The sequence below is a fragment of the Lentzea miocenica genome (assembly GCF_033949945.1).
In the GTDB taxonomy this organism is placed as follows: Bacteria; Actinomycetota; Actinomycetes; order Mycobacteriales; family Pseudonocardiaceae; genus Lentzea; species Lentzea miocenica.
Map to the genome: position 1 here is coordinate 113,677 of NZ_JAXAVW010000019.1, position 57,671 is coordinate 171,347.

47 protein-coding genes and 1 riboswitch (2 of these 48 only partly in view) are annotated in these 57,671 nt (G+C 68.6%); of the genes, 20 read left to right on the forward strand and 27 right to left on the reverse strand.

The window, feature by feature from the left end:
- The 3 genes in view from SK803_RS23680 to SK803_RS23690 are tightly spaced (each overlapping or abutting the next) and all read right to left on the reverse strand, a layout consistent with a single transcriptional unit that may run on beyond the window.
- Positions 1 to 409, reverse strand: the start of a protein-coding gene (locus tag SK803_RS23680; RefSeq protein WP_319968254.1) for a precorrin-2 C(20)-methyltransferase. The gene continues 1,058 nt to the left of window position 1, outside the view; the window shows 409 of its 1,467 coding nt (coding positions 1-409); it begins with the start codon at positions 407 to 409; its stop codon lies off the left edge, out of view.
- Positions 406 to 1,026 (reverse strand): precorrin-8X methylmutase, encoded by a 621-nt coding sequence (locus SK803_RS23685; protein WP_319968255.1) that lies wholly within the window; start codon positions 1,024 to 1,026, stop codon positions 406 to 408. Before SK803_RS23685 ends, SK803_RS23680 begins: the two co-directional genes overlap by 4 nt.
- Complete coding sequence (locus SK803_RS23690; RefSeq protein ID WP_319968256.1) at positions 1,023 to 2,063, reverse strand: hypothetical protein; 1,041 nt, start codon at positions 2,061 to 2,063, stop codon at positions 1,023 to 1,025. Before SK803_RS23690 ends, SK803_RS23685 begins: the two co-directional genes overlap by 4 nt.
- A gap of 51 nt (positions 2,064 to 2,114) precedes the next feature.
- Positions 2,115 to 2,184, forward strand: a riboswitch (cobalamin riboswitch).
- 56 nt (positions 2,185 to 2,240) lie between these two features.
- Here SK803_RS23690 and cobN point away from each other — a divergent pair.
- Complete coding sequence (cobN, locus tag SK803_RS23695; RefSeq protein WP_319968257.1) at positions 2,241 to 5,804, forward strand: cobaltochelatase subunit CobN; 3,564 nt, start codon at positions 2,241 to 2,243, stop codon at positions 5,802 to 5,804.
- On the opposite strand, the gene SK803_RS23700 is transcribed toward cobN, so the two are convergent.
- Positions 5,765 to 6,442: a helix-turn-helix transcriptional regulator gene (locus tag SK803_RS23700; protein WP_319968258.1), complete on the reverse strand. Its 678-nt coding sequence runs from the start codon at positions 6,440 to 6,442 to the stop codon at positions 5,765 to 5,767. The genes cobN and SK803_RS23700 overlap by 40 nt on opposite strands.
- 78 nt (positions 6,443 to 6,520) lie before the next feature.
- Between SK803_RS23700 and SK803_RS23705 the strand changes: the two genes are divergently transcribed.
- Both SK803_RS23705 and SK803_RS23710 read left to right on the forward strand, forming a co-directional pair.
- Positions 6,521 to 6,898 carry a DoxX family membrane protein gene (locus tag SK803_RS23705; RefSeq protein WP_319968259.1) on the forward strand — a complete coding sequence of 126 codons (378 nt, stop codon included), beginning with the start codon at positions 6,521 to 6,523 and terminating at the stop codon, positions 6,896 to 6,898.
- Positions 6,899 to 6,976: 78 nt separating this feature from the next.
- Positions 6,977 to 7,549 carry a maltokinase N-terminal cap-like domain-containing protein gene (locus SK803_RS23710; protein WP_319968260.1) on the forward strand — a complete coding sequence of 191 codons (573 nt, stop codon included), beginning with the start codon at positions 6,977 to 6,979 and terminating at the stop codon, positions 7,547 to 7,549.
- Here SK803_RS23710 and SK803_RS23715 read toward each other — a convergent pair.
- Both SK803_RS23715 and SK803_RS23720 read right to left on the reverse strand, forming a co-directional pair.
- A complete protein-coding gene (locus SK803_RS23715) occupies positions 7,528 to 8,031 on the reverse strand; it encodes an EF-hand domain-containing protein (protein WP_319968261.1) in 504 nt (167 codons plus the stop codon). The two genes, SK803_RS23710 and SK803_RS23715, sit on opposite strands and share 22 nt — an antisense overlap.
- A gap of 56 nt (positions 8,032 to 8,087) precedes the next feature.
- Entirely contained in the window at positions 8,088 to 10,631 is a 2,544-nt protein-coding gene (locus SK803_RS23720; RefSeq protein ID WP_319968262.1) for an AAA family ATPase, read from the reverse strand.
- 279 nt (positions 10,632 to 10,910) lie between these two features.
- Between SK803_RS23720 and SK803_RS23725 the strand changes: the two genes are divergently transcribed.
- Positions 10,911 to 13,535 (forward strand): helix-turn-helix transcriptional regulator, encoded by a 2,625-nt coding sequence (locus SK803_RS23725; RefSeq protein ID WP_319968263.1) that lies wholly within the window; start codon positions 10,911 to 10,913, stop codon positions 13,533 to 13,535.
- Here SK803_RS23725 and SK803_RS23730 read toward each other — a convergent pair.
- From SK803_RS23730 to SK803_RS23740, 3 genes are all read right to left on the reverse strand, one after another.
- On the reverse strand, positions 13,489 to 13,839 hold the full coding sequence (locus SK803_RS23730) for a LapA family protein (RefSeq protein ID WP_319968315.1): 351 nt from the start codon (positions 13,837 to 13,839) through the stop codon (positions 13,489 to 13,491). The genes SK803_RS23725 and SK803_RS23730 overlap by 47 nt on opposite strands.
- A gap of 85 nt (positions 13,840 to 13,924) precedes the next feature.
- Positions 13,925 to 14,275 (reverse strand): DUF742 domain-containing protein, encoded by a 351-nt coding sequence (locus tag SK803_RS23735; RefSeq protein ID WP_319968264.1) that lies wholly within the window; start codon positions 14,273 to 14,275, stop codon positions 13,925 to 13,927.
- Positions 14,276 to 14,491: 216 nt separating this feature from the next.
- Complete coding sequence (locus SK803_RS23740) at positions 14,492 to 15,415, reverse strand: anti-sigma factor RsbA family regulatory protein (RefSeq protein ID WP_319968265.1); 924 nt, start codon at positions 15,413 to 15,415, stop codon at positions 14,492 to 14,494.
- A gap of 101 nt (positions 15,416 to 15,516) precedes the next feature.
- Between SK803_RS23740 and SK803_RS23745 the strand changes: the two genes are divergently transcribed.
- Positions 15,517 to 16,338, forward strand: coding sequence for a MerR family transcriptional regulator (locus SK803_RS23745; RefSeq protein WP_319968266.1), 822 nt, complete (start codon positions 15,517 to 15,519; stop codon positions 16,336 to 16,338).
- Here SK803_RS23745 and SK803_RS23750 read toward each other — a convergent pair.
- The 4 genes from SK803_RS23750 to SK803_RS23765 all read right to left on the reverse strand — a co-directional run bounded on the left by SK803_RS23750 (position 16,325) and on the right by SK803_RS23765 (position 19,652).
- Complete coding sequence (locus SK803_RS23750) at positions 16,325 to 17,413, reverse strand: MFS transporter (RefSeq protein ID WP_319968267.1); 1,089 nt, start codon at positions 17,411 to 17,413, stop codon at positions 16,325 to 16,327. The two genes, SK803_RS23745 and SK803_RS23750, sit on opposite strands and share 14 nt — an antisense overlap.
- A gap of 1 nt (position 17,414) precedes the next feature.
- A complete protein-coding gene (locus SK803_RS23755; RefSeq protein ID WP_319968268.1) occupies positions 17,415 to 18,047 on the reverse strand; it encodes a GTP pyrophosphokinase in 633 nt (210 codons plus the stop codon).
- Positions 18,048 to 18,122: 75 nt separating this feature from the next.
- Complete coding sequence (locus tag SK803_RS23760; RefSeq protein ID WP_319968269.1) at positions 18,123 to 19,094, reverse strand: D-cysteine desulfhydrase family protein; 972 nt, start codon at positions 19,092 to 19,094, stop codon at positions 18,123 to 18,125.
- Between the two features lie 27 nt (positions 19,095 to 19,121).
- The gene (locus SK803_RS23765) at positions 19,122 to 19,652 is read right to left on the reverse strand and encodes an NUDIX hydrolase (protein WP_319968270.1); all 531 of its coding nucleotides are present in this window, start codon (positions 19,650 to 19,652) and stop codon (positions 19,122 to 19,124) included.
- Between the two features lie 261 nt (positions 19,653 to 19,913).
- Between SK803_RS23765 and SK803_RS23770 the strand changes: the two genes are divergently transcribed.
- A complete protein-coding gene (locus SK803_RS23770) occupies positions 19,914 to 20,180 on the forward strand; it encodes a hypothetical protein (RefSeq protein WP_319968271.1) in 267 nt (88 codons plus the stop codon).
- A gap of 94 nt (positions 20,181 to 20,274) precedes the next feature.
- Positions 20,275 to 21,276 (forward strand): hypothetical protein, encoded by a 1,002-nt coding sequence (locus tag SK803_RS23775; protein WP_319968272.1) that lies wholly within the window; start codon positions 20,275 to 20,277, stop codon positions 21,274 to 21,276.
- On the opposite strand, the gene SK803_RS23780 is transcribed toward SK803_RS23775, so the two are convergent.
- Positions 21,273 to 22,640 (reverse strand): IucA/IucC family siderophore biosynthesis protein, encoded by a 1,368-nt coding sequence (locus SK803_RS23780; protein ID WP_319968273.1) that lies wholly within the window; start codon positions 22,638 to 22,640, stop codon positions 21,273 to 21,275. The two genes, SK803_RS23775 and SK803_RS23780, sit on opposite strands and share 4 nt — an antisense overlap.
- 22 nt (positions 22,641 to 22,662) lie before the next feature.
- Here SK803_RS23780 and SK803_RS23785 point away from each other — a divergent pair, with 22 nt between their 5' ends.
- The 4 genes from SK803_RS23785 to SK803_RS23800 all read left to right on the forward strand — a co-directional run bounded on the left by SK803_RS23785 (position 22,663) and on the right by SK803_RS23800 (position 27,023).
- The gene (locus SK803_RS23785) at positions 22,663 to 24,099 is read left to right on the forward strand and encodes an IucA/IucC family C-terminal-domain containing protein (protein ID WP_319968274.1); all 1,437 of its coding nucleotides are present in this window, start codon (positions 22,663 to 22,665) and stop codon (positions 24,097 to 24,099) included.
- 46 nt (positions 24,100 to 24,145) lie between these two features.
- Positions 24,146 to 26,218: a glycoside hydrolase family 2 protein gene (locus tag SK803_RS23790; protein WP_319968276.1), complete on the forward strand. Its 2,073-nt coding sequence runs from the start codon at positions 24,146 to 24,148 to the stop codon at positions 26,216 to 26,218.
- A 71-nt stretch (positions 26,219 to 26,289) separates the two neighbouring features.
- Complete coding sequence (locus SK803_RS23795) at positions 26,290 to 26,517, forward strand: hypothetical protein (protein WP_319968277.1); 228 nt, start codon at positions 26,290 to 26,292, stop codon at positions 26,515 to 26,517.
- Between the two features lie 11 nt (positions 26,518 to 26,528).
- On the forward strand, positions 26,529 to 27,023 hold the full coding sequence (locus tag SK803_RS23800; RefSeq protein WP_319968278.1) for a GDSL-type esterase/lipase family protein: 495 nt from the start codon (positions 26,529 to 26,531) through the stop codon (positions 27,021 to 27,023).
- A 1-nt stretch (position 27,024) separates the two neighbouring features.
- Here SK803_RS23800 and SK803_RS23805 read toward each other — a convergent pair whose 3' ends face one another.
- The gene (locus SK803_RS23805; RefSeq protein ID WP_319968279.1) at positions 27,025 to 27,507 is read right to left on the reverse strand and encodes an SRPBCC family protein; all 483 of its coding nucleotides are present in this window, start codon (positions 27,505 to 27,507) and stop codon (positions 27,025 to 27,027) included.
- 103 nt (positions 27,508 to 27,610) lie between these two features.
- Here SK803_RS23805 and SK803_RS23810 point away from each other — a divergent pair, with 103 nt between their 5' ends.
- From SK803_RS23810 to SK803_RS23820, 3 genes are all read left to right on the forward strand, one after another.
- On the forward strand, positions 27,611 to 28,477 hold the full coding sequence (locus tag SK803_RS23810) for a helix-turn-helix domain-containing protein (protein WP_319968280.1): 867 nt from the start codon (positions 27,611 to 27,613) through the stop codon (positions 28,475 to 28,477).
- A gap of 93 nt (positions 28,478 to 28,570) precedes the next feature.
- Positions 28,571 to 31,081, forward strand: coding sequence for a glycosyltransferase (locus SK803_RS23815; protein WP_319968281.1), 2,511 nt, complete (start codon positions 28,571 to 28,573; stop codon positions 31,079 to 31,081).
- A complete protein-coding gene (locus SK803_RS23820) occupies positions 31,081 to 32,481 on the forward strand; it encodes a radical SAM protein (protein ID WP_319968282.1) in 1,401 nt (466 codons plus the stop codon). Before SK803_RS23815 ends, SK803_RS23820 begins: the two co-directional genes overlap by 1 nt.
- 160 nt (positions 32,482 to 32,641) lie before the next feature.
- On the opposite strand, the gene SK803_RS23825 is transcribed toward SK803_RS23820, so the two are convergent.
- The 6 genes from SK803_RS23825 to SK803_RS23850 form a co-directional block, all read right to left on the reverse strand.
- The gene (locus SK803_RS23825; RefSeq protein ID WP_319968283.1) at positions 32,642 to 33,088 is read right to left on the reverse strand and encodes a hypothetical protein; all 447 of its coding nucleotides are present in this window, start codon (positions 33,086 to 33,088) and stop codon (positions 32,642 to 32,644) included.
- A gap of 87 nt (positions 33,089 to 33,175) precedes the next feature.
- Complete coding sequence (locus SK803_RS23830; protein WP_319968284.1) at positions 33,176 to 33,442, reverse strand: Atu4866 domain-containing protein; 267 nt, start codon at positions 33,440 to 33,442, stop codon at positions 33,176 to 33,178.
- Between the two features lie 32 nt (positions 33,443 to 33,474).
- Positions 33,475 to 34,851, reverse strand: coding sequence for an amidohydrolase family protein (locus SK803_RS23835; RefSeq protein ID WP_319968285.1), 1,377 nt, complete (start codon positions 34,849 to 34,851; stop codon positions 33,475 to 33,477).
- A gap of 50 nt (positions 34,852 to 34,901) precedes the next feature.
- Positions 34,902 to 35,678 (reverse strand): SDR family oxidoreductase, encoded by a 777-nt coding sequence (locus SK803_RS23840; RefSeq protein WP_319968286.1) that lies wholly within the window; start codon positions 35,676 to 35,678, stop codon positions 34,902 to 34,904.
- Positions 35,679 to 35,720: 42 nt separating this feature from the next.
- Positions 35,721 to 36,566, reverse strand: coding sequence for an SDR family NAD(P)-dependent oxidoreductase (locus SK803_RS23845; protein ID WP_319968287.1), 846 nt, complete (start codon positions 36,564 to 36,566; stop codon positions 35,721 to 35,723).
- Positions 36,567 to 36,712: 146 nt separating this feature from the next.
- On the reverse strand, positions 36,713 to 37,567 hold the full coding sequence (locus tag SK803_RS23850; protein WP_319968288.1) for a helix-turn-helix transcriptional regulator: 855 nt from the start codon (positions 37,565 to 37,567) through the stop codon (positions 36,713 to 36,715).
- Positions 37,568 to 37,668: 101 nt separating this feature from the next.
- On the opposite strand from SK803_RS23850, the gene SK803_RS23855 reads away from it, so the two are divergent.
- The gene (locus SK803_RS23855; protein WP_319968289.1) at positions 37,669 to 38,487 is read left to right on the forward strand and encodes a helix-turn-helix domain-containing protein; all 819 of its coding nucleotides are present in this window, start codon (positions 37,669 to 37,671) and stop codon (positions 38,485 to 38,487) included.
- Between the two features lie 22 nt (positions 38,488 to 38,509).
- On the opposite strand, the gene SK803_RS23860 is transcribed toward SK803_RS23855, so the two are convergent.
- Positions 38,510 to 38,797: a DUF1330 domain-containing protein gene (locus SK803_RS23860; protein ID WP_319968290.1), complete on the reverse strand. Its 288-nt coding sequence runs from the start codon at positions 38,795 to 38,797 to the stop codon at positions 38,510 to 38,512.
- A gap of 128 nt (positions 38,798 to 38,925) precedes the next feature.
- On the opposite strand from SK803_RS23860, the gene SK803_RS23865 reads away from it, so the two are divergent.
- Positions 38,926 to 39,864: an AraC family transcriptional regulator gene (locus tag SK803_RS23865; RefSeq protein WP_319968291.1), complete on the forward strand. Its 939-nt coding sequence runs from the start codon at positions 38,926 to 38,928 to the stop codon at positions 39,862 to 39,864.
- 20 nt (positions 39,865 to 39,884) lie between these two features.
- On the opposite strand, the gene SK803_RS23870 is transcribed toward SK803_RS23865, so the two are convergent.
- Entirely contained in the window at positions 39,885 to 40,415 is a 531-nt protein-coding gene (locus SK803_RS23870) for an AMIN-like domain-containing (lipo)protein (RefSeq protein WP_319968292.1), read from the reverse strand.
- 215 nt (positions 40,416 to 40,630) lie between these two features.
- On the opposite strand from SK803_RS23870, the gene SK803_RS23875 reads away from it, so the two are divergent.
- Positions 40,631 to 44,617 carry an nSTAND1 domain-containing NTPase gene (locus SK803_RS23875; RefSeq protein WP_319968293.1) on the forward strand — a complete coding sequence of 1,329 codons (3,987 nt, stop codon included), beginning with the start codon at positions 40,631 to 40,633 and terminating at the stop codon, positions 44,615 to 44,617.
- A gap of 104 nt (positions 44,618 to 44,721) precedes the next feature.
- On the opposite strand, the gene SK803_RS23880 is transcribed toward SK803_RS23875, so the two are convergent.
- Positions 44,722 to 45,456, reverse strand: coding sequence for a class I SAM-dependent methyltransferase (locus SK803_RS23880; RefSeq protein WP_319968294.1), 735 nt, complete (start codon positions 45,454 to 45,456; stop codon positions 44,722 to 44,724).
- An 881-nt stretch (positions 45,457 to 46,337) separates the two neighbouring features.
- On the opposite strand from SK803_RS23880, the gene SK803_RS23885 reads away from it, so the two are divergent.
- The 3 genes from SK803_RS23885 to SK803_RS23895 all read left to right on the forward strand — a co-directional run bounded on the left by SK803_RS23885 (position 46,338) and on the right by SK803_RS23895 (position 53,929).
- Positions 46,338 to 52,601 carry a PA14 domain-containing protein gene (locus SK803_RS23885; protein WP_319968295.1) on the forward strand — a complete coding sequence of 2,088 codons (6,264 nt, stop codon included), beginning with the start codon at positions 46,338 to 46,340 and terminating at the stop codon, positions 52,599 to 52,601.
- Between the two features lie 3 nt (positions 52,602 to 52,604).
- Positions 52,605 to 52,964: a hypothetical protein gene (locus tag SK803_RS23890; protein WP_319968296.1), complete on the forward strand. Its 360-nt coding sequence runs from the start codon at positions 52,605 to 52,607 to the stop codon at positions 52,962 to 52,964.
- A 71-nt stretch (positions 52,965 to 53,035) separates the two neighbouring features.
- Entirely contained in the window at positions 53,036 to 53,929 is an 894-nt protein-coding gene (locus tag SK803_RS23895; protein WP_319968297.1) for a L,D-transpeptidase family protein, read from the forward strand.
- A gap of 175 nt (positions 53,930 to 54,104) precedes the next feature.
- On the opposite strand, the gene SK803_RS23900 is transcribed toward SK803_RS23895, so the two are convergent.
- From SK803_RS23900 to SK803_RS23910, 3 genes are all read right to left on the reverse strand, one after another.
- On the reverse strand, positions 54,105 to 54,353 hold the full coding sequence (locus SK803_RS23900; RefSeq protein WP_319968298.1) for a hypothetical protein: 249 nt from the start codon (positions 54,351 to 54,353) through the stop codon (positions 54,105 to 54,107).
- Positions 54,354 to 54,770: 417 nt separating this feature from the next.
- Positions 54,771 to 55,592 carry a GNAT family N-acetyltransferase gene (locus SK803_RS23905; RefSeq protein WP_319968299.1) on the reverse strand — a complete coding sequence of 274 codons (822 nt, stop codon included), beginning with the start codon at positions 55,590 to 55,592 and terminating at the stop codon, positions 54,771 to 54,773.
- 98 nt (positions 55,593 to 55,690) lie between these two features.
- Positions 55,691 to 57,671, reverse strand: partial view of an ATP-binding protein gene (locus tag SK803_RS23910; RefSeq protein WP_319968300.1) — the 3' portion only. The gene runs 398 nt beyond the window's last position; 1,981 of the gene's 2,379 nt are visible here — the last part of the coding sequence; its start codon lies beyond the right edge, outside the window; the stop codon is at positions 55,691 to 55,693.

Genomic DNA, 57,671 nt, shown 5'->3' on the forward strand with positions numbered 1-57,671 from the left:
TCACGCCCGGGACGACTTCCCACTCGTAGCGGTCGGCGAGGCGTTTGTGCATGTGCATGTAGGAGCCGTAGAAGAACGGGTCGCCTGCCGCGAGGACGACGACGTCTCGTCCGGCGTCGAGGTGCGCGGCCAGCTTTGCCGCGGCTTCCTCGTAGAACGCGTCGATCTCGCCCTGGTAGTCGTCGGTGTCCTCGGTCGTCACGGGATAGACGAGCTGTTCCATGATCTGCGGATTTGGATCATTTTGGCTGCGGAAGTACGGCGCCGCAATGGTTTTGGCGACTGACTTGCCGTGCCGGGCGCTGTGGAACGCGATGACGTCGGCTTCCCTGATGAGTCGTGCGGCCTTGACCGTCACGAGTTCCGGGTCGCCAGGACCCAGACCGACGCCGTAGAGCTTGCCCGTCATTCTTCTTCGCTCGCAATCGCGTTGATGGCCGCTGCCGTCATGGCGCTGCCGCCGCGCCGGCCGTGCACCACGAGGTGCTCCAGATCCGTTGCGGCCAAAGCCTCTTTGGACTCCTGCGCGCCGATGAACCCGACCGGGATGCCCAGGACCGCGGCCGGCCTCGGTGCTCCCCGCTCGATCAGGTCGATCAGGTGGAACAACGCGGTGGGGGCGTTGCCGATCGCGATCACCGCGCCTTCGAAGCGGTCCGCGAGGAGTTCCAGGGCGGCGGCGCTGCGGGTGTTGCCGATGTCCTCGGCCAGCGCGGGGGTGCGCGGATCCTGGAGGTAGCAAAGGACTTCGTTGTCCGCGGGCAGCCGGCGGCGGGTGACGCCGGACGCGACCATGTTGGCGTCGCAGAGGATCGGGGCGCCGTTGCGCAGAGCCGCGCGGGCGTCGCGGACGACGCTGGGAGAGAAGGCGACGTCGTCGGGCAGGTCGGTCATGCCGCACGCGTGGATCATGCGCACGACGACTTTCGCGACGTCTGCCGGGAACCTGGTGAGGTCCGATTCCGCGCGAATGGTGGCGAAGGACTGGCGGTAGATCTCCGCGCCGTCCTTGATGTACTGCGTCACCTGATCTCCTCGTAGCCGTCGCCGGTCGCGACGAACTCGATCACATCGCCGTGCGGCCGGCCGCAGCGGCGCCCACAGCCCGACCAGTGCACCGCGCCGGGACTGTCGGACCTGCTCCCTAGAATTGAAATTGGGGGTACCCGGCCCGGCGCGTGTGTGTGGTGTGGTGCGTTCAGCCAGGCGCGCGCGTCCGCTCGCACGTCGGAGAGCGACTTCGCGCAGCCGGGGCGTCCGGTGCAGGCGCTGACGCCGTGCCAGGGGGAGGCGGGGTCGGTGATCAGGCCGGACGTGTCGGTTCCCGCCGGCACGACCAGGCTGCGCCACGGCGTCAACCGGATCGGGACGCCTGGTAGTTGGTGTGCGTCCAGCCTGCCCAGGGGGACGCCGGGGGTCGTGGGCGAAGGTGCGACGGGCGTCACAACCGGGGTGAACGAACCGTCGGAAGTGGTGCCGAGGTGCTCGGTGATCTTTCGCACACCGTCGTCCACTTCGGACAGGCGCCAGGCGCTGCCCCGGATCTCCTGGAACAGGCGGGCGGCGGTCACCACAGCGTCGACAGGGTCGGAGACCCTCACTCCTGTATCGGTTCCGGCCACCAGGAACACATCCTCGACCAGGCCGAAATCACCGCCCAGTCCGCTCACGGAAGCGCCGACCGTCACCAGGAAACGTCCTGGCAGCGAGGCCAGCACGGGGTCCGCGCAGAGGGCCGCGTCGATCTCGTCGACCAGCGCCTGGTTGTCCTCCAGCGGCGCCGCGATGATGTTGCGGATGCGTTCGTGGGTGGACGAAGGCAACAGGCCCGCCGCGGCCAGTCGCGCACCCAGCTCAACGCCGTCCGCCAGGCCTCTGATCTGGAGGTTCGCCCGCGAGGTCAGCTCCACCGACCCGGAACCCAGTTCCAGCGCCGCGAGACGCACGACGTCCCACTGAGCAGCGGAAAGAGTGCCGCCGGGAACCCGGATGCGGGCGAGCCCGCCGTCGGCCGCCTGGTGCAGCTCGACGGCGCCTGGGCAGGCATCCGGGGTAGTACGCATAGGTCGGACTGTAACCCGCCGGTTAGGGTGAGCCCGAACGACGAAGCACAGGAGGAAGCCGGTGTGAATCCGGCGCGGTCCCGCCACTGTGACCAGCGAACACGCTGGGAGTCAGGAACTCCGCTTCCGAGTCACCCGCAACCTGGGGCGAGGACCCCACGAGGGATGGAGCCCTGCGTGATCCTGCTGCTGTCTACCTCCGACACCGACCTGCTGTCGGCGCGTGCCTGTGGCGCCGAGTACCGGCTCGGCAACCCCGCCCGGCTCACCGCCGACGACCTGCCCGCGCTCGTCGACGGGGTCAGCCTCGTCGTCGTGCGCATTCTCGGCGGGCGGCGGATGTGGGAGGAAGGGCTGGACTGGCTGCTGGCCAGCGGGCTGCCGGTGGTGGTGCTCGGTGGTGAGCAGCAGCCGGACGCCGCGCTGATGGAGCTGTCGACGGTGCCCGGCGGTGTCTGTGCGGAGGCGCACCTCTACCTCGCGCACGGCGGGCCGGCGAACCTCGCCGAGCTGCACAAGTTCCTCGAGGACACCATCCTGCTGACCGGTCACGGGTTCGCGACTCCACAGGCCACGCCCTCGTGGGGGGTGCTGGAGCGGGAGACGACGAGCGAAGGCCCGACGGTCGCGGTCCTCTACTACCGCGCGCATCACGTGGCTGGGAACACGGCGTTCGTGCACGCGTTGTGCGACGCGATCGAGGCCAAGGGTGGGAGGGCGCTGCCGGTCTACTGCTCGTCGTTGCGCACGGCCGAGCCCGAGCTGCTGGAGACCCTCGGCCAGGCGGACTCGCTGGTCGTCACGGTGCTCGCGGCCGGTGGCACGAACCCGGCGAAGGCGTCCGCCGGCGGGGACGACGACGCGTGGGACGTGGGCGCGCTCGCCGCGCTGGACGTGCCGATCCTGCAGGGGTTGTGTCTCACGTCGAGCCGTGAGTCGTGGGATTCCAACGACGACGGACTGTCTCCTTTGGACACCGCGACCCAGGTCGCGATCCCGGAGTTCGACGGCCGGATCATCACGGTTCCGTTCTCGTTCAAGGAGATCGACTCCGACGGGCTCACCGTCTACGTGGCCGATCCGGAACGGGCGCTGCGCGTCGCCGGTATCGCGGTCCGGCACGGCAGGCTGCGTCACATTCCCGTGGCCGAGCGCAAGATCGCGGTGATGCTGTCGGCGTACCCGACCAAGCACTCCCGCATCGGCAACGCGGTGGGCCTGGACACGCCGGCTTCGACCGTGCGGTTGCTGAAAGCCATGCAGGAGCACGGGTACGACATCGGTGACGCGCTGCCGGGCGTGCAGGAGCTGGACGGCGACGCGTTGATCCACGCGCTGATCGCCGCCGGTGGCCAGGACGTGGACTGGCTGACGCAGGAGCAGTTCGAGAGCAACCCGGTGCGCATCGCCGCGGCCGACTACCGGGCGTACTACGAGACGCTGCCCGAGGACTTCCGCGAGTCGATGCGGGAGCACTGGGGCGAGGCGCCGGGCACCCTCTTCGTCGACCACTCGAAGTCCAAGGACGGCGAGATCGTGCTGGCCGCGCTGCGGTCGAACAACGTGGTCGTGATCGTCCAGCCGCCGCGCGGGTTCGGCGAGAACCCGATCGCGATCTACCACGACCCGGACCTGCCGCCGTCGCACCACTACCTCGCCGCCTACCGGTGGATCGAGTCGCAGTTCGGCGCGGACGCGGTCGTGCACGTCGGCAAGCACGGCAACCTGGAGTGGTTGCCCGGCAAGACCGTCGGCATGTCGGCGTCCTGCGGCACGGACGCGGCGCTCGGCGATCTGCCGCTGATCTACCCGTTCCTCGTGAACGACCCCGGTGAGGGCACGCAGGCCAAGCGGCGCGCGCACGCCACGCTGGTCGACCACCTGGTGCCGCCGATGGCCCGCGCGGACAGCTACGGCGACATCGCACGGCTGGAGCAGCTGCTCGACGAGTACGGCAACATCTCCGCGATGGACCCGGCGAAGCTGCCGGCGATCCGCGCGCAGATCTGGACGCTGATCCAGGCCGCGAAGCTCGACCACGACCTCGGCCTGGACGACCGGCCGCACGACGCCGAGTTCGACGAGTTCCTGCTGCACGTCGACGGCTGGCTGTGCGAGGTCAAGGACGTCCAGATCCGCGACGGCCTGCACATCCTCGGCGAGGCGCCGGCGGGCTCGGTCCGCGTCAACCTCGTGCTCGCGATGCTGCAGGCGCGGCAGATGTGGGGCGGCCAGGTCGCCGCGCTACCGGGTCTGCGGGAGGCGCTCGGGCTCACCACGACGACGCGCGAAGACGTTGACGCCGTTGAGGAACAGGCTCGCGCGCTGGTCCAGGCCATGGAAGACGCCGGCTGGGACCGCGAGGTGGCCAGGACCCTGCACGAATCCGTTGACGTGCAGAAGATCCTGGAGTTCGCGGCCGTCGAGGTCGTGCCCCGGCTGGCGCGCACCACCGACGAGATGACGAACGTCCTGCACGCGTTGGACGGCGGCTACATCCCGGCCGGTCCGTCCGGTTCGCCGTTGCGCGGCCTGGTGAACGTGCTGCCGACCGGCCGCAACTTCTACTCGGTCGACCCGAAGGCCATCCCGTCGCGCCTCGCGTGGGAGACCGGTCAGGCGATGGCGGACTCGCTGCTGGAGCGCTACCGCTCGGAGAACGACGGCGAATGGCCGCCGTCCGTGGGACTTTCGGTCTGGGGCACGTCCGCGATGCGCACGGCCGGCGACGACATCGCCGAGGTGTTCGCGCTGCTGGGCGTGCGGCCGGTGTGGGACGACCAGTCCCGTCGCGTCACCGGTCTCGAAATCATCCCGCTGGAGGAACTGGCAAGGCCGCGCATCGACGTCACGGTCCGGATCTCCGGGTTCTTCCGCGACGCGTTCCCGCACGCCGTGTCCCTTTTGGACGATGCGGTGCAGCTGGTCGCGAACCTGGACGAGCCCGCGGACCAGAACTTCGTGCACGCGCACACGCTCAAGGACCTGGAGGAGCACGGCGACCAGCGCCGGGCGACGCTGCGCATCTTCGGCTCCAAGCCGGGTGCGTACGGCGCGGGTGTGCTGCCGTTGATCGACAGTCGCAACTGGCGCGACTCGTCGGACATCGCCGAGGTCTACGCGGTGTGGGGCGGGTACGCGTACGGCCGCGGGGTCGACGGGATCGCGGCGCGCGAGGACATGGAGTCGGCGTACCGGCGGATCGCGGTGGCGGCCAAGAACATCGACACCCGCGAGCACGACATCGCCGACTCGGACGACTACTTCCAGTACCACGGCGGCATGGTCACGATGGTGAAGGCGTTGACGGGCAAGGCGCCCGCCGCGTACGTCGGTGACAGCACACGTCCAGAGGCGGTCAGGACCCGCACCCTGACGGAGGAGACCTCACGGATCTTCCGCGCCCGCGTGGTGAACCCGCGCTGGGTCGGGGCGATGCGGCAGCACGGGTACAAGGGCGCGTTCGAACTGCAGGCGACGGTCGAGTACCTGTTCGGGTACGACGCCACGACCGGCGTCGTCGCGGACTGGATGTACGAGAAGCTGACCGAGACGTACGTGCTCGACCCGGAGACCCGCAAGTTCCTGCAGACCTCGAACCCGTGGGCGTTGCACGGCATCGCCGAACGTCTGCTGGAGGCCGCGGAACGCCAGATGTGGGAGCACCCCGAGCCGTCCACTTTGGACGCGCTGCGGGCCGCCTACCTGGAGACCGAAGGCGACCTGGAGGACGGCGCCTGATCCAGCTTCACGCAGCAGTGTCCTGGTGAGGGATCAAGGCGAGCGCTCACGTCGTTCGCCCTGATCCCGTCCAGCAGGCCGCTGATCAGGCAGAGGTTCATCCCGCACACCAGCTGCGTGTGCCGCTGCGCCAGGCTGTGGAACGGGCAGTTGCCGAGCAGGATCGCGGTCCCGTCGGTCCGCGGCTCGAACCCGAAGTCCTCCAACGCCTCCGCCACGTCGCCGGAGGCCCGCGCCGCGAGGTCCTCGCCCCACTCGTACGCGCGCCGGTTCAGGATCTCGCGCGCCGGCTCACCCGTGCTCTCCGCCTCCAGCAACGCGTCGGTGAGCAGGTGGCTCGCCGCCTCGTACCGCCGGTCGGGCAACGACACCTCGATCTGCTCCCCGGACCGCCGGTAGAGCTTCGCCGGCCGTCCCGCTCCCGGCCCGGTCCGGCCTGACCGGCGCTCGTGGAGCACGTCCAGCAGCCCCATCTCGACCAGCTTGTCGAGGTGGAACGCGGCGGTCGTGCGCGGCAGCCCGATGGCGGCGGACGCCTCGTCCTTGCTGATGGGCGCGGTCTGGCGCGCCACGAAGTCGTAGAGCTTGCGCCGGTTCGGCTCGTCGAGGGCCGCGACGGCGGCGACGTGGTCGGCCATCTCTAAAACCTACTCCTGTTGACGAAAATCGGCACGCAGCTCTAACGTTAGCCGAAGTTGTCTTTAGAAGGAGGAGTCATGACGGTCCTGACGCGCACGGACCCGGCGACGCAGGCGTTCGTGTTGCTGCGCACGGTCTTCACGGTGGCGCCGATCCTGTTCGGGCTGGACAAGTTCTTCAACCTGCTGGTCGACTGGCCGGTCTACCTGGCGCCGTGGATCGACTCGATCGTCCCCGGCAGCCCGCAGACCGCGATGTACGTCGTCGGCGTGATCGAGATCGTGGCCGGTGTGCTGGTGGCGGTGGCACCGAAGTGGGGTGGGCTGGTCGTCGCCGCCTGGCTGCTCGGCATCATCGTCAACCTGCTGACCCTGCCCGGCTACTACGACGTCGCGTTGCGCGACTTCGGCCTGCTGGTCGGCGCACTGGCGTTGTCCAGGCTGGCCTGCCGATGACCGACCCGGGAGTGCTGCGGAACGATCCAGCGTCACGCCAGGAGTTCTTCACCCTCGCGCACTCGTAGTCTGTGCGGCATGGTGAAAATTCACGCCGGTGCCAAGCTGACACCGTCGTTCCGGGACTTTCTGCCCGTGTGGGTCGCGAGTCGGCCGTGGTACCGGGGAAACGGCGCGCTGTGGCCCATCGGGTTCTTCCGGTTCGAGGACCCGGCGGGGCAGGTCGGTGTGGAGACGCACCTGCTCCAGGACGGCCCGGTGGTGTACCAGGTGCCGCTGACGTACCGCTCCGCCCCGCTGGCCGGGGGAGCGCTCGTCACGACTGCCGAGCACAGCGTGCTGGGTACGCGGTGGATCTACGACGCGGTGACGGACCCGGTGTGGATCGCGGCGATCCTGGACCTGGTCGCGACCGGCGGGGTCTCGGACTCGGCCGCCCGCAGCGGGTTCGGCCCGGTCGTCGCCCGCGGCGCGGTGATCCGCCCGGTGCGGCTGACCCCGGAGACCGCCGTGATCGACCTGGACCGGCGGATCGTCCCGGGAACCCCACCGGGTGACGCGGTGGGTGTGGTCAACGGGTCGTGGTACCAGGACGGGGTGGAGAAGAGCGGTCGTCTCGCGGTGATCCGTCAGACGGGCCCGAAGACGTAGGTGCCGGCGGCCTCGGCGTTGTCACCGGCCCAGAACTCGAGCCACAGCTGGGAGAACTCGTCGCGCGACAGCTTGCCGTCGCCGTCGAAGTCCAGTGCGGCGAAGTCGGTGACGCCGTCGTGCCCCAGCCACGCGCTGATCATCGTCCGGTACTCGCCGGCCGAGATGTAGTCGTCGTGGTTCTCGTCGACGGCGCCGAACATCGCGTCGGCGGTGTCGGTGACCGCTTCCGGCGTCTTCGGGAGCGCGTCCACGATGCTCAGGACGTTGTCGATCGTCACGCGGTCCTGGCCTGCGATCGCCGAGAGGGTCGCCCACCAGCCCATCATCACCCCGGACAGCAGTTCCTCGTCGCCACCGCGCAACGACACCCAGCGCGCGGTGAGCGCGCGGAAGTCGCTCTCGTCCAGGTAACCGTCGTCGTTGGCGTCCATCGCGCCGAACACCACTGCCACTTTGCGTCGTTGCAGGTCGCTAGCCATGCGCAGGACCATAGGCCGAACGTCGCAACGGAAACCATCGGCTGAACGGGTCCGAACTATCCCGCGTCGAGTGCGTCGGACAGACCCAAACGCCCGGACACGCCCAGCTTTCGGTAGGTCCCGGACAGCACGCCCTCGACGGCGTCCGCGGACATCAGCAGCGTGGCGGCGATCTCCTCGTTGGAACGCCCCCGTGCCGCCAGAGCCGCCACCTGGTGCTCGGTCGGGGTGAGCGCCGTCGGTCCGGTCTGGCGCATTCGCCGTGGCCCGGCGCCGGTCGCCACCAGTTCGGAGTAAGCCCGCGCGGCCATCGCGGAAGATCCGCACTTCTGCGCCAGATCCAACGCCTCACGCAGGCACGCGCGCGCACCGGACGTATCGGCCTGACGCCGCACCACGACGCCGAGGTCGACCAACGCGCGTGCCAGTTCCAGGCGGGCGGGGGAGGCGCGCAGCACCCGCACGGCCTCTTCCAGCAGCGTCCGCCCGGCCGCGCCCGCGGTCACCCGGCCCGCCGCGCGCAACGCCATGCCCAACGCCCGTGGCGCGCCCCAGACGCGGGCCAGCTCCACCTCTTCCAGCGCGAGTTCGCGTGCCCGTTCGCCGTCGCCGATCGCCGCGCAGGCCTGGGCCGCGCCGGAACGCCACGCCAGCGGTGCGGGGTTGCGGTAGGGCCAGCCCTCGCAGTGCCGTCCCGCCGCGAGGAACGCCTCCAGCGCCTCGTGGTCGGCGCCGCGCACGGTCAGCATCCGGCCCCGGGTCGTCAGCAGGCTGGCGTACGTCCACGTCCTGCGTGCTTCCTCCGTCGACGCTTCGGTGATCACCGAAGCGGCCTCGTCCGGGTGGCCCTCCTCGAGCAGGATGTCGGCGAGCAGCGCGGCGTGCCACGTGGAGACCGTGTGCCAGCGCCGGTCCTGCCGCAGCTGGTCGTCGGCCAGCGCCAGGTCGGCGCGGGCGGCGACGAGATCACCCTTGCGGCGCTGGACGTTCGCGCGCATGACGTACGTCAGCGCGCGCACCGCGGGAGGCTGGGTGCGGTCCACGTCGTCGAGCAGCGCCAGTGCCGCGTCCAGTGAGTCGGCCAGGTTGAGGATCATCGCGGACGCCAGCGACGACATCGTGTCTTCCGCCGACACGAGCGCGACCGCGTCCACAGCACTGATGTCACCGACCATCACGTGGTGCAGCACCTCGGCGGGCGTGTCGAGCGAGACCGACGAGGGCACGGCCTCCTGCCACGCCAACCCGTGTACCGCCAGATGTGCTTGCGCCCGCGGCGAACCGGAGAGCACGGCTTTCAGCTCGGCCGGGTTTCCCTCGGCGTGCAAGGCGTAAGACAGCGCCACAGCGGATTCCGGATCGTCCTTGTTGGACTCGAAGGCCTCGCGCAACCGTGCGGACGCGCCCGGCAGGTTGCCGACGAGTTCGGCAACGCCCAGCAACCGCAACGCGCGTGACGGGTTCGCCACCGGTTCGCGCAACGCACGCCACAACAACCGCGCGGCGCCGGACGTGTCGCCCCGGTTCACCGCCTCCTGCGCGGCCCGGTCGAGCACCTCACCGGCCCACGGCTCCAGCCCCGGCGAGGTCTCCAGCAGGTGCTCCGCCACAACTCGGTCCGACGCGCCGTGCGTGCGCAACGACCGTGCGGCCCGGAGGTGCAGAGCAGCCCGCGAAGGCGCGGGCATGTCGTCGAGCACAGCCGGCCCGGCCACCCCGAGCATCTCGACCGTCCGGACGGCCTCGGCGAGCTCGACAGGCGAAAGCCGCGTCAACTCGGCCAGGACGCCGGGATGAGGGGACGGTCCGAGCACGGCCAACGACTGAGCCGCGGCCACCACGGCGGCCGGACGGCGGCGCAGCCGGGCCGCCATGATCTCGCCGGTCACCTCCGCGCCGCGTGGCGCGACCCGCCACGCGGCCTCGGCGGTCGGCGGCACCCCGTCCTCCGCCAGCGCCTTCACCAGGCGCGTCACCGTCAGCGGATTTCCGCCGGTCGCCTCCAGACAGGCGGAGACGAACTCGGGAGCCGGGTCAGGGGAGATCAACGCGGCGACGGCGTCCGCGGACAGGTTGTCCAGCGTGATCCGGCCGCACGCCGCCATGATCTCGCTGTGAGAAGGGTCGTCACACCGCTCGCCCGCACCCACGGTCAGCACGACGGCGATGGGCAGGCGCTGGACCCGCAACGTCAGGTAAGCCAGCCACCGCAACGACGCGGCGTCGGCCCAGTGCGCGTCGTCCACCGCGATGAGCAGGCCGGACGTGCCCGCCAGCGCGGCGGCCAGGCGGTACACGCCGTGCAGCACGGCGAAGTCGGCGGCCGGCGCGGTGAGCCGCAGCGCGCCCATCGCCTCGGCGGGCACGAGATCCGGGTCGGTCATGTCGAAGAGCTGGGCCACGATCCCGAACGGCAGGTCGCCCTCCAGCGCACTGCCGCGCGCCCGCACGACGTGCCGGCCGGAGGCTTCCCAGCGGGCGGCGAGGTCGTCCAGCGCCGCGGTCTTCCCGGTACCGGGTGCGCCTTCCACGACGGTCGTCGTGCCCAGCGTCACCTGGTCGCTGATTCCGGCACACCACGCTTTCCGCCGGTTTTCCATGATCTCTCAACAATCCGTGGGTGAATGGATCAGCGGAATTGATGCTAGGAGAAAGAGCGCCACTTGCCCAGGTAAAGCTTCCTGCGCTATGGGCGTCTCAACAGGGTGGCTGCACGTATGATCCGCCGGGCAACTACTCAAATGGGTAGCGGCAGCCGGACGACGACCTCTCATGGTCATCCCAACGGCCTAGGGGTGCTGCTCCGGGGCTGGTCGTGATGCGGTCGTTGTGGTAATGCAGCGCTTGTTCTCCGCCGCCGCGGAGCGAAAGGAAAATGGGTGTCGGGGAATCGGGACGGAGTGTTCCGCGGCCGTGAGGGAGAACAGGAACTCCTCAGCGGTGTGCTGGACGCGGGCACCGGCGTGGTGCTGGTCGACGGCGCCGCGGGAACCGGCAAGACGCGGTTGCTCACCGAGATGGCCGCCGTCGCCACGCGTCGCGGTTTCGAAGTCGCCACGGCACAGGACGAACTGGAACAGCCCTTTCTGCTGGCGCGCCTGGCCGAACGCCAACCGGACGGCCCGACGCTCGTCGTGCTGGACGATCTCCACCTGGCCGAGCCGGGCACCCTGGCCGCATTGCGCGCACTGTTACCCGCCTCCACCCACGAGAAGGTCGTCTGGCTGCTCGCCCGCCGCCGCGGTGAGGGCGCGGACCGCCTGTTCGCCGCCGCCGCGCAGCGCGGAGCCGTGCGGATCGAACTCCGGCCGCTCACGGACGACGTGGTCGCGGATCTCGTCGCCGATCTCGCCGGAGGAACTCCCGACAACGACCTCCGCGCGTTGGCGGCGACGGCCCGGGGAAATCCGGCGGCGTTGATCAGTCTCGTCAACGCGCTTCTCGAAGACGGTCAGGTCGTGGTCACGGCCGAGCACGCCTCGTTGCGCGCCGACCGCTCACCCCGGCACACCGAGTCGCTGCTGCGCGACCGCGTCGGTTCGCTGAGCGGCGGTGCGAGACACCTGCTGCAGGTCGCGTCCGTGCTCGGGCCGCGCTTCGAACCCGGTGACGTCGCGGAGATGCTCGCCTCCAGCACGGCGATCCTGTTGCCCGCCCTGGACGAGGTCATCGGCGCCGGTGTGGTGACGTCGCTGGACGACCGGCTGGCGTTCCGGCACGAACTGGTCTGGCGGCTGGTCGCCGACTCCGTGCCACCGCCCGTGCGGCGCGCGCTGCACCGCGAGGCCGGCGAGATGCTGCTGGGGCGCGGGGATTCCGCAGTCAGCGCCGCCAAGCACCTCCTGCACGGCGCCCAGCGCGGTGACGTGCGGTCGATCGACGGACTGGTCGCCGCCGCGAAGGCCGTGCTGTGGAACGCCCCTGACGCCGCGGCCGAACTCGCGGTGCGGGCTCTCGAACTCACCGACCAGGCGTCTGCTTCGCTGGTGCACCGCACGGTCATCGCCGTGCGCGCGCTGATCGCGGCCGGCAAGCTCACCGCCGCGCAGGCACTCGCGCAGGACGCCTTGTCCCGTCAGGTTTCCCCGGAACCCTCCGCCAAGCTGCGGCACTGCGTGGCCACCACGATGCTGCTGGGCGCGCGGCACGGCGAGTCGGTGGAGATCTCCGAAGCGTTGCTGGCGGAACCCGATCTACCACCGGAACTCGCGCCATGGGTGGAGATCACCAGGATGATGGCCCTGCTCGGTCACGATCGGCGCCGCGCACAGGAGCTGGCCGAGACCGTCGTGCGCAACCACACGGGCGCACCGGGCGACGTGCTGGCAACGGCTTTGGCGGTGCTGGCGGCGATCGCGCGCGACACCGGACTGCCCGGCGCGGCACTGGAACTGGCGCGCGAGGCCGCGCAGTCCGTCACGTCCCACGACCTCTGCGCCTATCCGCAGCTGCTGCTGGCCACGCTGAACGCCGGGCTGCGGGACTTCGCCGAGGCCGACGGCGTGGTGCGGCGGGCGCGCAGCGGGCCGTCCGCGGTGGTGACCAGGGAACTCATGACCGCGGTCGTGCAGGCGCGGATCCTGTTGCAGGCCGGGCGGATCGAGGAAGCGGCGATCGAGGCGCGCGGTGCGCTGAAGGTGGCCGAGGAGACCGGGCACGTGGCGCTGGTGGCGCCCGCGCTGGCCGTGCTGGCGATGGTCGCGATCCACACCGGCGACCTGCCCGCCGCGATCGAGCACGTCGAGCGCTACCGCGACCGCGTCCCGGTCGACGGGATCATCTTCTCGCGCGCCTACTACCAGTGGGCCGACGTGCTGGTCACGTACGTGGCCCACGGTCTGGAGAAGGCGCTCGGGCTGCTGACGGACGAGTATCCGGGGCTGGTGTCGTCCGCGTTGTTCGCGGAGGAACCCCGTGCCGCCGGGTGGTTCGTGCGCCGGGCCCTGGAGGCGGGGGACGAGCGGCTGGCCAAGTCCGTTGTGGACCGCGCGGAACGGCTGGCCGAGCAGAACCCCGGATTCCGTGCGGTGGTGGCGGCCGCGATGCACGCCAGAGGCCTCGCCGACGCCGACGCCGCGCTGCTGGAACTGGCTTCGCAGCAGCACCGCGACCTGTGGGCACGGGCCAACGCGGCCGAGGACCTCGGCGTCCTGCTGACGACCGCGGCCGATCGTGCGGCCTCGGTGAAGGCGCTGGAGAACGCTCTCGGGCTGTACCGGGAGATCGGCGCGTCCCGCGACAGCGCCCGCGTGCTGGGACGGCTGCGCAAACTCGGCCGGCGCCGGCGTGCGGAACCGGTGCGGCCCGCGTCCGGATGGTCCAGTTTGGACGACACCGAACGGGCGATCGCGAACCTCGTGGCGAAGGGGCAGACGAACCGGCAGATCTCCACGCAGCTGTTCATGTCGCCGCACACGGTGAACTTCCACCTGCGCAAGATCTTCCGGAAGCTCGGGATCAGCTCTCGCGTCGAGCTGGTGATGAGGTCGAGGGACGACCAATAGGGGTCGCCACCCGCTTCGCCTGACGGCGCAGCTGCAGGATGCGGGCCGCGCCGACGACCGCGACCAGCAGCGCGCCGCCGATCGCGCCGAACAACAGCGCCACCCCGAGGGGAAGGCTGAACTCACCCCACAGGAAGTGGATCGTCGCGTTGCCGCCGTTCTGCAGGATGAAGACGAGCAGGAAGATCAGCACGACGATCGCGACCAGCACGGCGATCCACGTACCGCTGATCCGGGTGGGCCGCAGCTTCTTCGGTGCGGCCGCTGCCGGGGGTGTGGGCGCGGTCGGGATCGGCTCGGTGATCGGCGTCTTCGGGGTCTCGTCGCTGGAGGTCGCCACAGGGACGATTATCGGCGACCAGGCGTGATTCCGCGCGGTGGCAAAAGGGTTACAACCTGCGCAGGCCGGACAGGACGCGCTCGAGCAGCGCCATGTTCGGCTTGTCGCCCGGCTCGTGCACGGCGACCAGGTTCAGCGTGATGAGGTCGCTCAGCAGCACGCGCGTGACGCCGAGCGGGATCTTCATCAGTGCCGAGATCTCGGCGACCGACCGCGGCTGCAGGCACAGCCGCATCATCGCCGCCTGGTCGTTGTTCGCGCGGTACAGCCGGTCCTCGTCCGTGGAGAGCAGCGTTTCCAGGCGGAGGTCGTGGCGGGCCGTCGTGCGGCCGCCGGTCCGGGCGTAGGGACGGATGAGCGAGCTGTCCCGCGAGGGAGTCGGTGGTTCCTGTTCCTGCATCGGCCACTCCGGTGGCGGTTCCGGTGGGCGTTGGCGCAACGGTTGCTGACGGGGCAGTTGTTGCGTCTCCGCGCCTTTGGAGTCGTCGCTTCTGTCGGCGCGCAGTCGTCTACGGGTCGCCGGGGACCCGAAACGAGCCCCCGTGTAACCGATTTCCGTCGCTTCCTCGTCGTGCACGTGCTCAAGCTATAACGAAGACGCCCAAATGTATGTCGATCACGTTGCCTTTTTGTTCCTCAAGTCGAATCTGACCTGGATTGCAGTGCCCGACGACGTCGTTTGGGTGCGCACGAGGTCCGCCAAACGGTTCACCAGCAACAGTCCGCGACCACCTGGATCGTTTGCGTGAACGGGTGTACGGCCGGCCAGCACATCGGTGATGTGGCCGTTGTCGTTGACTTGGCAAACAATACTTTCGCTTTCCGCCCAGACGCGGACCGTGCTCTCGCCGCCGCCGTGCCGGACGCTGTTCGTCGCGAGCTCGGTGACCGCCAGCGCGAAGTCGTCGACGCGGTCGTGCGCCAGCCCGAACTTCACGGCCTGCTCTCGTGCGAACGTCCGCACGGCGGCCATCGCACCGGCGCCTACCAGCGTGCTTGCCGCATCCGCCGGGGTTGCCAGCGGCAGTGAGTGAGCGGCGACGACGACCCGCGCGGGGTGGAAGTGGTCGCTGGGACGGTGACCGCTCGCGTCGATGACGACCGGGTGGGTCTTCTCGGCGTCGGCCAGGATGTCATGGTTGAGGGCCGAGATGTCGTACGGGCACAGAATGCTGAGGTCACGGCCGCTGAAGGCGTAGTTGACCAGGGCTTCGTGCAGCGCGCACGCCGGGTACTCGACGTCGGTGCGCAGGTCCCACACCGGCTCGCTGATGATCCGGACGGGCCCGCGGTGCCGGTCGGCGAACGCGCGGAGGTCCGGGATGATCCGGCCGGGGTTGCGGCCGGCGTCCGCCATGTCGATGAACGTGACGAGGTGCGCGAACCCGCTCAGCGCCTCCTTGAGCAGCTCCAGGTTCCGGTCGGGCACCGCCACGGCGACGGGCTCGGCGTTCGCGAGGCCCTCCATGACGAACGGGACGGTCCCGTCGATGTAGGACTCCTCATCGGAGTAGAACAGCGCCGGATGTGCGAACGTCATGTGCCACCTCTCGTCAACGTCCCAGGATGCGCACCTGGTGCGTTGCTCAAACCATCATTTCTTGACCCTCACACCGTGTCAGCCCCTACACAGGAGCAGTCATGTTCACCATCGGAGACTTCGCCCATCTGGGGCGCGTGTCGGTGCGGATGCTGCGCCATTACGACGCGGTGGGATTGCTCCCGCCGGCTCACGTGGATCCGTCGTCCGGCTACCGCTTCTACACCGCGGCCCAGCTGCAACGACTCAACCGGCTGGTCGCGCTGAAGGACCTCGGTCTCACGCTCGACCAGGTTCGAATCGTGCTCGACGAAAAGCTTTCCGTCGAGCAGCTGCACGGAATGCTTTCGTTGCGCCGCGCCGAGCTGCGACAGCAGATTCTTGCGGACGAGTCGCGGTTGCGGCGGGTTGAGGCACGTCTCCGCGCCATTGAAAGGGAAGGCGCCATGCCTACCGACGACGTTGTTGTGAAGCCCGTTCCGTCCGCCCGTGTCGCCCGGTTGACCGCGACCGCCGCGTCGTACGGGCCCGAGGACATCGGTCCGGTCATCCAACCGCTGTACCCGGAGCTGATGACCCGGCTGGACCGCGCCGGCGTGCCGATCACCGGGTACGGGATCGCCACCTACGAGCCCGCCGACGGTGACGCCGTGGTCGTGCACGCGGGGGTGACCGTGTCCGTCGAGCCGTCGGACGCCTACGAGTTCGAGGTCGTGGACCTGCCGGCGCTGACGTCGGCCGCGACGATCGTGCACCGGGGGACGATGGACGACGTCGACGTCACCTACCAGGCCGTGGCGGGCTGGATCGAGGCGAACGGGTACCGGCAGAACGGGTTCGCCCGCGAGGTCTACCTGAACTACGGCGACGGCGACCCCGCCGAGTGGACCACCGAGCTGCAGCTGGAGATCACCAAGCCGTAAGGGCGATCACGACGGCCAGCCCGAGCAGGCCGACCGGCAGCGAGGCGACCGCGGCGAGCCCGCCGGTGAGGAGCGGGCCGCCCGCGTCGCCGAGTTCCCTGCCGACCTCGGCACTGCCCATCGTCTGGCCCATCCGTTCGTCCGGAGTGGACCTGGCGAGAGCCGCGAACGCCAGCGGGGTCACGATTCCGGATCCGGCTCCGATGAGGACGGCCGCGACGAGCGCACCGGCGAGACCGGGGATCGCCGCCGCGGCGGCGAAACCCGCTGCCGCTGTCAGGACGCCGATCCGCGTGCCACGGCGGGTGGCGATGCGTTCGGCGTCCAGAGCCCTGCCGACGCGCGGCTGCACGAGTGCCGCGGTGATCGCGAGGAGCGACACCGCGGCACCGGTGACGATCGGGCCGTGCTGGGCGGCTTTCACCGGCAGGAAGCCGACTCCGGTGGCCAGTGCCGCGGTGGACGCGGCCAGTGCCGCCGTGGGCCGGAGGAAGTCGCTGTGGGACAGGCGCTTCACGAGGTCGGTGACGGTTTGCCGTTGGCGGGGCAGGGGTTCCAGGTTCGGCACCGCCACGAACGCCCACGCGGCCACGGCCACCGCGAGCGCCGCCATGGTGAGGAACAGGACGTCGAAGCCGCCGAAGTGGATCAGCAGGCCGCCGAGCAGAGGGCCGACTGTGTAGCCGATGCCCTTCCACGCGCCGTACCGCCCGAACGCCCTGCCGCGCGCGTTGCCCGGAGTCAGCCGGGCGACCATCGCGCTGGCCGCCGGGGAGAACGCGGCCGCGGCGACACCCTGCCCGAACCGCGCCACGGCGACGTTGTCGATCAGCACGAACGCGCTGCTGGCCACGGCGAAGGCCAGCAGGCCGCCCAGCAGCACCGGGCGTGGGCCGATCCGGTCGGCCAGCGTGCCGAAGACCGGTTTGAGCAGCACCTCCGCGCCGTCGTAGATGGCGAGGACGAGACCCAGTGCGAGCAGGTTCGTCTGCAGGAAGCCAAGACCGGAAGCGACGCCGTGGGCGCCGAACGCGGTGACGAAGCCTGCTGCGCACAGCGGAAGGACGTTCTTCACACTAGTGATCGTCCTGGTGGATGCGACGGTGCAGCGACTCCATGCGGTCGTCCAGCTGTGCCGCGATCATCGCCGACGACATCAGCTCGTCCACGAAGTCGGCGGGCGGGCTGTCGTCGTACTTGTAGAACAGCTTGTGCTCCAGCGTGGCCCAGAAGTCCATCGCGATGGTCCGCAGCTGCACCTCGACCTTCACGTGCTCGACCCGGTCGGACAGGAACACCGGGATCTCCACGATCAGGTGCAGACTGCGGTACCCGTTCGGCTTCGGGGCGGCGATGTAGTCCTTGGTGCGCAGGATCTTCAGGTCGTGCTGACGGGCGAGCATGGCCGACACCCGGTACACATCGGACACGAACGGGCAGATCACGCGCACGCCGGCGATGTCGTCCAGGTAGTCGCCGATGCGGTCGACCTCGAGCGGGAAGCCCTTGCGCCGCAGCTTCTCCAGGATGCCCTCAGGCTTCTTCACCCGGTTCGTGATGTGCTCGATCGGGTCGTGCTGGTGGACGTAGTCGAACTCCTCGCTCAGGATCCGGAGCTTCGTCATCAGCTCCTCGATCCCGAACTTGTAGACGAGCAACCGCCGTTCGAGGTCGCGAAGGAGGCTCAGGTCGTCGGCCAGGTCGGTCACGACTCCAGAGTACTGACCACGCGGATGCCCGGTCGTTCGGGGAAAAATCACGGACAGATCCTGGTCAGTTCGACATCAGAACTGCGCGACGGCCTCCGGCGCGTAGCCGTAGAAGCCCGGAAGACCACCCGTGTGGAGGAACACCACGGGCACGTCGCTCCGTGGCGCGACCTCGCGGAACTTGACCGCCGCCTTGCCCGTGTAGACCGGGTCCAGAATCACGCCTTCGGTCTCGGCGAACAGCTTCAGCACGCTCCACATCTCCGGCGTCGGCACGCCGTAGCCCGGTCCGATGGTGTCGTCGGTGACGGTGACGTGGCCGAGTTCCGGAGCCGGCTTCCCGAGGAGTTCTGCGGCCGCGGTGGCGAGCGCGTGGAGTTCCTGCCGCGCGTCCTGGGCGGTGTGCGACACGCTCGCGGCGTGCACGGTGCCGGGCCAGCCCAGCAGCTCGGTGCCGAGCGCGATGCCGGCGGCCGTGGCGCCGCTGCCGTCCGGCACGACGATGGTCGCCTTGTCGATGCCGCGCTCGTTGAGCTGGCCGACGAGTTCGACGGCCGCCGCGACGTAGCCCAGCGCGCCCAGGCCGTTCGACCCGCCGACGGGCAGCGTGACGGCCTTGTCGTGGTTGACCTTCTCGTAGGCCCGCACGGTCTCGTCGGCGTCCGCGCAGATCTGCACGTTGGCGCCGAACATGTGGTCCAGCACGACGTTGCCGGACCTCTCGTACGCGTCACCGGTCATCGGCACCTTGGCGGTGAGCACGAGTTCGCACCGCAGCCCGAGCTTCGCGCACGCCGCGGCCGTCTGGCGCCCGTGGTTGGTCTGCAGCGCGCCGAACGTGATGATCGTGTCCGCGCCCTGCTCGATCGCCTGCCCGAGCAGGAACTCGAGCTTGCGCAGCTTGTTGCCGCCCGCGCCGAGGCCGTTGACGTCGTCGCGCTTGATCAGGACAGGCGGGCTGCCGAGCGCGGCCGCGAGCCTCGGGGCGTCGTCCAGCGGGGTCGGCCAGCTGCCCAGTGCGACTCGGGGAAACGCGCTCAGGTCCATGCCGGGAGCTTATTGCTTCTCCGGGCGTCAGACTTCCCGGCCGAACTCGGCGTACCGCGTGGTACCGCTCTCCAGGGCGGCGATCGCGAGGGTGAGCCGCCGATGCAGTGACGGATAGATCTTGGGGCGGGCCTCTTCCAGCGTCAGGTAGACCACGCCGGACAGTTCGGGATCACAGGCCGCGGCATCGTCCACAACGCCGCCGTCGAACACGAACTGGTGGCAGTCGCGCCACACGCCGTTGCGCGGCGTCCAGTCCACGACGAGCAACGGTCCCAGCGCGACCGAGAGCCCCAGCTCCTCCCGGATCTCGCGCACGGTCGCCGCCTTCGGGGACTCGTCGTCCTCGGTCATGCCGCCGGGGATGTCCAGCACCGGCTTGTACGTCGGCACCACGAACAGCACGCGTCCGGTGGAATCCCGGATCAGCGCGCCACCGGCACACGTCTTGGTGGGACGCCGCGAAGCCACGCCCGGCTCGTACTCGAGCTCGGCCGGACCCTCGTCCAGAACATCGGCGGCGAATGCGGCGGGGTCTCCCGCGTGCTGAGCTGACACGAGTTGATGATCACACCACAGGGTGAATCCCGCACGCGCTGTGCAGGGGTTAAAGCCTGGTGAGCGGATGTTCCGAAGATGACGGAATGCAACCAAACGATCGAGGAGTACGCTTGGCCCTGTAACTCCGTGCGATCAATCGCCGATGTCCAGGCAACATCGGTGGAGGTGACGCCAATGGGGGCAACCGGTGCCGCCAGACGTAGAGGCGATGGTAGATCGGCCCCGTGGTCGGTGGTCGGGCTCACTGTCGTTTTCGTCGTGGTGGCCCAGGTCCAGTTCGCCATCGCGATCGCGGAATCGGTCCTGTGGCCGGTCGCGATCGGCGTGCTGCTGCTGGCCGCGGCGGTCGCGTTCGTGAAGACGGCACGCAGGCTGCGTTGGGAAGACAGCGACCCGTACGAGGCACCGCCCGAGGTGGCCCAGCCGCTTCCGGCCGTCGAGTACGAGAGCCACGTCGACGCCGACGGAAGCCTTGCCCGTGCTGTCGGGGACGTGGTCCACGCGTCCAGGCGCTGGCGAGCCTGACCGCCTCGTAGAGCGGAGACCGGGTCAGACAGGGTGGCCCGGTCATGTAGCCGTGTTCGCGGTCCTGGTCTCCTCTTCGCCTGACAATGGGCGCATGCCGACGTCTGCCGAGTGGCTCGAAGTGCGCGCCCACCTGCTGGAACACCGCCACGCCCTGGCGCTGAAGGCTGTTTCGGAGTACCCGGACGTGCCCAAAGTCGCCGGCACGCCCCTGCTCACGGCCCCGCACTGGACGCCGCCGTCCCCGATCCCGCTGGCCGATCTCTCGCTGGAGCTGCGGGGCTCCGGGGAGTTCCCGCGCGTGCGATCCGAGCTACCGGATGGCTTCGGCAGCTACTCGGAGGCGATGGCCGCCCTCGCCGCGCCGTCCGTGTTCCAGAACCGCGAGACCTACCGCCTGCTCGACTTCACCGACCGGCACCTGACGTTCGGCATCGGCTCCTACTTCGACGGCATCGACGTGGGCGAGGCGTGCGCGCACGAGTACGCGGCCAGCACGCTCGGCCATGCCTCCGAGCTGCCGCTGCGTGCTTCTGTCGGCAACCCGTGTGACCTCACGCGCCGTCCGGCCAACGTCGCCATCAGCACTCTCACCATCCGCCGTTCGCCTGGTGAGTCGACGTTCTTCCTGCACTGGCGCGACCCGAAGCGCGTCGGCCACGCGGGCGGGATGTACCAGGTGCTGCCCGTCGGCGTCTTCCAAGGCGCTCAGGACAGCGACTTCTCGTTGTGGCACTGCATGATCCGCGAGTTCGCCGAGGAGCTGCTGGGCGTGCCGGAGATCCATTCCGCCGACTACGGGAGCTGGCCGTTCGCGCGGCAGCTGACTTCGGCGGCTCGCGTGTTCTACCTCGGCATGGGCGTGGACCCGCTGACGTTCGCCACCGACATGCTGACCGTCGCGGTGATCGAGGCTCCCGAGTTCGACGAGCTGTTCGGCGAGCTGGTGTCGCACAACGACGAAGGCCGCGTGCTGGAGGGGCTTCCGTTCACCGCTTCGAACATCGAGCGGTTCGTGCACCACGAGCCGACTCAGGCGGCCGGTGCGGCGTTGTTGTCGCTGGCGTGGCAACACCGCGAGACGCTGCTGGGTTAGAAGGGATTCGGCAGGTACGCCCACGCCGTCGTCGCCGGGTCGAGCCGCATCAACGTCAGCGGTTTGGCCGGAATCGGGTCGTGCAGCAACGCGTGCCGATCGGGTGTGTCCGGAACCGCCTTCGCGACCGCCTGCCAGAGTTCTGCCGCCGGTGCGTCGAGCGCGGTGACGAGCCCGGTCAACGCGGTCGCGAAGAAAGTGGCGAGCGTCTTGGCGCGCAGGCTTTCTGGGCTCGCGTGCAGGCGTTCTGGCAGGTTCGCGCGCGGGCTGACCCGGATGTCGGCGAGGTCGCGGTAGATCAACCGGCTCGGCCTGCCGTTGACGAGGCCGATGACGAGGTTCTGCTCGTGCGCCTCCAACGCCACCCCGCGGGCGAGCAACGTCATCAACGGCGGCACGGCCAGTTCGGCGAACTCCGCGAGCCACGTGACCGGGTCACCGAGGCCGCGGACAGGGGGAGGGCCGCCGTCGACCGGTCGCGCGGACAACGCGGCCAGCGGCAGCAGGGTTTCTTGCGGGTGTGGCACGGGTTTGTCGCGCAGGATCACGCCGAGCGCGCGGTCCGGTTCGCCGTCGGTGAGCACCGCAGCCGACGCCCGGTTGTGCTGCAACTCGATGCCTTCGACCGTTGCGCTGAGGAAGTCGGAGACGGTGGTGGCCGTGGCGATCGAGCCGCCGGAGATGTCCCGCACGGCCGAGGTGATCTGCGCGCTCAGCGTCGTTTTGACGTGCCAGGCGCCGGTCGACAGGGTCCGCAGCGCCATCAACGGGCGGGCGTCCAGCGTGCCGGTCGTGGGCATGTTCAGCAGGTCGGCCTGCCACGGGTGCAGCGGCAGGAGGATCTGCGAGCCGTCTCTCAGTTCGGCGGGCCAGTCGCCGAACACGACGTGGTTGCCGGTGGGGTGCAGCCGCAGCGCGACGACCGGGCGGTGCTCGGGGCCGTACGCCAGGTGGTCGCGGGCGGTGAAACCGGTGCGGTTGCGGCAACACGGGTGCAGCGGATGGCCGTCGACCACGCTCTGCTCGTGCTCCTCCAGCGACCGTTCGAGGAATGGAGTCGTGAGCGGGCTCGTTGTGCGGGAGAGCGCCAGTCCGGCCACGCTGTGGGCGACCTCGGTGATCAAACTCCCGGAGTCGCGCCAGCGCAGCGCGGTGAGGAGGTCGACCGGGTGGACGTACTCGGCTTCTGCGCTGCTGACCTGCGGCAACGGTTCGATCGCGAGGGCTCGGCGCAGGCGCGCGAGGATCGCCGCGCGGGCTCCCGGCAGTGCCGCGAGAAACCGCTCGGCGCGCTCGCCGTCCAGGGCTGCGGCGAATTCGGTCTCGATCGGCGTTTGCGTCAGAATGATCAGATCCTGACACATCGCCAGAGGGAAGCGGACACCGGTGGAAACGATCACTGATCCCGACGGCATCACCTCGACCGCCCTGCTGAACTGCCTGCGCCGCGAGGTGGGGGAGCAGCGGCCTGGCGGCACGATCCGGCTGCCCCGCACCGACGTGCTGCTGCGGGCGCGGGAGGGCCGTTGGCTGTCGGAACCCGAGATGTTCTCCGGATCGTGGCAGCCGGTTTCGTGGCAGGAGCTCGCGGTGCTGATCACCAAGGAGCTGGGGGATCCGCCGGTCGGTTTCCTCGACGAGATCGCGGGGTCGCGGTCCGCCATCGCGGCCGTTCTCGCCGCCCGCGCCGCGCCGCCCTCCGACCTCTACCAGCGCTCCGAGCAGGCGTTGATCGCCGGCCACCGCTATCACCCGGCGCCGAAGGGTCGTGGGGGCCTGCCCGCGTCGGAGTGGCTGCCGTACGCGCCCGAGGTGCACGCGCGATTTTCGTTGGTACACCTGGAAGGTGAGTTCGTCGACGACGGCGAGGTGCCGCTGCCCGCCGGTGTGTTGCCGGCACATCCTTGGCAGCTCTCGTTGCTGGGACGCTCTGGGCCGGTGGCCGATCACGAGGTGTGGCCGACGTCGTCGGTGCGCACGGTCTACGACCCGGCCGCGGATCTGTTCTACAAGTTCAGCCTCGACGTGCGGATCACCAACGACGTGCGCCGGTTGTGGGCCCACGACCTGAGCTGGATCCCGCCGCTGGCCCGGCTGCTGAGACCGGTGTTCGCCGACATCGCGTCGGTGTGTCCCGGTTCGGCGTTCCTGATCGACCGCGGCTACCGGACTTCGCCGGATTCCTTCGAGGGACTTGCGGTCGTGGTGCGTGACGGGGTTCGCCAGCACACCCTGCCCGGCGTGACCCCGTTGCTGGCGGCCGGAATCAGCGAGGGGTTCGACGGCAATCCGTTGGACGGCCTGGACGCCGATGGCGCGCTGCTGTGGTTCCGGCAGTACGTCTCGGTCGTCGTTCCTCCTGTGCTGCACGCGTTTTTCGCGCACGGCGTGGTGATGGAGTGCCATCTGCAGAACGTCCTGGTCGGTGTGGACTCGTCCGGTGCGCCGGTCCAGGCGATCTACCGCGATCCCGAAGGCATGCGCCTGTTGCCGCGTCACGCCCAGCTGTTGTCCGAAGTGGACGGAGAAGGCCGGGGTGTGTCCGAGGCGAAGGGCTGGGAGCGGCTTCAGTACTGCCTCGTGGTGAACCACCTCGTGGAGATCGCCGGCGCGGTGCTGGATCGTCACCCCGGGCTGGACGTGTGGGCTGAGGTGCGCGCCGTTTTCGTTGCGTATGCAAGGGATCACGGATGTGAACCGATCCTGTCGTTGCTGGAGAGCCGGTTCGTGCCGGCGAAGGCGAACCTGCTGCTGCGCTGGACGCGAGCCGAAGGCGCGGCGAGCCGGTACGTCGACTACCCGAACCCGTTGTACCGGAACTAGGACCGTCCGTTGACGCCGTGTCAGCAGCGCCAATAGCGTTCGGGGCATGACACGTCTGCTGGCGTTGCTCGTGCTGATCTCGGCGATGTTCGTTGGTGCACCGGCAGCTTCGGCGTACGTGCCACCGGTGACACGCGCGCAGGTGAGCCTCGACGCGGGCTGGCGGTTCCTCCGCGCGGACGCGGCCGGAGCCGAGGCGCCGGGATTCAACGACTCGGCGTGGACCTCCGTGAACGTCCCGCACACCTGGAACGCTCAGGACGGCCAGGACGGCGGCTCGAACTACTACCGGGGAATCGGCTGGTACCGCAAGCACTTCACGCCTTCCGCAACGCTGTCCGGGCGGCGCCTGTGGTTGCAGTTCGACGGCGTGAACCAGGTCGCGGACGTGTGGGTGAACGGCGTGAAGCTGGGCCAGCACCGCGGCGGCTTCGCGGGGTTCCGCTACGACGTGACCTCGGCCCTGAAACTGGGCCAGGACAACGTGATCGCGGTGAGGGCCGACAACCGCGCGGTGGCGGACGTGGCGCCGCTGTCCGCTGACTTCACGTTCTTCGGCGGCATCTACCGCAACGTCTCGCTGACGGCGTTGGACCTGCTCGGCGTCCGCATGGGCGACTCCGGCGGCCCCGGTGTCTATCTGCGCCAACGGTCTTTGTCCGACGCGTCCGCGAGTGTCGAGGTGACCACCAAGGCGTGGAACAACCGTGCCTCTGCCGCACGAGTAAAGGTTCGCACGGTCGTGGTGGATCACGCGGGTGTCATTGTCGGTGAGAGCGTGACCGCCACTCGTTCGGTCAACGCCGCCACCGGATTCGACACCGTGCAGACGCTCACGATCCCGCGCCCGCACCGGTGGAACGGCAAAGCCGACCCGTACCTCTACCGCGCCAGCGTGGAGATCATCGACGCGGACACCGGTGTGGTGAAGGACGTCGTGACCGAACCGCTCGGCCTGCGCACCACCGCGGTCGACGCCGGCACCGGATTCTCGTTGAACGGCAGGCCGTTGCGCCTCAACGGCGTGAACGCGCACCAAGACCGGCTCAACGCCGGTTGGGCCGTGACGCAGGCCGATCAGCGCCAGGACTTCGACCTCATGGACGAGATGGGCGTCAACGCGTTGCGGACCGCCCACTACCAGCAGGCCGAACACGTCTACGACCTCGCCGACCAGCGCGGTTACGTGGTGTGGACGGAGATCCCGCTGGTCAACGAGGTGACCGACAGCGCGGCGTTCCGCGCGAACGCCCAACAGCAACTGCTGGAGATGATCCGCCAGAACTTCAACCACCCGTCCATCGCGTTCTGGGGCATCGGCAACGAGCAGAAGACCAGCAACACCGCCACCAACAACCTGCTGCGCGACCTGGCCGCCTCCGTGCGCGCCGAGGACTCCGGCCGGCACTCGACCTACGCGAGCCACATCGGCGACCGCGACCCGGTGTCGAGCCACGCCGAACTGGCCGCCTACAACAAGTACTACGGCTGGTACGACAACAGCAGCACCGGCCCCGGCGGCTGGGCCGACCGCCTGCACGCCGCCGACCCGGCCCGCAAGATCGCGCTCAGCGAGTACGGCGCCGGCGGCAGCATCGCCCAGCACGAGGAAAGCCCGAAGCCGCCCGTGACGACCTCGCGCTGGCACCCGGAGGAGTACCAGACCCTGGTGCACGAGAACTCGTGGGCGCAGCTCAAGACCCGGTCCTTCTTGTGGGGGACGTTCGTCTGGAACATGTTCGACTTCGCCGTCGACAGCCGCTCCGAAGGCGACACCCTGGGCCGCAACGACAAGGGCCTCGTGACCTACGACCGCGCGGTCCGCAAGGACTCCTTCTACCTGTACAAGGCGAACTGGACGAACACCCCGTTCGTGCACCTGAACAGCGCCCGCTGGACCCAGCGAACCACCGCCGCCACCACGGTCCGCGCCTACGGCACCACCGACAACGTCCAGCTGACCCTGAACGGCGTCGCGGTCGGCGCCCCGAAACCGCCGGCATCCGACCACATCTACACGTGGCCGATCACCCTGCGGCCAGGCGCCAACACCGTGACGATCACCGGTACGCGAGATGGCCGCGCTTACACCGACACCGCCACCTGGACGCTCACCTAGCCGTTGTAGTCGGCGACGACGACCGTGGTTCTGCGTAGTCGCAGGGTCACAGATGGTGCACATTGGTGACCATGAGAACCCTGCGCACTCTCTCGCTGACCGTCCTGGTCGCCGCACTCCTCACGCCCACCGCGGAAGCCGACCGCCCCGCCTGGTTCACCTCGTGGGCGCAGTCGCAGCAACACCTCGCCCCCGTCACCCTGCACAACCAGTCGATGCGGATGATCACGCACCTGAGCCAGGGCGGCACCGCCGTCCGAATCCGCGTGCAGAACACGTTCGGCAAACAGCCCGTCTGACCTCCCTGACCGTGGCCAACGCCGGCATCAGCGGCACCACGAGCGCCGTCTGCCCGTCCTCCCCGGCGCCGGTCGCAGGCCTGGACGCCCTGGCGCGCCTGGAAAGGGACGTTCTAGCCCTGCACGGCGTCACCGACGTCATCTACTACTACGGCACCAACGACCTGGCCAACGGCTGCTCGTCCAACGACATCGTCGCCAGCTACCGCGAAGTCTTCGCCCGTCTGCACGCCGCGGGCATCGCCGTGCACGTCACCCCGATCACGCCGCGCCCCGGCTACACCAACCAGAACAACGTCGATCGCCACGCCGTCAACGACTTCGTGAAGCGGGGCAGCAACTGCTCGGACAGCTGCACGTCGTTGATGGACTTCGACCAGGTGCTGGAGGACCCGATCAAACCGAACAGCATCAACCCGCCCTACGACACCGGTGACGGCGTGCACGCGAACATCGCTGGGCAACAAGCGATCGCGGACTACATCGCCGTGAAAGCACTGGCCTGACTCACGGCGAGTTCGTCGTGACCCATTCGGCGAGCGCGATCAGCGTGGTCTCGGCGCTCGCCGCCATGTAGTCGCGCAACGCGGCCAAGTCCGCGCGGGTGCTGCCGAGCACCGGATCCATCCGGAGCAGCCGCCACGACTGTTCCGCCACGGTGCCGCGGCCTCGGGCGTGGAACGTCCAGGTCCACTCGACGATCCCGTCGACCACGAAAGCGAAGGCGCTGCCGGGTTCGGCTTTCACCACCTGGGAGCGGGTGGTCCATTCCTTGCCGTTCCTGCGGTTGCGGCCGCTGAACCACGCGCCGACCTCGGGCCCCGCGCCTTCGTCGAACGCGACATCACTCGCGTTGGGACTCCAGCGGCTGATCGCGGGCACATCGCTGACGAGGCGGTACAGGTCGGCAGGGGCAGCTGCGATCCACGCGCGACGCGTGAAGGTGAAGTCGGACGCGTCCACTGTCTCGATGTCTTCGTTGGTGCTCATGGGAATCAATTGCACTGCTCTTCCCGTGGGCGCACCATTCCCGGCTCTGCATATCCCTGGCAGGGACAGGTAACGCGCCCGGCTCGAGCCCATACTGGGATCCATGAGCGAATCCGGACGGCTGGGCGCCTTCCTCAAGACGCGGCGCGCGCAGCTTCGTCCCGAGGACGCCGGCGTCCCGGACTACGGCGAGCGGCGGCGGGTGCCGGGTTTGCGCCGTGAGGAACTGGCGCTCCTGGCCGGTGTCAGCAGCTCCTACTACACGAGGCTCGAACAGGGGCACTCGTCCAGCGCGTCGCCAGAGGTGCTCGACGCGCTCGCCACCGCACTTCAACTGGACGAGGCGGAACGGCAGCACCTGCACGCCCTGGCCAGGCCGGCGAGCCAGTCCCGCCGGGCGCGTCGTCAGGCTCCCGAACGCGTGTCGGAGGCGACCGGCCAGCTGCTCGACGCGCTGGTCGGCGTCCCCGCGATCGTGCTCGGCCGCCGCAGCGACGTGCTGGCCTGGAACGGGCTGGGGCACGCGTTGTTCGCCGGGCATCTGGACTTCCACGCCGTGGCGGCACCTCGGCGTCCGAACATGGCGCAGCTGGTGTTCCTCGACGCGCACACCCGTGAGCTGTACGCGGACTGGCCGGCCAAGGCCAAGGCGGTGGTGGGGAACCTCCGCCTGATGGCGGGACAGCATCCGGACGACACCGCGCTGCACGAGCTGGTGGGACAGCTGAGTGCGAGGAGCCCGGACTTCGCCTCGATGTGGGCGGATCACCGCGTCAAAGCCTGTGCGACGGCGGTCTACGAGATGAGGCACCCGCTGGTCGGCCGGCTGGTCGTCACGCAGCAGACCCTGGCCAGCGGGCCGGGCCCGAGCATCGTGGTCGCGACCGCACCGGCGGGTTCGCCCTCGCACACCACGCTGGCCCTGCTCGCCCAAGCCGCCCCTCGCAGACCTCGCCGGACACCGTCCTAAAAGGACCAACTGGCCTGTTGAGACGCAACCCGTCAGGAGAGCGCTTTCATGCTACGTTCGATCGAGAGTTAGCCACTCGGAGCGGAGCGGCCCGTGCCCGTCCTTTGGGGTGTCTCGTTCGACGCCACCGCCATGTCCGGTGTGGTGGTGGAGTTCATCAAGATCGCCAAGTCCTTTGCTGACCAGGGGTATCGGGTTCACCTCGACCTCGGTTACGACATCAAGGCCGACAAGGGACGTTTCTTCCAGCCCTACCAGCACGAACGCGTGCCGGACTGGATCACCCTCGATCGCGTGGACGGCGTCGCGCGCATCGCCGGGTACGACCGGGAGTTCGTGGCGGCGACCCTGGAAGCCGTGCGGCACGACCAGGTTCCGGACGCCGATCGCATCGTCGCGGAACTCGCCGACGCGATCGTGCGGACCTGGGAAGACCGCGGCGTCACGCTCGTGATGGTCGAGAACGGCACGCTGCCCGAGAACGTGACCTACACGAAAGCCCTGTACCGGGCGATTGCGATGTACGGCGCGGCCCACGACCTCGGGCGATATGTGCTGTGGCGTGACCACGACCTGATGTGGCAGAGCGAACCGGCCAAGTACGGCAGTTTCCCTTACCCGTCAACGCCTCCGATGGTGAACTCGCCGCACATCCACTACTTCGCGCTGCACGAGGAAGCGAAGCGGCGCACGCTGGAGTGGATGCCGCACCTGCGCTACCTGGACGTCCTCCCGAACACCTTCACCGCGCCCAGCCGTCCGGCGCGCCCGGACTTCCGCGAGCATTACGGCGTTCCGCGGGACGCGAAGATCGTCGCCAGATTCACCAGGATCATCCCGCAGAAGCGCATCGATCGCGATCTGCACCTGGTCGCGCGGCTTCCGGGCACCTGGCTGTTCGTCGCCGGTGACACCGAGGAGAACCCGGAGGAGACTGGAAAGCTCCGTCAGCTAGCGGCGGAGCTCCAGGTTCCCGTCGTGTTCGGTGGTGTGCTCGAACCGTGCGAGTCGACCGGGAACGGGTTTTCGGTGCGTGACCTGCTCGCGCACGCCGACGTCGTGTCGTTTCTGACGTCGTACGACTACGAGAGTTACGGCAACCCGATCGGTGAGGCGATCGCGGCGGGCGTGCCGTACATCGCGAGCAGCTATGCCTTGTACGACACGGTGTACGCGGGCTTCCAGGCGCCGGTGCTGGACATCGTGGCACACGACCTGCCGACGCCGGAGTTCGCCCGGCAGGTTCAGGATCTCATGACGAACGCGGAGAGGCGGGCGGAAGTGGTGGCGCACAACCAACAGCTCGGCACGCACCACCGTGCGGCCGCGAACGCGCTGGTGAGCGACCTGTTTCCGCCCGCGATGGGCGAGCACGTGCGGCTCAGTGTGGTGTTGCCGGTGTACAACGAGGCCACGAACATCCACGACGTGCTGCGGTCCCTGCACGACCAGGACGAGATCGATCCGGAAACGTACGAGATCGTCCTGGTGGACAACAACTCCACCGACGACACGGTCGCGATCGCACGCGCGTTCGCCGAGCGTTCGAAGGTCCCCCTGCACGTGATCGGCGAACCCGAGCAGGGCGTCGCCCCCGCACGCAGGACGGGCATGGAGTTCGCCGCCCACCGCAGCCGCGCGAGAAGGGACCCCGGCGAGCGCTTCTACCTGGTGTCGGCGGACGCGGACTGCCGCGTCGACCGTCGGTGGCTCGTGGAACTCTTCGTGGCGATGGAGAAGGACAAGGCCGCGATCGGCGTGTGCGACTACTACTACAGCGCCGAGCATTTTGTTGGCAGGCCACGACTGTGGGACGCGATCCAGCGCACTCTGCGGTGCCGGGCGGTGACGTTCTCGTTGTTCGGCGGCTTCCCGGACGGCAAGGGCTTCGCGGTCGAGCGCGAGGCCTACGAGAGCGTCGGCGGCATCGAGATCTTCTACCAGCTGCAGCACGGGCGCTTCGTCAACCACCTCTCCGACGACTGGGACTTCGGCATCAAGGTCCGGGGCTCCGGTCACGACATCACCTACGCGCCGCGGTCGAAGGTCGAGATCAACCCCAGGCGCGTCAACCACGCCCTCGACGAGGTGATCGCCGGCCGCGCGTACGGCAACGACGGCATCATCGTCATGCGTGACATCAGGCCGGAGGCGCCGGAAAGGGCTGTCGACCTCACCGAGGCGGAAGCGTTGCAGGCGTGGGAGTTCTCCATCAAGGACTTCACGCCGAAGAACACCATCCTGCCCGTCCTGCTCACACCGTCCTTTCTGGACGAGGACGCCGTGGTGGCGTTCTTCGGCGAGGATCTCGCGAGTCGGATCGGCACGCGCATCGCGGAGATCAGGGCCGAGATGAGCGTCGTGGACTTCCTTCCGATCCACTCCTACAAGACACCGACCTACCGGCTGTACTTCGAGTTCAGGGACGAGATCTTCGCGCGGCTGCGCGCCACCGTCGGCGAGGACATCGGGTTCCCGCCGCCCCTGCCGGAGTGCTTCGACGACGTGCCGGAGGACAGGTTCGCGGAGTTCGTGAAGTACTACTGCGAGGACCGCGAGTCCGGCGAGGCGCACAACTACTTCGGCAACGGAGGGGTGTTCTGATGGACCGTGTTCTGACGGACGGGGAGCCCGAGGTGTGGGCGGCCCTGCAGGACCCCGCCAACGCGCACCTGCTCGAGTACGTCACCGAAGATCCGTTCGGCGCGCATGTGTTCCCCGGCAACGTTCCCGGCTACCGCGTGGACGACTTCCTCGACGACCTGAGCGACCAGCTCGTCGGCACCGCTCCGATTCACCTGTGGTCGTACATCCCCACGTGCGCCTACAAGTGCCGCTTCTGCCAGTACCCGGTCGTGCTGGTCAAGGGCGGCCAGGCCGAGGAGAAGCTGACGCGGTGGGTCGACTGGAACATCAGGGAGGCCGAACTCTGGCTGCAACGGGTGCCGGAGCTGGCCGGCGCCCCCGTCGGTGAGTTCAACGTCTTCGGTGGCACACCGTCGTTGTTGCCGGAGAAGGAGATCCGGCGGCTGCTCTGCTTCTACCAGGACAACTTCGGGTTCACCGAGGACACGACGATCCGCTTCGAGGGCGACCCGAGCACGTTCACCCCGGCCAAGCTCGACGTGTTGCGGGAACTGGGCTGCACCAAGCTGTCCAGCGGCGTGCAGTCGTTCGACGACGACGTGCTGCGGGAGTGCGGCCGCGAGCACACGGCGCAGATGTGCGTCGACTTCGTGCGCAACGCTCAGGCGGCCGGCTTCGAGTGGGTCAGCATCGACCTGATGTACGGGCTGCTGGACCAGACCGTCGACAGCGTCAAACGCGACCTCGACATCGTGCTGGAGAACGAGATCACCGCCGTGGTGTGCACCAAGCTGCACCTGAAGTCGTACGCCGAGACCAGGACCGGCGTGGCGGGGGAGCAACCCGCGCCGTGGCAGCTCCCGGCGTACCGCGAGAAGCTCGTCCAGAACGGCCACTTCTGGCCGACGCTGCAGGAGCGGTACCGGATGCGCGAGGTGCTGACCGACGGACTGCGCGCCGCCGGCTACACCGAACACCCGACGATGTACTTCGCCCGCGACGGCCTCGGTCCGGAGAAGTGGAAGTCCATCATGGTGGACCAGGACAAGCAGGAGGCCGAGGTCGCGATCGGCCTCGGCGGCAGTTCCAGCTGCCGCAGCTCCGAGGCGATCACCGACGTGAACTGGAAGAACTACGCGGCCGCCGTCGACGAGGGCAGGGTGCCGCTGGGGTCCGCCACCGGCTTCGACTCCGCCGCGCAGGAGGCGCGGGCGGTGAAGATGGCCCTGTCGACGTTGCAGCCGGTTCGCGAGGATCTGCACCGCGCGGTCTACGGCAGGTCCCTGCACGAAAGCCCGTGGCGGGAGAAGTTCGCCTCCTTGGCCGAGCGTGGCCTCGTGACGGTCGACGTGGACGGGGTCGCTCTCACCAGCGACGGCGAGGTGCTGGTGGAGGCCATCATCAACACCGAGCTCTGATCACCTGACCAGCCCCGTTCGCGATGCGAGCCACGGCAGGGAGTCGCGCACGTCCATTCCGGCCCTGCGACGGGCCTCGAACACCTCGGCGCCCGCCTGGCGGTAGAGCGCGTCATGCCGCCGACCCCGCCGCCGACTTCCGCGAGTACGGAGACCGGGTCTACTCGTCGGACTGGATGATCATCAGCGGGAACGTCGTCGACGGCGACTCGCGCCCGCAGGTCTGCAACATGTGCCAGGCCAGGTTGCCGGCGCCGTTGCCGGCCTGGGGCAGCCGCTCCCTGCTGATCCCGAGGACGCCGTCCGGGCTTTCGTCGAGGACCTCCGGCGTGCCGACGAGCACCGCCAGGCCGAACGCCAGCACGTCGGCGCGCAGGTCGTCGTCCAGGTCGTCGGTGAGCCCGATCGAGCACTGCGGCTCGCCGTCCGGGCCGGAGCCGACACCGACCAGGCCCGCAAGTCCCACACTGCGCTCCGCGGCGATGTCGAACACCCGGACACCGGTGCCCATCGCCAGCGCCAGCAGTCTGGCCACCGGTGTTGAGAGCAACGGGTCGTTGATCGGGACGTTGCTCTTGCTCGACGGGTCGTTCGCGCGCTCGCCCATGATGGGCGAATCCTATCGCCTGCCGGCCGGATCGATGTCGACCGCGGCACTCCACGATCGTGGAACCTTCGTGCCCGTGCGGAGTTCTCATCGCTCACGGTGCAGCACGAGGTGTTCGTGGTAGAGGACTCCGTCGCGGACGTCGCCCGTCGCGGTGAACCCGAGGTCGTCGAAGTAGTCGAGGTGGTCGCCGTCGACGGTGTACCGGCCGGTGTAGGCGAGTTTGCGGCCATCGCGTTCTTCTTCGTAACGACCGCTGGGCAGGAGTTCCTGGCGAATACGGCCATCCGCGGTGACCCACATGCCGATGTGGGGGTGCGGTGTGGCGGCCTGCTGCCGGTTGGTGCTGGACATGGTCTCTCGCCTTTCGTCGGTCCGCGGCGTGCTCAGGACGAGTGCGCGGCTTTGAGGATTCGGTCGCGTGAGGCTCGGACGTCCTGTCCGAGCGCGGGCACGTCGACGTCGAGGACGGTGCCTGCCCACTTGCGGACCTGACCCGCGATGAACACCGCGCGGATGTTGCGGGCGTCGGAGCCGAGGACGAGGGTGCCGATCGGGTCGTTGAGCGGCATGTTGTTGAGGTCCTCGGCGTGCACGACCAGCAGGTCCGCTTGCTTGCCAGGGGTGAGCGAGCCGGTGACGCCGCCGAGGCCGATGCTCCTGGCGCCGTGCAGGGTGGCGAAGTCGAGCACGTCGTGGACGCCGATCCGGGTGGGTGTCGCGGTGGTGCCGTAGACGGCGTTCACGGCGCGCATGCGCTGGATGGCGTGGAGGGCGCGCATCTGCGTGAACATGTCGCTGGCCAGGGCGACTTCGACGTCGATGCTCAGGCCGGGGCGGATGCCCACCGTCAGTGCCTCGTCGATGGCGGGGACGGCGGTCTCGAGCCCGATCTGCGCCTCGGACGTGGGCGCGAGGGAAACCGCGGCGCCGGTGTCGGCCATGGCCCGCCAGGCCGCGCTGGTCAGGCCGGTGCAGTGGATCAGCGAGACGTCCGGACCGAGGATTCCCTGCTCTGCCCAGCGCAGGACAGCTGCGGAGGAAGAGGTGCCGAAGACGGCGTCGACGCTGACGCCGATGTCGAGGTCGCGCGCCAGTCGAGCGAGGCGGGGGCCGTAGGCGAGGTCGGGTCCGGCGATCTCGTCGGTGGCCAGCGTGGCGAGGCGCAGGGTGACGAGGCTGTCGCTGGTGGAGAAGTAGGTGTCCTTCAACCGCGCGAGGTCGGCCGGCCATTGGCCTTCCCAGTCGCCGAAGTGCGGGCGCATCGAGGCGTGCACGCCTCGGATGCCGGTGTCGATCAGGGCCTGGACGGCGGCGTCGGAGTGGCCGGGTGTGCGGGAGTTGTGGGAGAAGTCGAGCATCGTGGTGATGCCGCTGTCGATCGCGGTCAGCGCGGCCAGTTTCGTCCCGACGTACATGTCCTCGGGCTGGTAGGCCGGGGCGATGCCGGCCAGGGTGGACATCACGTACTCGCCGAGGTCGTTGACGTCGGGCATCACCCGGCGCAGTTGCGCCTCCCAGGCGTGCCGGTGGGTGTCGACGAAGCCGGGAGCGACGATCGAGCCGGTGGCGTCGACGACGATCGCGTCGCCGACGGGCAGTTCGGTGGCGACGGCGGTGATCGTGTCGCCCTCGACGAGCACGTCGCCCCTGGGCAGGACGCCCAGTTCGGGGTCCATGGTGACGACGGTGCCGCCGGTGAGCAGGACGCGGCGTCGCGGGTCGGAAGCGTGCCGGCGCAGCAGTTCGAGCGTGGTGGTCATGGTCGTTCCTGCTTTCTGTTGCTCATCGGGTGAGGTGGTGCCGCATGCGGCTAGATGGCCTGTGCTGTCGGGAGAATCGTGATTTCGGTGAGGTTGACGTGGCGCGGCACGGCGGCCATGAACGCCACCGTCTCGGCGATGTCGGCGGACTGCAGCACGTCGATCTGGTCGATGAGGTCGGCCATGAGCTTGCTGGCGTCGGGATCGGTGACGTGGTCGGGCAGTTCCGTGTCGACCATGCCGGGTTCGATGGTCGCCACGCGGATGTTCTTGCGGCCGAGCTCGACGCGCAGCAGCCGGGTGAGGTGGCTGATGTAGGCCTTCGTCCCGGAGTAGACCGAGAACTTCTCCAGGATCCGGGTGGCCGCGATCGAGGACGTGGTGATCAGGTCGGCGGGCTTTCCCGCCTCGGCGGCCGCGGTGAGCTGCGGCACGAACGCGCCGATGACGTTCATGACGCCGGTGACGTTCAGGTCGATCTGGCGCTGCCAGTCGTCCTGGCGCAGGTCGGTGATCGGCGAGATGAGCTGCACGCCGGCGTTGTTGAAGACGAGGTCGGCCGTCCCTAGCTGGTCGGCGACCTGCTGTGCCGCGGCCTGGACCGCTTCCCGGTCGGTGACGTCGACGGGAACGGCGATCGCGGTGCCGCCGTTGCGGTTGATCGACTCGGCCAGCGCGTCGAGGTTGTCCTTGCGGCGGGCGAGCACGGCGACCTTCGCGCCGAGTTCGGCCAGGCGCGTGGCGGTGGCGGCGCCGATGCCGCTGGAGGCACCGGAGACCACGGCCACGCGGCCGGCCAGCGGGGTGCCGGTGAGCAGAGCAGACATGACGAAGTCCTTTTCGAGAAGGGGTGGTGAAGGGGTGGCCGGTCAGACGGCGACGACGTCCTCGTGGGCGGTGGCGGCGGACTTGTCCTGCCACGGCGCCAGGTCCTGCTCGATCTGCGCGAGCTTCACCCGCAGCCGGTCGAGGGTGTCCGGGCCCAGGTAGAGGTGCGTCGGCAGGCTGTCGCCGCTGGTGACCTCGTGGATCAGGGCGGCGCCCTTGACCGGGTCGCCGAGCTGGGTGTGGTTGGCCGTGCCGACCCAGTCGAGGGTCACGTGCGCGGGAGTGCCGTCGTAGTCGGCGATCCGCTGTGCCGCGAGCGACAGGGAACTGGCGTCGAGGAAGTCCGTGCGCAGCACGCCGGGCTCGACCACCATGGACTGGATCCCGAACGGCGCCAGCTCGGCGGACAGGGCCTCGCTGATGCCGGCCACGGCGAACTTCGAGGCGCTGTACAGGCTCACGCCCGGTTCGCCCTCGAAACCGGACCTCGATCCGATGTGGACGAGCTTGCCGGATCCCTGCCGGCGCATGACGGGCAGCACCGCGCGGGTCACGTTGATCAGGGCGAAGACGTTGAGGTCGAACAGGGATCGCGCCTCGGCGTCGGTGATCTCCTCCAGCGCGCCGAGCAGACCACGGCCCGCGTTGTTGACCAGCACGTCGATCCCGCCGAAGCGGTCGGTGGCCGCCCGCACCGCGGCGGGGATGGCCGGAGCGTCGGTGACGTCCAGCGCGACGACCAACGTGTTCGCCGCCGTCTTCAGGTCTTCCGGCACGCGGTCCGGGTTGCGCACGGCGACCACGACGTTGTCGCCACCGCGCAGGGCGGCGCGGGCGATCTCCGCGCCGAGGCCGCGGGACGCTCCGGTGATGAACCAGGTGGACATGAGGATCTCGTTCCTTCCGGCTGTTCTGCCTGTGCGGCGGGCGTTTCCCGCTGCTGACAGAAACGAGTTTGTCCACGTGGGACAGCCGGAAGAAGGCCGCGGATTTCCTGGGAGGAACGCACCCACCCAAGGCTGCGCGACGAGACCTAGGCGCGCGGAGCCTCCACGGCGCGCGAGGCGAGTGCCGCGTCGGCGTGGGCGCGCAGACGCCGGAACGCCTCCACGGTCGGGGAAGCCGGCTCGGCCTGGTAGACGACCAGCTGCTGGTGCGGAGCGCCGCTGACGGTGAACGTGGAGAACTGGATCTCCAGGTCACCCACCTGCGAGTGGCGCAGGTGCTTGGTCTCCTGGGTCTTGGGCTTCACGTCGTGCCGGGCCCACAGCTCGGCGAACCGCGGGCTGTGCGCGGACAGTTCGGCGACGACGTCGGCGATGCGCGCGTTGTCTGGATCGTGGCCGTACGCGGCCCTGATCTCGGCGACGCAGGAATGCGCCGCGCGGTCCCACTCCCGGTAGAACGCACGCCCGGCGGGGTCGAGGAACACCATGCGGGCCAGGTTGTCCGCGGGGGTGAAGGCGTCGTGCAGCGCGTCGGCCATCGTGTTGGACGCCATGACGTCCAGCGCCGGACCGACGACGAACGCGGGTGAGTCGGACCAGCTGTCCATGAGCTGCCGCAACTGGGCGCTGACCGGGATGCTCCCGGTGCGGCGCCACGTCCTCGCCTCCGCCGGCTGGACCAGCAGCCACAGGTACTCGGTGGCCGCGGCGTCGAGCTTCAGCGCCCGCGCCACCGCCTCCACCACCTGTGCCGACGGACTGGACTCGCGGCCCTGCTCCAGCCGCATGTAGTAGTCGCTGCTGACCCCGGCGAGGATGGCGACCTCCTCGCGGCGCAGGCCTTTCACGCGACGACGGCCGTGCTCGGGCAACCCCACGTCCTGCGGGGTGAGAGCCGCACGCCGGGCACGGAGGAAGTCGCCGAGAGGTGTGCCGGTCATGACGGCAGACTCAACCCGTGCGACGGTCGTCCGTCAACCGCGGGCACCCTGGGTGAGACGCACCCAGGCTGAACCTCCGCCTGTTCCCTAGCCTCGATCGCATGACCGGTGAGCGGAACACGGCGCTGGGCGCGTTCCTGCGCACCCGCCGTGCTCTCGTTCGGCCCGAGCAGGCGGGGCTGACCATCGCGGGCCGCCGCCGAGTTCCCGGGCTGCGCCGGGACGAGGTCGCGTTGCTGGCGGGACTGAGCGCGGGCTACTACGCCAGGCTGGAACAGGGACATGAGCGACCGACCCACCAGACCGTGGAAAGCCTGAAGCGGGCACTGCTCCTGGACGAGACCGCCACCGTGGAGCTGCACCGCCTGGCCCGCCCGACCACCCGCCGGCGGATCCGCGACCGGGCCGAACGCGTCAGCCCTCACCTGCTGGCGTTGCTGAACGACTGGACCACGGCGCCCGCCTACGTCCTCGGCCGGTTCAACGACGTCCTGGCGCGCAACGCCCTCGCCACCGCACTGCACAGCCGCTTCGTCCACAGCGACAACCTGCACCGCATGATCTTCCTCGACCCCGCGGGACAGGAGTTCTTCCTCGACTGGACCGCCACGGCCCGCGCGGCCGTCCTCGACCTGCGCGACAGCGCCGGTCACGCCACCGCCGAGCGCGGACTGCGAGAACTGGTGGGCGAACTCTCCCTCGCCAGCCCCCGGTTCCGCCGGCTCTGGGCCGAACCCGGACCACGTGGCCTGATCGCTCCCGGCACCCACTTCGCCCACCCCGACGTCGGCGAGCTGGAGCTGCACACGGAGATCTTCCCGATCACCAGCACACCCGGCCAGCGGCTGGTCGCCCAGCCGGCCGAACCGCGGTCCCGCTCCGCCGACGCCCTGGTGCTGCTGAGCACGCTGGCCGCGTGACCGGCGTGCTCAGCCCCTCCGGTCAGGCGGTTTCGCCGACGACGACCTTCACCGTGGAGTACTTGCGGCGAAGTTCCTTGAACGGCTGGTACTCCGGCGAGTCCCAGAACTCCTGGACCGCGGCCCTGTCGCGGAACTCGTGGATCACGAGCGTCGGCGGGGCCCAGTCACCTTCCAGCACCAGAGCGTCGCCGTCGGTCAGGACGTTGCGCCCACCAGCCTTCTCGAGCAGTGGCATCACACCGTCGACGTACTGCTGGAAGCCGGCGGGGTCAGCGACGTTCAGGTCGATCACGACATATGCGGCCATGTCCGCGTCTCCTTCGAAGAGCACTGTTGTCAGTGCCCAACGCTAAGGACGCCGGATGGTCCTTCCAATGCTGAAGACGACCGATTTCATACTCGATAAGACCGCCAGGTGCCACGTGCCATGAAGTGATGGACGTCTTCAGCGACGTGATCGCCACTGTCCGCGCGGGCCGCGCCAAGTTCACCCGATCGCGGCTGAGCGGCCGCTGGGGCTACGCGTTCGGCCCATATCCGGGAGCCGGCTTCCACGTCGTCCTCGAAGGCAACTGCTGGCTGATCCCTCCGTCCGGTTCTCCCATCGCCCTCGGCGCGGGCGACGTGGTGTTCCTGCCGCACGGTGCGGTGCACGGCATGAGCGACAGTCCGGACAGGACGATCGCCGAGCTGCCCCTGGCGCCGGAGTCCGGCCCACCGGACCACGAGCCCGCGCCAGGCCAGGCACAGTTGCTGTGCGGCGCCTACCGGCTGGACCGCGGGCAGGCCCACCCGTTCCTGCGGACCCTGCCCGAAGTCGTCCACCTCCCAGCCCGGCTGGGCGACCACTCCGCCCTGCGGAGCGCGGTGGACCTGCTGGGCGCGGACCTCATCGAAGCTCGCCCCGGCGCCGCCGCGGCAGTGCCGGCGCTGATGGACCTGCTGCTGGTCTACCTGCTGCGCGCCTGGCTGGAGGAGGAAGCCTCACACCACGGCCCACGCGGCGGCTGGTGCGTGGCGCTGACAGATCCCGTGATCGCCACGGCACTGCAACACATCCACCGCGCGCCGGAACACCCGTGGACAGTCCAGGAACTGGCCGCCGAGGCAGGAATGTCCAAGACGGCCTTCGCCCGCAGGTTCACCTCGCTGGTAGGGCAGTCCCCGATGGCCTACCTGACCTGGTGGCGCCTGAGCTCCGGCGCACGGATGCTGCGCGACAGTCAGGCGCCGCTGTCCGCGATCGCCCGCAACGTCGGCTACACCTCGGAATTCGCCTTCTCCAACGCCTTCAAGCGAGAGTTCGGCACGGCACCCGGCAAGTTCCGCCGGCAGCAGCGCGACAGCACCGACGCGGTCGCCTCGATCCGCTGACGCGACGGCCTCACCCAGGACTACCAGCGGTGCGCGACGTCGACGACCATGCGCGACCCGGTGCTGGGTCCGTCGAGCAGAAACACGCGGAACGGCAGCCGCGCGCGAACGCCCAGCCCGATCGTCGTCTGCCCTTCGAACTGGCCCGCCCACGCGACGTGGCGGAACGTGCTGTACGCGCTGACATCGGCGAGTTCGCCGTTCGGGAGGAAGATCGCGTCAGTCGCAATCGTCGGCACCTTCGCGACGACCTCCAACCGCGCACCGCCGCGCACCGGAACGAGCTCACCCGACCCGTCCTTGCGGATCTCGTCGACATAGCGCACGGAGTAGCCGCGCACGTCGCCGTTCACGTCGAGGACCATCCGGTCGAAACAGTCGTGGCGGCCAGTGCGGACGCCGTACAGCTCGTCGGTGGAGCCGGGGCCCGCCTCCTTCGGCAGCGAACCCCAGGTGATCCCGCAGTACGGCGCACCAGCCCCCGCCGTGGCGGGCACCCCCAGCAGCACACCGAAGACAATCGCCACCAGGACCACAAGGGAACGCCTCATCACGGCCTCCTGACACGAACTATCGTTGCTCTGAATGACGCCTGTCCCGTGCTCCGGTTGCCTGAGCATCGCCCGACCGCACTGCTCGTCCGCCCGCGCACGACGTGCGGCACACCTACGCCACGATCTCGCTGAGATCCGCGGACATCGGCGATCGGACAACAGCCGGGTCGGTTTGTGGGAGCCTGGAGGCCCAAACGATCGAGGGAGATCGCGTGACCTCGCTGTTCATCAGTTTCGGCGGCCAGGATCGGGCCATCGCCACCGAGGTGCGGAACAGGTTGCGGGACAAGGGATATGAGGCGCTCTTCCTCGACTTCGACCCGGCGGACGGGGTGCCGGCGGGGCGGCGGTGGGAACGGGAGCTGTACGTCCAGCTGCGCAAGTCGGACGGGGTGGTGTTCCTCGCCAGTGACACGTCGGTGCACTCGCGGTGGTGTTTCGCAGAGGTGAGCCTCGCGCGGTCGCTGGGGCGGCCGGTGTTTCCGGTGCGGATCGCCGAAGGGGCTTGGCTGGAGCTGCTCGGAGACACGCAGTGGGCCGATCTCGCGGACGGTGAGGACGCCTTCGCGAAGCTGTGGCGGGGGTTGCGGCGGGCCGGGCTCGATCCGGCCGATTCGTTCTCGTGGGACCCGGCGCGGTCGCCCTATCCGGGGCTGGAGCCGTTCGGCAGGCTGGACGCGGCAGTGTTCTTCGGCCGGGACCAGGAGATCGGGCGGTTGCTCGAGTTGCTCGCGCCGACGTTGCGGCACGGTGGCGGGCGGTTCGTCGCGATCATCGGGCCGTCCGGCAGCGGGAAGTCGTCGTTGCTGCACGCGGGGTTGTTGCCGCGGCTGGAGCGGCTGCCCGAGCAGTGGTTCGTGGTGCCGCCACTGCTGCCGGGGGCGCAGCCGTCGCGCAGCCTCGCGCACAGCATCTCCAAAGCGTTCGAGGCGTTCGGCAGGCAGGTCACGGTCGACGAGGTGGCGAGCAGGCTGCCGGATGGGCTCGCGTCGCTCGGGGCGGAGTTGGCAGGGCTGAGTCGCAGTCGCGCCGTGCTCGTCGTGATCGACCAGGCCGAGGAACTGGTCGATCACCAGGGATTTCTCGCCGGGCTGCGAGCGGGGTTGCGCGAGGACAGCCCGCTCTGGGTGGTCGCCACGGTGCGGTCCGACCGGACCGGGCTGGCCGAGATGATCGACGACGCGCTGGTCGTGGAGCCGCTCAGCCGCGCACGGTTGCCCGAGGTGGTCGAACGGCCCGCGCAACGGGCCGGCATCGAGTTCGCGCCGGGGCTCGTGGCGCGGATGGTCGAGGAGAGCACGGGTGGAGACGCGCTTCCGTTGCTTGCCTGCACGCTTCAGCAGCTGTACGAACGGGTCGGCGCCGAGGGCACGGCGACCATCGCCGACTACGACGCGATTGACGGCGTGGTCGGTGCGCTGCACCGGCAGGCGGACCGGGTTACCGACGAGCTCACCCGGCGTGGGATGGGGGATCTCGTGCTGCCCACGATGCTGCGGCTGGCCGACGTCGATGATGCCGGCGAGCCGAAACGCAGACGGGTGGAGCGAGACAGGTTGTCCGCGGCTGAACTGGTCGTGATTCAGTCCTTTGTGGACGCGCGGCTGCTGGTGAGTGACGGGTCCACGGTGGAGGTCGCGCACGAGGCGTTGCTGAGGCGGTGGACGCCGCTACGCGAGGCGATCAACGTCGGCCGGGCGGACAAGCTGACCCATCAGAAGCTTGAAGAAGCCGCGGTCACCTGGGATCTCGGTCACCGAGACTCGGCACAGCTGTACCGGGGGCGGCTGCTGGACGCGGCCTCGGCGTGGGCCTCCGGTGCACCGGAGGAGCCGAGCGAACTGGCGCGGGAGTTCCTCGCCGCGTCAAAGCAGGTGTTCGAGGCCGGGGAACGCAAGCGTCGCCGCACCATCTGGCTGACCTCCGCGGCGGCCGTGGCGTTTCTGGTGCTCTCGGTCGTCGCGGTTACGACCGCGCTGGACGCCAGGAGTCAGAAACGGGAGGCCGAACGTCAGCGGGATCTCGTGCTCTACAACCAGCTCCTCGCCAACGCGGACCGGCTGCAGGGCACCGACGCGTCGCTGTCCGCCCAGCTCTCGCTGGTGGCACATCGGCTGAAGCCCGGCGACGAGACGGCTACCCGCCTGGCCACCGCGGCCAATGCGCCGCTGTCCACGCCGCTGCCAGGCCGGGAGAAGCCTGGTGGCGTGGTCGCGATCCACCCGCGCGGGCACGTGATGGCGACCGGGAGCGACGACTGGACGGTCCGGCTGTGGAACGTCACCGACCCGACCCGACCGGAGGCGATCGGCCAGCCCATGGTCGGCCACAGTGGCGGCATCTCCGCGCTGGCGTTCAGCCAGGACGGCAAGACCCTCGCTACGGCGAGCCAGGACGGCACGCTGCGGCTGTGGGATGTGACCGACCCGGCCCGGCCGCGGGCACTGGGCGAACGGGATCCGAAGAAACCCGCGGAACAGGGCAGTGCGTTCGCGGGTGACGCCGGCTGGATGGGCTCGCTGGCGTTCAGTCCCGACGGCCGCACTCTCGTCGCCGGGGGCAGAGCGAAGAGCGGAGGTGGGGACCCGACACCGATGTTGCGGACGTGGGATGTCTCCGATCCAGGCAAACCCGCGTCACCGATCGTGCTTCTCGTCGGAAACACCCAGGTCAGCTCTGTGGCGTTCAGTCAGGACGGTCGCACTGTCGCGGCGGCCGCAGACGGGATCCGGCTGTGGAACTTCTCCGACCCCTCGCGCCCGGTTGCGATCGGCGGGCCCGTGCCGGGGACCGGTTACGGCATCACCGCGCTGGCCTTCAGCCCGGACAACCGCACGCTTGCCGGTGGCGGCGACGACCAGGCGATCCGGCTGTGGAACGTCACCGACCCGGCCGCCCCCAAGACGCTCGGCCGCCCTCTCAACGGCAATGCCGGCGGTGTGCGCACACTGGCGTTCAGCCCGGACTCCACCCTGCTGGCAGCAGGGTTGGGAGACGCCACCGTGCGGTTGTGGAACTTCTCCGACCCGTCCAGCCCCGCTCTTCTCGGCGCGCCGTTGACCGGTCATGCGAAGGAGATCCAGTCGGTGGCGTTCAGCCCCGACGGCCGCACCCTCGCCTCGGGTTCCGGTGACATGGTCCGGATGTGGCAGCTGCCTTCGCCGTTGCTCACCGGCCACACCACCGTTTACTCGCTGGCCAACTACGTCTTCTCACTCGCGATCAGCCCGGACGGCCGCACGGTGGCGGCGGGCACGTTTGGCAAGCTGGTGTGGCTGGGCGACATCAGTGATCCGGCCAAACCCGCGTTGCGCGGTTCTCCTCTGGCCGGTCACACCCTCACCGTGTGCGGGACCGCGTTCAGCCCGGACGGCCGCGTCCTGGCCACCGGCAGCTTCGACCAGACCGTGCGGTTGTGGAACGCCGTCACCGGCGAGCCGCTGGGGGCGCCACTGACCGGACACGCGGGCAACGTGTGCGCGCTGGCGTTCAGCTCGGACGGCAAGACGCTGGCCTCGGGCAGCAGGGACAACCGGGTGCAGCTGTGGAACGTCACCGAACCCGCGACAGCGACAGCGCTGGGACCTCAGATCACCAGTTACAACGCGCCGGTGGACACCGTGACGTTCAGCCCTGATGGCCACACGCTCGTGACCGGCAGCTCCGACGGTGTGCGGCTGTGGGACGTCACCGATCCGCGCCGGGTGAAACAGCTCGGCGCACCGCTGCTCGGCTCGCTCGAACCCGCGGCGTTCAGCCCGGACGGCAAGATGCTGGCCACCGGGCACCGAGACGGCTCGGTCCAGCTCTGGAACGTCACCGACCCGGCCAAGCCGGCCCCGCACGGCCCGCCGCTGACCGGCCACACCAACGAGGTCAGGACGATGGCTTTCAGTCCGGACGGCCGCACCCTGGCCACCGGCGCCAACGAGGGAATCATGCTCTGGCACATCACCGACCCAACCCGACCGACCGCTGGATTTCTGTTGACCGGTCAGCAGTCGGTGAGCGCCGTGGCGTTCCGCCCGGACGGGAAGACGCTGGTGTCCGGCGGAGGCGACCAGTCGATCAGGCTGTGGAACCTCGACTCCGAACACAACGCCGCACGGATCTGCGCCACCACCAGGAACACGCTCACCGAGGAGGCCTGGCGCCGCTACGTGGGCGACGTCATCGCCTGGCAGCCTCCGTGCTCGTGACGGCGGAGTTCCTGCACCAGCGTGAACGGTTCGCAAGTCAGTTCCCTGCTACCTCGGATCTCTTGCCAGGCAATTGGACGCAAGATCATGACACCGCTGCCAAGTCAGGCGACCTCCAGGACGAAGAACACGAAGCTCAGGAAGGCCCCGGACGGGAATTTCGCCATCTCATCGGGAAAGAGCTCATGGGCCTCCGGCGCCGGAGGCGGCTCGCTGATGACGGCCGTGCGGAAGCCCGCTGCGGTGAAGGCGTCGGTCATCGCGTGCAGAGGCCGGTGCCAGTAGGTGAGCACGGCCTTCTGGCCGTTGAAGTCGTACTCGTCGGTCCACTTGGTGGTCGCGAAGTAGTCGGCCTCGCGATGCAGGAACGGGAGCATGATGGGGTGATTGACGGCCACGATCAGCCGGCCACCGGGCTTCAGCACCCGCCGCAGCTCAGCCAGCGGTGCGGTCCAGTCCTCCAGGTAGTGCAGGACCAGGGCGGCGACGCAGTCATCGAACGCGCCATCGGGGTACGGCAGCGGCTGGCTGATGTCGGCGACCCGCAGGTCCGTGTCGTTGCCGAGGCGCTGCCGGGCCTGCTCCACCATTTTCGTGCTGCGGTCGAAGCCGGCCACGATGGCGCCCTTGTCGCGCAGCGCCTCGGACACGGGGCCGGAGCCGCACCCGGCGTCCAGGATCCGCCGACCGGTCACATCGCCGGCCAGGTCCACGATCGCGGGCCGGACGTAGTAGGCGTTGAGGAGGCTGGTGTCGTTCACGGCCGTGTAGCCCTCGGCGAAGCTGTCGTAGTCGTTTTCCACGGCCACGTCGGTGGAACTCTCGGGAGCGGTAGGCATGGTTCCCATACTGCCGAGAGATCAATCAGGACGCCACGAGATCACCACGACCATCGGCCGCCCGCTCGGCGCCGCTGGCCACAGCCGATCATGGCGTGCCGGAATGACGAGGTAGCTCGCCGGCACTCTCGGATGCGTCTGTCAGGCTTTCTCTGCGGCGAGGAGCGCCGGGCGGAGTTCGGTCAGCTCCGCAATGAGTGCTGCGGCGCCATCGCGCGTTTGGTCGACATGTGCGCGAGACTGGCGCGCTCGGGCCGGCCGGACCGGATCTTCGAGGTGGTGCTCGAGGCGACTTGCTGCCTGTCCGACGGACATCCGCTACAGCAGCCGTGTGGGATCTTTCACTCGTACCCCGCTTGTAGGCGTGGCACTGGTGAACGGATGATGTGATTGCTCCGTTCGGAGTCTGTGGTGTGTGGTTGGCGTTAGTTACGGTACCGGGGCGTACGCCGGGTTGCGCGACCATTACCGAGGGTGATGGGCGCTCGGTGTGTTCTGGGGGCTAGTGATCATGCATGTTCTGTGTGCCGCGGCGCGGTTTCGTAGATCGGGTGTCCCGGTCTGTTCGCTTGCCGGCAGGCCCTCAGGGCGTCCTGTTGACCTTCGTCGGCGACCTGCGACTGCCGGTGATCCGCTGACCTTCTGATCCGCGCCGTTCGTCCTGCGCGGTCATTTCTGTTTGTTCCGCACCAGCACGCCTTGCGCACGTCGATTTCGGCTTGATGCGCGGTCGTGCTGGTGGCGGATGTCGCCGTCGGTGTCGTGCCGGTGTGTAGTTCCTTCTGTTCACGGGAGTGTGGATGAGTCTGTCTGCTGTCAGACGGAAGAGATGGTCGGAAAGACCTGGTAGATCGCCAGTTGCCGCCCTGCTGGTGGCGGTGTTGATCGCCTCTGTGGTGCAGGCGGTGCCTGCGGTCGCGTCGGCGCCGGTCTACCACGATCCGCGTGAGGTGTCGTCGTGGGCGAATCCTCAGCGGGAGGGCCGTGAGCACGACTCCCCGAAGGCCGCGGGTGACTTCCGGCCGTTGATGGGCGCCGATGCGGGCAAGGCCGGTTCGAAGTTCGACGCGAAGTCGTCGAAGGAGGTTGGCCGGGCGGAGAAGTCGGTCGAGTACGTCAACTCCGATGGCACGCGTACGACGGTGTTGTCGAAGGTGCCGGTCAGTGTGCGGGACGACAAGGGCGCCTGGCGGGCGGTGGACACGCGGCTGACCGAGGACCGCGGCTCAAAGCGTGCCAAGACCGGTCCGCACCAGCTGAAGCCGGAGTTCGCCGCCTCCGCGGAGGACCGCGGTCTGGTCACCATGGGACCGATCAACCTCGGCGACTCGGGCCAGCGGATCTCGGTCGCTCTCGAGGGTGCAAAGCGTGTCGCCAGGCAGACCAAGGATTCGAAGGCGTCCTATGTGGACGTCCTGCCGGACACCGACCTCGAGTATGAGGTCGAGCCAGGCAGTGTCAAGGAATCCATTGTCGTCAAGAAGCCCACGTCGACCAGCAGCTGGGTGTTCCGGATGGACACGGGGTCGCTCACCCCGTCGCTGAAGGACGACGGCGTGTTGATCAAGGACGCCAAGGGCAAGATCGTGGCGTCGCTGCCGCCGATCGTGACCTGGGACTCCTCGGGCAGTGCCAAGGACAACAAGGCACCCGCGCAGACCGGTGGCGACTACGCGCTCAAGCAGGACGGCAAGGCGTGGCTGCTGACCGTGTCTGTCGACCCGAAGTGGCTGAACGACAAGTCGCGGGTGTACCCGGTGATCGTCGACCCCACGTACACCTACGGGTTCAACAACGACGACGAGTCGAGGGCCTACAAGTCCGACGGCTATCAGTGCACCAACTGTGGTATCGCGGTGGGCAACTCGAAGTCCGGGCCGAATGGCGGAGACTCGGTGTGGCGCACGGCTTTCCGGCACGACTTCACGCCGTTGTTCGGCAAGAACGTCGTCGGTGCCCGGTATGACTTCTGGCGCAACGCGCAGACCGGGTCGATGCTGTCGTGGAACTCGAATCTGCACCACGCGACCTCGTTGGACATCAACGGCGTCGGCCAGTTCCTCGCGGGCGGGCCGATCGGTGACCGGGGCTCGATCCAGTCCAAGGCGCTGACCGACTTCATCGCCGGCAAGGTCAACGCGCGGGACAACAGCACCTGGTTCATGCTCACCGGTTCGGAGACCAGTGAGTGGTCGTACAAGAACATGCAGGTCAACCTGATCGTCGACTACGGCACCGCGCCGCCGGCGACGTCGCTGGTGAGCCCGGCGGACGGCACCGTGATGACGGGTCTGACGCCGACGCTGTCGGTGAGCCCGGTGAGCAACCCCTCCGGTGACGGCACGCTGTACTGCTTCAAGGTCGCGACCGGTGCGGACGCGCAGTCCGGAATCGTCGTGGACTCCGGCTGCATCACGAACAACACGTGGACGGTGCCTCCCGGTGTGCTCACCGATGGCACGAGCTACACGTGGACCGTGCTGACCGCGCTGACCGGCGGCGTGACCACCACGCATCCGGGCTGGACCGGGCATTTCAAGGTCGACCAGCGCATCGGTGACAGCGGTCCCGCGCCGAAGGACACCCTCGGCGCGGTCAAGGTGAACCTCGCCAACGGCAACGTGCACATCGAGGACGGCGGGCCGACGTTCAACACCGTCGGCGGTTCGTCGGGGCTGACGTTCAGCTACAACTCGCAGGCCAGCGAGCCTTTCGGGCTGCGTGCCTCGTACTTCAACGACTCCACCCGCTCCGGCACGCCGGACGCGAACCCGGTGCTGGTGCGCAACGAGCCTCAGGTCAACTCTGACTGGGGTACCGCGTCGGTGTTCGCGCCGGCGTTGGCACAGGACTGGTTCGTCGGCCGCTGGGAGGGTTTCTTCCAGGTCCCGGTATCGGGCACGTATCACTTCGGTGGGGTGCACGCGAATGGCGCGAAGATCTGGGTCAACAACACGTTGGTGTACAACAACAAGAACGCCTCGGACGTCAACTTCGCGCTGACGGGCCAGAACGGCCCGGTCACTGAGATCGCCCTGACCGCCGGGCAGCGGGTACCGATCAAGGCCGAGCTGTATCACTCCAGTGGTCCCGGCCGGATGAAGCTGTTCGTGCAGACCAACGAGGCGTCGAACAAGGCGGTGCCGCCGCAGATCATCCCCGCGTCGTGGCTGTACACCCAGGACCTGCCCGCTCTACCGTTCGGCTGGCAGTTGGGCGCCAACCTGACCGGTGACGGCACCAGCTACACCAAGGCGCAGGTTCAGGACCAGACGATCGTCTTCACCGACGGCTCGGGCACCAAGCACACCTGGACCAAGACCAGCAGCGGCAGCTACACGCCACCTGCGGGTCAGGACGGCTTCCTCGGCCTCGACACCGGCGGCAAGATCACGCTGCACGAGGGCGACGACGTCTACAGCTTCAACGCGGACGGCACCCTCGCCTCCGAATCCTCGACGGCCGACAGCAGCAAGCCCGCGGCCAGCACGATGACTTGGACCGGGTCACCGGCACGCCTGACGCAGATCACCGACCCGGTGTCGCAGCGGTCCCACCGGTTGTTCTACAACCGCTCCGGTGACGACTGCTACGCCGGTGCCACACCGCCGCCGGGCGCCGACGCGCTGCCGCCGTCGCAGATGTTGTGCCGCATCCAGTACTGGGACGGCACGCAAACCCTGCTGTGGTACCGAAACGGCGCATTCTCACGCATCGAGAACCCTGGTGACGACCTCACTGACTACGGGTTCAACGCCGACGGGACCCTCGCGACGGTGCGTGACGGCAAGGTGGTGGACTGGGTCGCGCAGGATCCGGCCGCTCGCAACATCGCCGAGACCTACACCGCGATCAACTACGGGACGGTCGGCGCCCGTCGGGTCGCCACCAACGTCCAGGCGCCGGTCCCCAACGGACAGGCAGGCGGACAACGTCCCACGCACACCTACCGCTACGACCCGGCCAACCGGCAGACCTTCACCGACGTCGCCGGCTTGACGCCCGCGACCGGCTTCTACAGCAAGGTCACCTACGACGACGCGGATCGCGTCATCACCTCGACCGACGCGGCCGGCCGGACCACGTCGCAGGAGTGGAGCCCGAAGGACCTGCCACTGTCCACAACGGACCCGGCGGGCCGCAAGTCCACCACCGTCTACGACTACGCGGACCGTGCGATCGACTCGTACGGACCCGCGCCCGCCTCGTGCTTCACCGGGCAGCTGCCCAACGGGACCTGCGCGATGTCGCACGGGCACAACGGCTACGACGAAGGCATGCAAGGGCTGTCGGCGGCGATCTACGACAACGCGACGCTGACGGGTTCGCCGAAGGTTCACCAGACCGGCTTGGGCACCGCCGATGGCACGGTGCGGTCGGACTGGACCGATACCGCCTCGCCCGCCCCAGGTGTTCCCGCCGGCCGCTTCTCGATCCGGCTGACCGGCCAGATCACCTTCCCCAACGCGGGCAACTACAACCTCGAAACCCACGTCGACGACGGCGCCCGGTTGTGGATCGACGACACCCTGATCATTGACCACTGGTCCGACGGAGGCCCCAGACCGGCCAAGGGCGACTACAACAACACCGTCGCCGGCTCCATCCACCGCATCCGCATCGACTACTACAACGGTCAGGGTCCCGGCCAGCTGCACCTGAACTGGCGCCGCGCCCCTGACGGTGTCTACGAACCCATCCCCGGCGACTTCCTGCGGCCCCGCTACGGGTTGAAGACATCGACCACCGCGAAAGAGTCGAGCGGTGTGTCCGACAAGGTCGGCGCGACCAAGTTCGGCGAGAACGGGCTGGACCCGGCCTACGGTCTCTCCACCTCGGGCCAGGCCGACCCCGCCGGGCTTCGTCTCACCGGCGCGGTCAGCTACGAGGCGCCAGGGTCGGGGTATCTGCGCAAGACCGCCAAGACCATGGCCAGCGGAGCGCAGTCGACGTACGCCTACTACGGAAACACGGAAGCGCGCAGCAATCCGTGTGTCGAGGGAAGTCCTGCCGTCAACCAGGGCGGCATGATCAAGCTCAGCACGTCCGCGGCTCCCGCGTCCGGCCCGGCCCGGACCGAGGAGCAGGTGCACGACGCGTCGGGCCGCACGATCGCGGAACGCACGGGTGGTGCCTGGACGTGCACCACCTACGACGCACGTGACCGTCCGCTCGAGGAGAAGGTGCCTGCCAGCGCTGACGCGCCCGCGCGCACCGTGCGGAACGACTACGCGGTCGGCGGTGATCCGCTGACCTCCTCGGTCTCCGACGAGAAGGGCACGATCACCACCACGATCGATCTGCTCGGCCGCGTCGTCGCGTACACCGATGTCAACGGCATGCGCACGACTACGGCCTACGACCTGGTCGGCAGGGTGACCTCGTCCACGGTGACGCCGAGCGCCGCGGACAGTCCGCGCACGGTGTCGTTCACCTATGACGACGCCGGTCGCGTCCTCACCCAGAAGCTGGACGGCACCGCCCTGGCGTCGGTGACCTACAACAACGCCGGCGAGCTGGCGACGGTCGCCTACGGCAACGGCAGTTCGCTCGCCTCGATCGGCAGGGACAACGCCGCCAGGATGCTCTCGCTGGACTGGAAGACCAGCGACGGAAAGAGCATCGTCGCCGGTGTCGGCCGCACCGCGGCCGGCACGATCATCGACGAGTCCCTCGGAGGTGTGGACGCCAGGCCCAACGCGTCCAACTACCTCTACGACGGAGTCGGCAGGCTCACCGAGGCCTATGTCGCCGGGCACCACTACACCTACGACTACACCTCGCAGGCCTCCGCCACGTGTCCTACCGGAACGCGGGCGAACGCCGGGCTCAACACCAACCGGATGCGCCTGCTCGACCAGACCGCGTCCGGAACGGCGGAGACCCGGTACTGCTACGACGCCGCCGATCGGCTGCTCGCGACCGAAGGTGCCACCGCACTGTCGGGTGTCACCTACGACGAGAGCGGCAACACCACCGGCTGGACGTCGGCTGACGGCAGCACCACCAAGCTGCGCTGGGACGGGTCGGATCGCAGCATCGGGGCCCAGACCACAGGGCCCAACGCCGCGCTCAACGCGAACGTCAGCTACACCCGCGACGCGACCAACCGCATCGTGCGCCGGGATCCCCACAACTGCGACAACAACACAGTCACCCGCTACGGCTTCTCCGGTGACGGCGACACACCTGACCTGACGCTCAACGCGGACGGCCGGCTCACGTCGCTGACGTTGTCGTTGCCCGGTGGCGTGCTCTACACGACGAAGGTCGGCTCGGACGGTGCCTTCACGCCGTCGTTCGACCACCCGTCGGTGCGCGGTGACCTCGTCCTGACCACGGACGCGGCGGGCCGCCAGGCAGGCGAGCTGCGCACGTTCGACCCCTACGGCCAGCCGCTGAAGCCCGACGGCACCGTCGACCCGCAGAACGTGCCGGACAACTCGCCCGGCTCGATGGACTACGGGTGGCTCGGCCAGCACCAGCGGGCCTACGAGCACACCGGTGGGTTGTCGCTGGTCCAGATGGGAGCACGGCCGTACAGCCCGCTGCTCGGCCGATTCCTGTCGGTCGACCCGGTCGACGGCGGCAGCGCCAACGACTACGACTACGTGGTCGGCGACCCGATCAACGCGATGGACCTCGACGGCAACTCGTGGTTCAGCCGCATTGTGAAGGCCGTCACGAAGGTCGCCGAGGTCGTGTCGTGGGTGCCCGGTCCGATCGGCGCGATCGCCAGTGGTGTCGCCGCGGTGGGCAACGCCGTCCAGGGCAACTGGGGCAAGGCCGCCATGTACGCGGCGGGCGCGCTCACGATGGGCGCGGCGACCACCGTCTTCAACGCCACGAGAATCGTGGTGAAGGCGGGCAACGCCCTGCGAGCCGGCCAGATGGCCGGCGGCTCGATCAAGGCTTCACGCAACGCCTCGCGGATCGCGGGACGTATGTGGACCGGATGGAGCCGCGCAACCAAAACGAAGGCGAAGAACGGTTCAACCTGGCTCCAGAACGGCACGCGCGCATGGCGCGGCCCGGTGCGGAAGCACAACGCATGGTCGTCCAACCTGACCAACAGCACCAAGGGACGGCATGATTACTTCAACTTCCACATCGTGCACCGCAAGCCCTGGTTCAGGAGGAGGTGAGTGATGCCGTTGTTCCGCAAACGGGACACTTATGCCGATCCGATCCCGTTGTCACCGGAACTCGCCGGGTTCAGTGGCAAGGTCGCACGTCTCGAGCGGGATCGTGAGACGTCCGGATACCTGTGCCTGAAGAGGGACGTCGTCGCTCAGAAGGGCGAGGAGCGACCGCACGAGGTGCTGGAGCTCAACGTCGTCACGGTGGACTCGTCCGGTGCCGCGACGGAGTACGTGCAGGAGATCTATGACGAGACCGAGGCACAGCACGAGCTGACGACCGGGGTCTTCCGGTTGCGCGGCATCGACTACGCCATCGTCTGGTTGGATGACGCGAACGCCGCGGCGGTGCTCGCAGAGTTCTTCTGATCCGGTTCTTCTGATCCGGTCGGCCACGGACGGCACATGCCGTCCGTGGCCGATCTTGCGTGGAGAGTGTCATGTTCCGGCGCCTGGCCAAGGTTCCTGTTCCTGTTCGAGTCCTGTGCCCCATCGTGGCTGCGGTCGCCGTTGCCGCACTCGTCATGGTGTCCGGCAACGGGTCTCCGCAGGCTGCTCCCGTCACTGCTTCGGACACGCAGCGGTCCACCTCCGCCGAGCTGACAACGGCTGGCTCGTCCTCCGATCCGAGCTCCAGCGTCGTCCCCACGACGATGTCGGCCAGCAGTGTGGCCAAGTCGTCCGTCACCACCAACTCCTCCGTGCCGCGGCCCGCTGCCGTGGCCGCGCCCGTGAACACGGTGCAGCGTGTCGAGGCGCCGTGGTTCGCAAATCGTGTCGGCAGTGCTGCTCAGGTGATCTCGGTTGTGGGTGCGGGAGGCTCCAACGCGACGTTGTCCACGTGGCAGAGGTCGGGGAATGACTGGGCGCAGGTGCTCGGTGGCGTCGCGGCCAAGGTCGGCTCACCAGGCATCTCGAGCTCCTACGGCGAGTCGTCGTCCGCCACGCCGGCTGGTGTCTTCGCGATCACGAGCGCGTTCGGCAGGCAGGCCGATCCTGGTGCCGGGTTGTCGTACCTGCGCATCGACAACTCGGACTGGTGGGTCAGTGACGTCAACAGTCCCGACTACAACACCCATCAGCGGTGTGCGCGCGGAACGTGCCCGTTCAACGAAAGCACGTCGGAGAACCTGGGCGAGCACGGCGCTGTATACGACTATTCCTTGGTGATGGGTGTGAACGCGCAACGGGTCCCAGGCGGCGGAAGCGCGTTCTTCGTGCACGTCACGAACGGCGCCCCGACCGCCGGCTGCGTGGCGATCCCGGCGAGCACGCTCGTGTCGATCCTGCGCTGGGTTCGGCCAGGCACGGTGATCGCGTTGTCGCCGCGCTGATGTCCTGTCCAGCGCAGCAGCGCCTCTTTGATCACCGGGAACGATCTGCAAAGGCTCACTGGGTCCTGGGCGGTCACCCAGAACACCCTGTCGAACTTGTAGGCCTGGTGCTCCGGGCCTTCGGCCAAGGCGCTACTGATGGATTTCAGGAGCTCGGTGCGTGCGATGTCGAGTATCACAGGGGCAAGGCATAGCCGAGTTCGCCCAAGGACAGGATCACGTCGTAGGGGTTGCCGGCGCGATCCGCGATGAGGTCGAGCATGTCGCGGAAGACGAGACCTGTAGAGCGCAACCCGGCGCCCTTGCGATATCGGCGGCGCAGTTTGCGGATTCGATCCTGTAGACGGGCCTGAAAGGAATCAATGTCTTCCGATGAAAGTACGAGCCAGGCCCGCTTCAGTCGCTTGTGCCGGTTCGCACTCACGGAGGTGATCTGAACTTCGCTGTCACGGACGCCGGCGCACAGTTCGGTGAGAGCATCGACAAACTCCTCAAGGCTTCCGCAGTGCGTCAGTCGAGCTCCTGAAACACTTTCCCGGTCGAAGGGCGCATTCGTGATCGCTTGGTCAAGACCGCGAGATCGCCAAGTGGCGGTTCGAGCAAGTGCCGGGCTCGGAACAGATGGCCGCGATCATCGACAACTCGATCGACGGATTGCTGAACACGGTGAGCAGGGCCAGCGAAGCGACACTTCGACGCAAGGTGGTGCATTGGACCACAACAGAGTCTGGTGAAGCAGGGTGTTCCCCTGCCGTAGTGCAAACGGCTCCACGTCCGTCGCCGCCTGAGAGATTACTGCCGTGATTACCTTTGAGAGCACGGGATCTCCCGCGTTCTTTGCTCAGGCACGTCCATCTGAGCTGGGCGGGAGGGGTCGGGACTGACCTGAGTTGTTGACAGGCGACGGCCGAATCGACCAGGTGGTGAGGACAGATCGGTAACCGCGTTTGATCCAGAACGCTGCGCCGTCCGGATTGGTGAGGCTGTAGTGCAACAATGCTACTCGGGCGCCGTGTTCGCTCAGCTCATTCTCCATCGCTGTCGCAAGTGCTGTGGCGATACCGCGCCCACGTTTCGCCGGGTCGACGAACAATCTGGAGATGTATCCCGCCGGACCAGGCGTCACCTGCGCTTCGATCCACGCGCCGTGTGGCACCTGCGCGTGGATGAACCCTACGACCAGGCCGTGTTCCGCTGCGACGTGAATGCGGTGCACGGGATCCCGCAGGGCCACGCCCAACTCGCTGTGGAGGCGCTCGGTGAGGCATGGCCGATCGGGCAGGGCGCCGAGCAGCACCTCCATTCGGTGGAGGCGGACCGCCATATCGGTGATCGCGTCGAGGTGACCTGGCCCGGCGGGCTGGATCGAACGTGATGGAGGGTGCCTCCGCAAACCGCGCATCCCGAGCACAGTCAGCGGAGCCATGCCCTGCCGGAGGAAGGCCCCGGCGCAGGTCAGGTCGCGGCTCGGCCATGTCAGCGACGCGCTGGTGTCTCCCGTCCACGATGGTGCCGTCGTGATCCTGTCCAGCAGATCGGCCACCACCGGCACCAAAGCGTGCTCACCGGACCAGCGCAGATGCAGCACGTGGCGAACCAGTGAACCCCACAATGCGGAGGCGTCGGACTCCGCGTACTGGTGCGTGCGGATCGTTCCGGCCATGTGGGCTGCCTTGATCACTGCGTCGGTGAGCGGGTTCGCCGGAGCGACGTCGGGATCAATCGCACGCAGCCGGTCGTTGTGTGAAGCGACAAGTGCACTCACCGGTTTGTGTTCTGCAGCAGCGTCACGAGCTGGCGTGCTCGTGGTTCGTCGAACTCAGCGAGCGTGGCGATCGCCTCCTGCTGCGTGGCGGCGGCCTGCTCCGGCCGTTCGGAGTCGTTCAGAGCAAGCGTGAGGTTGGTAAGTGCCCGGGCAAGCGACCAGCGGTCGGCGGTTTCCCTGAAAGCGGACACGGCGGTTCGGTGAAATTTTTCCGCCTCCTCAGCTCTGCCCAGTTCCCGATAGGCCTCCCCGGCCCCGTCGAGCGCCTGTGCTTCCCGATTGCGGTCGTTGAGCCGGCGCTGAGCCACTACGGATCGTTGATAGGAGAGCAGGGAATCGGCTACATCGCCTCTAGCACGTTGGATCCGGCCCAGTTCGACCAGCCAGAACGCCTCCCAGGCAACGTGGTGGTCTTCATCGGCGATCGCGAGTGCTCGTTCGATCGACTCTGCCGCCGCGTCGAGTTCGCCATTCTCCCGTTGCGCCATCGCGAGGTAGAACAACGCGTTGCCCTCGTAGGCGCGATCACCGATGTCCTGGTAAACCACCACGGACCGGCTCAGGGCGTCGACCGCGGTCGGGATCTCCATGAGATCGTACTGGGCGCAGCCGAGGTTAGTCATCGCCAGCGCCTGCCAGCGGCGGTCACCCAGGGCATGAGCGATCTCAAGGCATTGTCGGAAGTGCTCGACGGCTGTAGTAAGCCTGCGGCTACGCCAGTCGAGCAGCCCAAGTGCGTTGACTGACACCATTTCTCCGTAGCGGTCGCCGATCTCCATGCGGATGGCCAGTGCCCTCGAATGACATTCCGCGGCTTGAGGCAGCCTTTGAGACTGGAGGTAGGCCTTGCCGAGACTGTCGAGCACCTCGCCCTGACCGGCCAGATCACCGATCCGCTCGGCGGCTTTCAACCCGGTCGAGCTCGTCTCGATCCAGTCCTCGAACGGGTTTTGGCTGATGTAGATGCTGCGTAGCAACACCGGCAACTGCCACGCGATGTCGTCCTGTCCCACTGAGGCTGCAGCGCGAACGGCCGCGACGAGGTTCGCACGTTCGCTTTCATACCACTCGACCGCGTCTGCTCGGTTCTCGAAGTGCAGAGGTGTCGTGTTCGCGGACAACGGTGCCAGGGCGATGCGCCTGTCGAGTGGCGCGATGATCGTTGTCGCGTTCGACAAGGTGTGGAGGTACCAGCCGAGCCCTCGTTCCAAAGCATCCCTCCTGGCGGTGGCGTCCTCGTGTTGGAACGCCTGCTGCGCTGCGTAGATGCGCAACAGGTCATGGAACTGGAAGCGGTTCGGCGCGTGCTGTTCCAGCACATGCGCACCGATCAGCACGTCGAGCAGTTTCCTGGTGGACGACAGGCCGAGGCCGCCCAGCGCCGCGGCCGCATTGACGGAGAACTCCGGCCCTGGGTGCAGTCCGAGCAAGCAGAACAACCGCGCGGCCGCTGCTGGCAACGCGCGGTAAGACCAGGCGAACACAGTGCGCACGGCGTCTGACTCGTCGTCCTGATCGGCGGCGAGCGCGTCCCACAACGCTGATTCGTCACGCAGGTCGTCTATCAATTCGTGCAGCATCATCAACGGGCGGCTCGACGCGCGTTCCGCGGCGATGCGCAAAGCCAGTGGCAGCCGCGCGCACAGTCGAGCCAGCTCGACGAGGTCGCTCGCCTCGTCGTTGACTCGGTAGTTGGCAGTGACTGTGCGCAGAAGCCGGACCGCCTCGTCCTCGGTGAGCATGTCCAGGACGAGCCGCTGGGCGCCATCCCTGGCAACCAGGCCGGAGAAGCGGTTTCGGCTGGTGACCAGGACTAGGCAAGTGGCGCTGCCGGGCAGCAGCGGCCGCACCTGGCCTGGGTTCGCGGCGTTGTCGAGAATGATGAGGACGCGCCGATCTGCGAGCAAGGAGCGGAACATCGCCGACCTGTCTTCCAACGCGACCGGGATCCCGTCGGCGGGCACGCCTAGCGCTCTG

Bases quoted from the DNA above. Each gene is read 5' to 3' on its own strand.
- SK803_RS23690 (WP_319968256.1), bottom strand. From the start codon at position 2,063: ATGCGTACTACCCCGGATGCCTGCCCAGGCGCCGTCGAGCTGCACCAG.
- SK803_RS23700 (WP_319968258.1), bottom strand. From the start codon at position 6,442: ATGGCCGACCACGTCGCCGCCGTCGCGGCCCTCGACGAGCCGAACCGG.
- SK803_RS23705 (WP_319968259.1), top strand. From the start codon at position 6,521: ATGACGGTCCTGACGCGCACGGACCCGGCGACGCAGGCGTTCGTGTTG.
- SK803_RS23710 (WP_319968260.1), top strand. From the start codon at position 6,977: ATGGTGAAAATTCACGCCGGTGCCAAGCTGACACCGTCGTTCCGGGAC.
- SK803_RS23715 (WP_319968261.1), bottom strand. From the start codon at position 8,031: ATGGCTAGCGACCTGCAACGACGCAAAGTGGCAGTGGTGTTCGGCGCG.
- SK803_RS23720 (WP_319968262.1), bottom strand. From the start codon at position 10,631: ATGGAAAACCGGCGGAAAGCGTGGTGTGCCGGAATCAGCGACCAGGTG.
- SK803_RS23735 (WP_319968264.1), bottom strand. From the start codon at position 14,275: ATGCAGGAACAGGAACCACCGACTCCCTCGCGGGACAGCTCGCTCATC.
- SK803_RS23740 (WP_319968265.1), bottom strand. From the start codon at position 15,415: ATGACGTTCGCACATCCGGCGCTGTTCTACTCCGATGAGGAGTCCTAC.
- SK803_RS23745 (WP_319968266.1), top strand. From the start codon at position 15,517: ATGTTCACCATCGGAGACTTCGCCCATCTGGGGCGCGTGTCGGTGCGG.
- SK803_RS23760 (WP_319968269.1), bottom strand. From the start codon at position 19,094: ATGGACCTGAGCGCGTTTCCCCGAGTCGCACTGGGCAGCTGGCCGACC.
- SK803_RS23775 (WP_319968272.1), top strand. From the start codon at position 20,275: ATGCCGACGTCTGCCGAGTGGCTCGAAGTGCGCGCCCACCTGCTGGAA.
- SK803_RS23780 (WP_319968273.1), bottom strand. From the start codon at position 22,640: ATGTGTCAGGATCTGATCATTCTGACGCAAACGCCGATCGAGACCGAA.
- SK803_RS23790 (WP_319968276.1), top strand. From the start codon at position 24,146: ATGACACGTCTGCTGGCGTTGCTCGTGCTGATCTCGGCGATGTTCGTT.
- SK803_RS23795 (WP_319968277.1), top strand. From the start codon at position 26,290: ATGAGAACCCTGCGCACTCTCTCGCTGACCGTCCTGGTCGCCGCACTC.
- SK803_RS23805 (WP_319968279.1), bottom strand. From the start codon at position 27,507: ATGAGCACCAACGAAGACATCGAGACAGTGGACGCGTCCGACTTCACC.
- SK803_RS23810 (WP_319968280.1), top strand. From the start codon at position 27,611: ATGAGCGAATCCGGACGGCTGGGCGCCTTCCTCAAGACGCGGCGCGCG.
- SK803_RS23820 (WP_319968282.1), top strand. From the start codon at position 31,081: ATGGACCGTGTTCTGACGGACGGGGAGCCCGAGGTGTGGGCGGCCCTG.
- SK803_RS23825 (WP_319968283.1), bottom strand. From the start codon at position 33,088: ATGGGCGAGCGCGCGAACGACCCGTCGAGCAAGAGCAACGTCCCGATC.
- SK803_RS23830 (WP_319968284.1), bottom strand. From the start codon at position 33,442: ATGTCCAGCACCAACCGGCAGCAGGCCGCCACACCGCACCCCCACATC.
- SK803_RS23835 (WP_319968285.1), bottom strand. From the start codon at position 34,851: ATGACCACCACGCTCGAACTGCTGCGCCGGCACGCTTCCGACCCGCGA.
- SK803_RS23840 (WP_319968286.1), bottom strand. From the start codon at position 35,678: ATGTCTGCTCTGCTCACCGGCACCCCGCTGGCCGGCCGCGTGGCCGTG.
- SK803_RS23845 (WP_319968287.1), bottom strand. From the start codon at position 36,566: ATGTCCACCTGGTTCATCACCGGAGCGTCCCGCGGCCTCGGCGCGGAG.
- SK803_RS23850 (WP_319968288.1), bottom strand. From the start codon at position 37,567: ATGACCGGCACACCTCTCGGCGACTTCCTCCGTGCCCGGCGTGCGGCT.
- SK803_RS23855 (WP_319968289.1), top strand. From the start codon at position 37,669: ATGACCGGTGAGCGGAACACGGCGCTGGGCGCGTTCCTGCGCACCCGC.
- SK803_RS23860 (WP_319968290.1), bottom strand. From the start codon at position 38,797: ATGGCCGCATATGTCGTGATCGACCTGAACGTCGCTGACCCCGCCGGC.
- SK803_RS23865 (WP_319968291.1), top strand. From the start codon at position 38,926: ATGGACGTCTTCAGCGACGTGATCGCCACTGTCCGCGCGGGCCGCGCC.
- SK803_RS23870 (WP_319968292.1), bottom strand. From the start codon at position 40,415: ATGAGGCGTTCCCTTGTGGTCCTGGTGGCGATTGTCTTCGGTGTGCTG.
- SK803_RS23880 (WP_319968294.1), bottom strand. From the start codon at position 45,456: ATGCCTACCGCTCCCGAGAGTTCCACCGACGTGGCCGTGGAAAACGAC.
- SK803_RS23890 (WP_319968296.1), top strand. From the start codon at position 52,605: ATGCCGTTGTTCCGCAAACGGGACACTTATGCCGATCCGATCCCGTTG.
- SK803_RS23895 (WP_319968297.1), top strand. From the start codon at position 53,036: ATGTTCCGGCGCCTGGCCAAGGTTCCTGTTCCTGTTCGAGTCCTGTGC.
- SK803_RS23905 (WP_319968299.1), bottom strand. From the start codon at position 55,592: ATGGCCGGAACGATCCGCACGCACCAGTACGCGGAGTCCGACGCCTCC.